Origin of the sequence: Pseudomonas sp. NFACC45 (assembly GCF_900113505.1) — a bacterium.
Classification (GTDB): Bacteria; Pseudomonadota; Gammaproteobacteria; order Pseudomonadales; family Pseudomonadaceae; genus Aquipseudomonas; species Aquipseudomonas tehranensis.
Map to the genome: position 1 here is coordinate 225866 of NZ_FOPO01000005.1, position 56925 is coordinate 282790.

General features: G+C 60.2%; 51 protein-coding genes (1 of these 51 running past the window's edge). 21 read left to right on the forward strand and 30 right to left on the reverse strand.

Annotated features, from left to right (window positions below; all coding sequences use genetic code 11):
• On the reverse strand, positions 1–128 hold the beginning of the coding sequence (locus BM132_RS11210; RefSeq protein ID WP_003182962.1) for a DUF1883 domain-containing protein. Its footprint begins 175 nt before the window's first position; the window shows 128 of its 303 coding nt (coding positions 1–128); the start codon lies at positions 126–128; its stop codon lies beyond the left edge, outside the window.
• A gap of 199 nt (positions 129–327) precedes the next feature.
• Between BM132_RS11210 and BM132_RS11215 the strand changes: the two genes are divergently transcribed.
• Together BM132_RS11215 and BM132_RS11220 are read left to right on the forward strand one after the other, a co-directional pair.
• Positions 328–678: a hypothetical protein gene (locus BM132_RS11215; RefSeq protein WP_092398991.1), complete on the forward strand. Its 351-nt coding sequence runs from the start codon at positions 328–330 to the stop codon at positions 676–678.
• 109 nt (positions 679–787) lie between these two features.
• Positions 788–1018, forward strand: coding sequence for a hypothetical protein (locus BM132_RS11220; RefSeq protein ID WP_092398989.1), 231 nt, complete (start codon positions 788–790; stop codon positions 1016–1018).
• Positions 1019–1034: 16 nt separating this feature from the next.
• Here BM132_RS11220 and BM132_RS11225 read toward each other — a convergent pair whose 3' ends face one another.
• Together BM132_RS11225 and BM132_RS11230 are read right to left on the reverse strand one after the other, a co-directional pair.
• Positions 1035–1316: a hypothetical protein gene (locus BM132_RS11225; RefSeq protein WP_047227640.1), complete on the reverse strand. Its 282-nt coding sequence runs from the start codon at positions 1314–1316 to the stop codon at positions 1035–1037.
• Positions 1317–1431: 115 nt separating this feature from the next.
• Positions 1432–1647, reverse strand: coding sequence for a hypothetical protein (locus BM132_RS11230; RefSeq protein ID WP_092398987.1), 216 nt, complete (start codon positions 1645–1647; stop codon positions 1432–1434).
• A 233-nt stretch (positions 1648–1880) separates the two neighbouring features.
• Here BM132_RS11230 and galU point away from each other — a divergent pair, with 233 nt between their 5' ends.
• The 4 genes from galU (at position 1881) to ahpF (ending at position 6915) form a co-directional block, all read left to right on the forward strand.
• Positions 1881–2720, forward strand: a complete 840-nt coding sequence (gene galU, locus BM132_RS11235; RefSeq protein ID WP_047227638.1) for a UTP--glucose-1-phosphate uridylyltransferase GalU — start codon at positions 1881–1883, stop codon at positions 2718–2720.
• Between the two features lie 261 nt (positions 2721–2981).
• Entirely contained in the window at positions 2982–4337 is a 1356-nt protein-coding gene (gene gorA, locus BM132_RS11240; protein ID WP_092398985.1) for a glutathione-disulfide reductase, read from the forward strand.
• A gap of 327 nt (positions 4338–4664) precedes the next feature.
• Positions 4665–5228, forward strand: a complete 564-nt coding sequence (gene ahpC, locus BM132_RS11245) for an alkyl hydroperoxide reductase subunit C (protein WP_047227636.1) — start codon at positions 4665–4667, stop codon at positions 5226–5228.
• A gap of 124 nt (positions 5229–5352) precedes the next feature.
• Complete coding sequence (ahpF, locus tag BM132_RS11250; protein ID WP_092455286.1) at positions 5353–6915, forward strand: alkyl hydroperoxide reductase subunit F; 1563 nt, start codon at positions 5353–5355, stop codon at positions 6913–6915.
• 203 nt (positions 6916–7118) lie between these two features.
• Here ahpF and gloA read toward each other — a convergent pair whose 3' ends face one another.
• Positions 7119–7640, reverse strand: a complete 522-nt coding sequence (gloA, locus tag BM132_RS11255) for a lactoylglutathione lyase (protein WP_092398981.1) — start codon at positions 7638–7640, stop codon at positions 7119–7121.
• Positions 7641–7830: 190 nt separating this feature from the next.
• Here gloA and BM132_RS11260 point away from each other — a divergent pair, with 190 nt between their 5' ends.
• Positions 7831–8367, forward strand: coding sequence for a DUF4946 domain-containing protein (locus tag BM132_RS11260; RefSeq protein ID WP_092455288.1), 537 nt, complete (start codon positions 7831–7833; stop codon positions 8365–8367).
• An 89-nt stretch (positions 8368–8456) separates the two neighbouring features.
• On the opposite strand, the gene BM132_RS11265 is transcribed toward BM132_RS11260, so the two are convergent.
• The 3 genes from BM132_RS11265 to BM132_RS11275 all read right to left on the reverse strand — a co-directional run bounded on the left by BM132_RS11265 (position 8457) and on the right by BM132_RS11275 (position 11514).
• A complete protein-coding gene (locus tag BM132_RS11265; protein ID WP_092455289.1) occupies positions 8457–8822 on the reverse strand; it encodes a histone-like nucleoid-structuring protein, MvaT/MvaU family in 366 nt (121 codons plus the stop codon).
• Positions 8823–9008: 186 nt separating this feature from the next.
• Positions 9009–10589, reverse strand: a complete 1581-nt coding sequence (locus BM132_RS11270) for an EAL domain-containing protein (protein WP_092455291.1) — start codon at positions 10587–10589, stop codon at positions 9009–9011.
• Between the two features lie 58 nt (positions 10590–10647).
• On the reverse strand, positions 10648–11514 hold the full coding sequence (locus tag BM132_RS11275) for a LysR family transcriptional regulator (RefSeq protein ID WP_092455293.1): 867 nt from the start codon (positions 11512–11514) through the stop codon (positions 10648–10650).
• Between the two features lie 239 nt (positions 11515–11753).
• On the opposite strand from BM132_RS11275, the gene BM132_RS11280 reads away from it, so the two are divergent.
• Complete coding sequence (locus tag BM132_RS11280; RefSeq protein WP_092455295.1) at positions 11754–12698, forward strand: DMT family transporter; 945 nt, start codon at positions 11754–11756, stop codon at positions 12696–12698.
• 249 nt (positions 12699–12947) lie between these two features.
• Positions 12948–14024: a 4-hydroxyphenylpyruvate dioxygenase gene (hppD, locus tag BM132_RS11285; protein WP_092455297.1), complete on the forward strand. Its 1077-nt coding sequence runs from the start codon at positions 12948–12950 to the stop codon at positions 14022–14024.
• Positions 14025–14204: 180 nt separating this feature from the next.
• On the opposite strand, the gene rarD is transcribed toward hppD, so the two are convergent.
• The gene (gene rarD / locus BM132_RS11290; protein ID WP_092455299.1) at positions 14205–15089 is read right to left on the reverse strand and encodes an EamA family transporter RarD; all 885 of its coding nucleotides are present in this window, start codon (positions 15087–15089) and stop codon (positions 14205–14207) included.
• Between the two features lie 185 nt (positions 15090–15274).
• Positions 15275–16288 (reverse strand): aldo/keto reductase, encoded by a 1014-nt coding sequence (locus BM132_RS11295; RefSeq protein WP_092398966.1) that lies wholly within the window; start codon positions 16286–16288, stop codon positions 15275–15277.
• A 158-nt stretch (positions 16289–16446) separates the two neighbouring features.
• On the opposite strand from BM132_RS11295, the gene BM132_RS11300 reads away from it, so the two are divergent.
• The 4 genes from BM132_RS11300 to BM132_RS11315 all read left to right on the forward strand — a co-directional run bounded on the left by BM132_RS11300 (position 16447) and on the right by BM132_RS11315 (position 24968).
• Positions 16447–17583 (forward strand): glycerate kinase, encoded by a 1137-nt coding sequence (locus tag BM132_RS11300; protein WP_092455301.1) that lies wholly within the window; start codon positions 16447–16449, stop codon positions 17581–17583.
• Between the two features lie 250 nt (positions 17584–17833).
• Positions 17834–19015, forward strand: coding sequence for a pyridoxal phosphate-dependent aminotransferase (locus BM132_RS11305; protein ID WP_092455303.1), 1182 nt, complete (start codon positions 17834–17836; stop codon positions 19013–19015).
• Between the two features lie 119 nt (positions 19016–19134).
• Positions 19135–22266, forward strand: coding sequence for a hypothetical protein (locus BM132_RS11310; protein ID WP_092455305.1), 3132 nt, complete (start codon positions 19135–19137; stop codon positions 22264–22266).
• 242 nt (positions 22267–22508) lie between these two features.
• Entirely contained in the window at positions 22509–24968 is a 2460-nt protein-coding gene (locus BM132_RS11315) for an autotransporter outer membrane beta-barrel domain-containing protein (protein WP_092455307.1), read from the forward strand.
• Between the two features lie 59 nt (positions 24969–25027).
• Here the strand turns inward: BM132_RS11315 and BM132_RS11320 are convergent, their stop codons facing one another.
• The 3 genes from BM132_RS11320 to BM132_RS11330 all read right to left on the reverse strand — a co-directional run bounded on the left by BM132_RS11320 (position 25028) and on the right by BM132_RS11330 (position 29935).
• Entirely contained in the window at positions 25028–25486 is a 459-nt protein-coding gene (locus tag BM132_RS11320) for a hypothetical protein (protein WP_092455309.1), read from the reverse strand.
• 190 nt (positions 25487–25676) lie between these two features.
• On the reverse strand, positions 25677–28775 hold the full coding sequence (locus BM132_RS11325; RefSeq protein ID WP_092455310.1) for an efflux RND transporter permease subunit: 3099 nt from the start codon (positions 28773–28775) through the stop codon (positions 25677–25679).
• Between the two features lie 14 nt (positions 28776–28789).
• Positions 28790–29935 (reverse strand): efflux RND transporter periplasmic adaptor subunit, encoded by a 1146-nt coding sequence (locus BM132_RS11330; RefSeq protein WP_092455312.1) that lies wholly within the window; start codon positions 29933–29935, stop codon positions 28790–28792.
• Between the two features lie 277 nt (positions 29936–30212).
• Here BM132_RS11330 and BM132_RS11335 point away from each other — a divergent pair, with 277 nt between their 5' ends.
• Together BM132_RS11335 and BM132_RS11340 are read left to right on the forward strand one after the other, a co-directional pair.
• Positions 30213–30914, forward strand: a complete 702-nt coding sequence (locus BM132_RS11335; protein WP_092398946.1) for a response regulator — start codon at positions 30213–30215, stop codon at positions 30912–30914.
• 4 nt (positions 30915–30918) lie between these two features.
• Positions 30919–32220, forward strand: a complete 1302-nt coding sequence (locus BM132_RS11340; RefSeq protein ID WP_092455315.1) for an ATP-binding protein — start codon at positions 30919–30921, stop codon at positions 32218–32220.
• A 32-nt stretch (positions 32221–32252) separates the two neighbouring features.
• Here BM132_RS11340 and pncA read toward each other — a convergent pair whose 3' ends face one another.
• Positions 32253–32879: a bifunctional nicotinamidase/pyrazinamidase gene (gene pncA / locus BM132_RS11345; RefSeq protein ID WP_092455317.1), complete on the reverse strand. Its 627-nt coding sequence runs from the start codon at positions 32877–32879 to the stop codon at positions 32253–32255.
• A gap of 187 nt (positions 32880–33066) precedes the next feature.
• On the opposite strand from pncA, the gene BM132_RS11350 reads away from it, so the two are divergent.
• Entirely contained in the window at positions 33067–35145 is a 2079-nt protein-coding gene (locus tag BM132_RS11350) for a putative bifunctional diguanylate cyclase/phosphodiesterase (RefSeq protein WP_092455319.1), read from the forward strand.
• Between the two features lie 8 nt (positions 35146–35153).
• Here the strand turns inward: BM132_RS11350 and BM132_RS11355 are convergent, their stop codons facing one another.
• Positions 35154–36257: a DNA alkylation repair protein gene (locus tag BM132_RS11355; protein WP_092455321.1), complete on the reverse strand. Its 1104-nt coding sequence runs from the start codon at positions 36255–36257 to the stop codon at positions 35154–35156.
• A 108-nt stretch (positions 36258–36365) separates the two neighbouring features.
• Positions 36366–36989, reverse strand: a complete 624-nt coding sequence (locus tag BM132_RS11360) for a DJ-1/PfpI family protein (protein WP_092398936.1) — start codon at positions 36987–36989, stop codon at positions 36366–36368.
• A 162-nt stretch (positions 36990–37151) separates the two neighbouring features.
• On the opposite strand from BM132_RS11360, the gene BM132_RS11365 reads away from it, so the two are divergent.
• Positions 37152–37460, forward strand: coding sequence for an RcnB family protein (locus BM132_RS11365; protein WP_092455324.1), 309 nt, complete (start codon positions 37152–37154; stop codon positions 37458–37460).
• 5 nt (positions 37461–37465) lie between these two features.
• Here BM132_RS11365 and BM132_RS11370 read toward each other — a convergent pair whose 3' ends face one another.
• Together BM132_RS11370 and BM132_RS11375 are read right to left on the reverse strand one after the other, a co-directional pair.
• Positions 37466–37789: a protealysin inhibitor emfourin gene (locus tag BM132_RS11370; RefSeq protein ID WP_092455327.1), complete on the reverse strand. Its 324-nt coding sequence runs from the start codon at positions 37787–37789 to the stop codon at positions 37466–37468.
• A complete protein-coding gene (locus tag BM132_RS11375; RefSeq protein WP_092455329.1) occupies positions 37789–38850 on the reverse strand; it encodes a M4 family metallopeptidase in 1062 nt (353 codons plus the stop codon). The genes BM132_RS11370 and BM132_RS11375 overlap by 1 nt, the downstream gene beginning before the upstream one ends.
• A gap of 146 nt (positions 38851–38996) precedes the next feature.
• On the opposite strand from BM132_RS11375, the gene BM132_RS11380 reads away from it, so the two are divergent.
• Complete coding sequence (locus BM132_RS11380) at positions 38997–39338, forward strand: FKBP-type peptidyl-prolyl cis-trans isomerase (RefSeq protein WP_047227612.1); 342 nt, start codon at positions 38997–38999, stop codon at positions 39336–39338.
• Positions 39339–39393: 55 nt separating this feature from the next.
• Positions 39394–40149, forward strand: coding sequence for an ArsR/SmtB family transcription factor (locus tag BM132_RS11385; RefSeq protein ID WP_092455605.1), 756 nt, complete (start codon positions 39394–39396; stop codon positions 40147–40149).
• Positions 40150–40488: 339 nt separating this feature from the next.
• On the opposite strand, the gene BM132_RS11390 is transcribed toward BM132_RS11385, so the two are convergent.
• Positions 40489–41283, reverse strand: coding sequence for an AraC family transcriptional regulator (locus BM132_RS11390; RefSeq protein ID WP_092455331.1), 795 nt, complete (start codon positions 41281–41283; stop codon positions 40489–40491).
• 109 nt (positions 41284–41392) lie between these two features.
• Between BM132_RS11390 and BM132_RS11395 the strand changes: the two genes are divergently transcribed.
• Entirely contained in the window at positions 41393–42322 is a 930-nt protein-coding gene (locus BM132_RS11395; protein WP_092455333.1) for a DMT family transporter, read from the forward strand.
• A 75-nt stretch (positions 42323–42397) separates the two neighbouring features.
• Here BM132_RS11395 and BM132_RS11400 read toward each other — a convergent pair whose 3' ends face one another.
• The 5 genes from BM132_RS11400 to BM132_RS11420 all read right to left on the reverse strand — a co-directional run bounded on the left by BM132_RS11400 (position 42398) and on the right by BM132_RS11420 (position 48632).
• Positions 42398–43417, reverse strand: a complete 1020-nt coding sequence (locus BM132_RS11400; protein WP_092455335.1) for a branched-chain amino acid aminotransferase — start codon at positions 43415–43417, stop codon at positions 42398–42400.
• A 255-nt stretch (positions 43418–43672) separates the two neighbouring features.
• Positions 43673–45055, reverse strand: a complete 1383-nt coding sequence (gene lpdA, locus BM132_RS11405; RefSeq protein ID WP_092455338.1) for a dihydrolipoyl dehydrogenase — start codon at positions 45053–45055, stop codon at positions 43673–43675.
• An 18-nt stretch (positions 45056–45073) separates the two neighbouring features.
• Positions 45074–46336 (reverse strand): dihydrolipoamide acetyltransferase family protein, encoded by a 1263-nt coding sequence (locus BM132_RS11410; protein WP_092455342.1) that lies wholly within the window; start codon positions 46334–46336, stop codon positions 45074–45076.
• The gene (locus tag BM132_RS11415; protein ID WP_092398913.1) at positions 46337–47395 is read right to left on the reverse strand and encodes an alpha-ketoacid dehydrogenase subunit beta; all 1059 of its coding nucleotides are present in this window, start codon (positions 47393–47395) and stop codon (positions 46337–46339) included.
• Position 47396: 1 nt separating this feature from the next.
• Entirely contained in the window at positions 47397–48632 is a 1236-nt protein-coding gene (locus tag BM132_RS11420; RefSeq protein WP_047227604.1) for a 3-methyl-2-oxobutanoate dehydrogenase (2-methylpropanoyl-transferring) subunit alpha, read from the reverse strand.
• Between the two features lie 192 nt (positions 48633–48824).
• Between BM132_RS11420 and bkdR the strand changes: the two genes are divergently transcribed.
• Positions 48825–49313, forward strand: coding sequence for a Bkd operon transcriptional regulator BkdR (gene bkdR, locus BM132_RS11425; protein ID WP_092398911.1), 489 nt, complete (start codon positions 48825–48827; stop codon positions 49311–49313).
• A gap of 145 nt (positions 49314–49458) precedes the next feature.
• On the opposite strand, the gene BM132_RS11430 is transcribed toward bkdR, so the two are convergent.
• The 7 genes from BM132_RS11430 to BM132_RS11460 all read right to left on the reverse strand — a co-directional run bounded on the left by BM132_RS11430 (position 49459) and on the right by BM132_RS11460 (position 56597).
• Positions 49459–50328: an aldose 1-epimerase gene (locus tag BM132_RS11430; protein ID WP_092455344.1), complete on the reverse strand. Its 870-nt coding sequence runs from the start codon at positions 50326–50328 to the stop codon at positions 49459–49461.
• 206 nt (positions 50329–50534) lie between these two features.
• Positions 50535–51815, reverse strand: a complete 1281-nt coding sequence (locus BM132_RS11435) for a TRAP transporter large permease (RefSeq protein ID WP_092398907.1) — start codon at positions 51813–51815, stop codon at positions 50535–50537.
• Positions 51815–52342 carry a TRAP transporter small permease gene (locus tag BM132_RS11440; RefSeq protein WP_092398905.1) on the reverse strand — a complete coding sequence of 176 codons (528 nt, stop codon included), beginning with the start codon at positions 52340–52342 and terminating at the stop codon, positions 51815–51817. Before BM132_RS11440 ends, BM132_RS11435 begins: the two co-directional genes overlap by 1 nt.
• A 73-nt stretch (positions 52343–52415) precedes the next feature.
• Positions 52416–53393, reverse strand: coding sequence for a TRAP transporter substrate-binding protein (locus tag BM132_RS11445; protein ID WP_092455346.1), 978 nt, complete (start codon positions 53391–53393; stop codon positions 52416–52418).
• Between the two features lie 55 nt (positions 53394–53448).
• Positions 53449–54354, reverse strand: a complete 906-nt coding sequence (locus tag BM132_RS11450) for an SMP-30/gluconolactonase/LRE family protein (RefSeq protein WP_092455348.1) — start codon at positions 54352–54354, stop codon at positions 53449–53451.
• Between the two features lie 43 nt (positions 54355–54397).
• On the reverse strand, positions 54398–55219 hold the full coding sequence (locus tag BM132_RS11455) for an NAD-dependent epimerase/dehydratase family protein (protein WP_092455350.1): 822 nt from the start codon (positions 55217–55219) through the stop codon (positions 54398–54400).
• A 190-nt stretch (positions 55220–55409) separates the two neighbouring features.
• Entirely contained in the window at positions 55410–56597 is a 1188-nt protein-coding gene (locus tag BM132_RS11460; RefSeq protein ID WP_371264122.1) for an OprD family porin, read from the reverse strand.
• Positions 56598–56925 lie beyond the last annotated feature (328 nt).

Here is a 56925-nt window from a genome sequence, read left to right on the forward strand (position 1 = left end):
TGCCGGCCGCCGTTCTTGAAGCTGCGGAAGTTGGCGTCGTTCATCAAGCGGATGTTGCACATTTGCGAGCATTCGATGACGACGATATCGTCTTCGTTGAGGTGCTCGCGCTGGTGAATGAATTTCATGGGCGCCTCCAAAAGGGCTTTTTCTACCAAATCAAAACGATAGCAAGGTCAATGCTGCGCAGTTTATCAGCACCGGGTGCTAATATCCGGCCTGCGCGCCACGCTTTGTTCATTTATCGCAGGACGCGCAAAAAAACACGCAGGACCCTGGAGAAAAGCAGCGTTTACATTGTCGGAGGATCTTTATCGGAGGAATCATATGAAGCGCAGCGTGTGGGTGTTGGCATTGGCCATGAGTGGATGTGCATCGGTATCGGACATCAACCAGACACCGCCCACCATGAATGTCATCTCCGGAAAGAAGCCTCAGGAATATGCCAAGTGCGTCGCTGACAAGCTGGCCAGCACCCGGGGGCCGCTGCAAATGGAACCGAACAAGAATGGCGTGCGCTTGATCGTCCCCGGCAAATTGTCGACGCTGCCGGCGGCGGTGTTCGACATTGATGAGCGCTCCAGTGGCAGCAGTATCAAGCTGCACGAAAGTCTGTCCAACGTGCCCGTACGTCCAGGTGATGTGCAGGACGCGGCCAACGCCTGCATTTCCGGTTGAGCCAGGGCTCGGCCTGACGGGCAGGCCGGGCATCGGATAAACTGCTGCCCTCGACAAAAAATGCCGCCACGGTCGACGTTGGCGGCATTGTCATTTATGGAGCCAGTCGATGAAGCGCGAGCAGGTGCGTGAGCGCCATGCAGAAGGTCTTATCTGCGCCACCCATGTGATTCAGAACCCAGCGAACCCGGGGGAGTGGATCGTCTTTTTCAAGAAAAGCGCAGGACGCAGCTTTTTTCTGGTGGATGATCAGGACGAAGTTGAGTCCTTCAGCCGTCTCGACGACCTGATCGAGATCATCCGCGGCCTGGGGATCAAGTTCGCCGAGATTCACATCTGAGTGTCAGGCCACCGGGTTATTTACACACCACTAGGACGCTGCGGCTGGTGAAGTTGCCGACATCGACCCCCAGGGTCTTGTCGCTTTCCTTGGCTTGCGGCGTGCCATCGGTACCGACGATGCGGTAGCCGGTGCCGGCACAGGAGGCGTCAGCCTTTTCATAACAGGTGGCCCAGGAGTTCGCTTCGCCCGAGCAGTCGATGGTCAGGCCTTGTTCGCCGGTGTTCAGGTAGGTTTTTTCGGCCGTGGCACAGCCTGCCAGGGCCAGGACTGCAAACAGCGCCAGAAATTTTTTCATGGAATCGTCATCGAGAAGGAAGGGGCTGGCGCGAGGTTATAGCGAATGGCCATTTCGGTACAGATAAACAAAGCCTCGTTCCATGCCAGACGACATTTACTTGAGGCTTGTCTCGTTACTTTTTACGACGGGGGCTGCGCGCTGGAGCTGTTTCACGCTCTTTGGCTGCCGGGGCAGCGCGCTCGTCCTGAAACACAGCGGCCACTTCCACCGCCATCGCTTTGCTGGGCAAGGGGCCGGCGACCTGTTCACCGTGGTAGTTGATGATCCACCACTGACCGTCTTTGTCCTGGCTGACCGAATAACCGTTTGCGTTTTTTGTTGCCGACATCTAGCTGCCTCATTGGCGGGATCAAGAGCGCCATGATACGTCAAATGCTCGCAAACAGCGCCCATGAGCGTACAGTGAGACCGCCTGGCCGTCGCAATGAAAGATGATTGAACTATCCGCCATTTTTTATTTCTCTATGATGGCATCGATTGGCCAGCCTGGGCATTGTAAGGTGCCTGCGGCCTGATTAGACTGCGCCGAAACTCGTACATACCGCCTTTTCAAGGACTTATATGATCAAGAAATGCTTGTTCCCAGCAGCCGGTTACGGTACTCGCTTCCTGCCAGCGACTAAAGCCATGCCTAAAGAAATGCTGCCGGTGGTGAACAAGCCACTGATCCAGTACGGCGTCGAAGAAGCCCTTGCTGCGGGCCTGACGGAAATCTCCATCGTCACTGGCCGCGGCAAGCGCGCCCTGGAAGATCATTTCGACATCAGCTACGAGTTGGAAAACCAGATCAAGGGCACCGACAAAGAGAAATACCTGGTCGGCATCCGCAAACTGCTGGACGAATGTTCGTTCTCCTACACCCGCCAGACCGAAATGAAAGGCCTGGGCCACGCGATCCTGACCGGCCGCCCACTGATCGGTGACGAACCCTTCGCCGTGGTCCTGGCGGACGACTTGTGCGTCAACCTCGAAGGCGACGGCGTGTTGACCCAGATGGTCAAACTGTACAAGCAGTTCCGCTGCTCCATCGTGGCGATCCAGGAAGTCGATCCGCAGGAAACCAACAAGTACGGCGTAATCGCCGGCGAAATGATCCGTGACGACATCTACCGCGTTCACAGCATGGTTGAAAAACCAAAGCCTGAAGATGCACCGTCGAACCTGGCGATCATCGGTCGTTACATCCTGACCCCGGACATCTTCGACCTGATCGAACAGACCGAGCCAGGCAAGGGCGGTGAAATCCAGATCACCGACGCCCTGATGAAGCAGGCCCAGAACGGTTGCGTCATGGCCTACAAATTCAAAGGCAAGCGTTTCGACTGCGGTGGCGCCGAAGGCTACATCGACGCGACCAACTTCTGCTTCGAGAATTTCTACAAGACCGGCAAGGCTTACTGATCGCCTGCGCCGCCCCTTGAAAAACGCCCCGACTGGTTCGGGGCGTTTTTTTGTCTGGAAATCAAACCCGCATGGCTGTGTAGGAGCTGTCGAGCGAAGCGAGGCTGCGATCTTTTCACCGCCCATTGAGTCGAGAGCGAAAGAGCAAGATCAAAAGATCGCAGGCTTCGCCAGCTCCTACACAGCCGAGCGGGAGCAAGCTCCCTCGCCACAGAGATGAAAACAGCAGGTATGCTGATGGCCTGCCGAAGGAGATAGAAAATGGCCTACGATTTTGACTTGTATGTGATTGGCGCCGGTTCCGGTGGTGTGCGGGCTGCGCGGTTCGCGGCCGGTTTCGGGGCCAAGGTGGCCGTGGCGGAGAGCCGCTACCTGGGCGGTACCTGCGTGAACGTGGGGTGTGTGCCGAAGAAACTGCTGGTCTACGGTGCGCATTATGCCGAGGACCTCGAGCAAGCGTCGGCCTATGGCTGGACGACGGGAGAGGCGAGTTTCGACTGGGCTACGCTGATCGCCAACAAGGATCGGGAAATCAATCGCCTCAACGGGATTTACCGCAACCTGCTGGTCAACAGCGGCGTGGTGTTGCATGAGGGCCACGCCAGGCTCACCGGGCCCCATGAGGTCGAGATCAACGGCCAGCGTTACACCGCCGAACACATCATGATCGCCACCGGTGGCTGGCCGGTGATACCGGATATCCCGGGCCGGGAACACGCCATCAGCTCCAACGAGGCGTTCTTTCTCAAGGAACTGCCCAAGCGCGTCATCGTCGTCGGCGGTGGCTACATTGCCGTGGAGTTCGCCGGGATTTTCCATGGCATGGGCGCGCAGACGTCGTTGCTGTACCGCGGTGAGTTGTTCCTGCGCGGCTTTGACGGTGCGGTACGCAAGCATCTGGCCGAAGAACTGAGCCGTCGTGGCCTGGATCTGCAATTCAACGCGGATATCAAGCGCATCGAAAAACTGGACGATGGCAGCCTGGAGGTAGAGCTCAAGGATGGTTGCATACTGGCCACCGATTGCGTGTTCTACGCCACCGGTCGGCGGCCGATGCTCGACAATCTCGGCCTTGAACACACCGGCGTCACGCTGGACGAGAAGGGCTTTATCAAGGTCAACGAAAAGTACGAGACCGCCGAGCCATCGATCCTGGCCATTGGCGATGTCATCGGTCGCGTACAACTCACTCCCGTTGCCCTGGCTGAAGGCATGGCGGTGGCGCGGCGCCTGTTCAAGCCCGAGCAGTATCGCCTGGTGGATTACCGGATGATCCCCACGGCGGTGTTCAGCCTGCCGAATATCGGCACGGTGGGCCTGACCGAAGAGCAGGCCAGGGAGGAGGGGCATGACGTTCAGGTTTTCGAAAGCCGCTTCCGCCCGATGAAACTGACCCTCACCGACTGCCAGGAGCGCACGTTGATGAAGCTGGTGGTGGATGCCCGCACGGACAAAGTGCTGGGCTGCCACATGGTCGGGCCGGATGCCGGGGAAATCGTCCAGGGGCTTGCCATCGCGCTCAAGGCGGGCGCCACCAAGCGTGATTTCGACGAGACCATCGGCGTACACCCGACTGCCGCCGAGGAATTCGTCACGATGCGAACCCCAACCGCCTGACACTGCAGGAGCTATGCAGAAGCTATGTAGGAGCTATGTAGGAGCCCGTGAGAACTGTGTGTAGGAGCTGACGAGTGCAACGAGGCTGCGATCTTTCCCCAGCCCATTGAGTCCCAAGCGAACCCCAACAGCTCCAACGCAAGATCAAGATCAAAATCAAAATCAAAAGATCGCAGGCTTCGCCAGCTCCTACAGATTTTTTCTATCTATATGGATTCCTGATAGCCAAAACCAATCATTCACATGAGGTTTGCCAATGAGCCTGCCGGGGGATGAGTGGTTAAGATTCACGCCATCAACTTTTCAACCCCTGACGGAGAGTCATAGATGCCTATCATCAACAGCCAAGTTAAACCGTTCAACGCTACCGCTTTCAAAAACGGCGAGTTCGTCCAGGTTTCGGATGCCGACCTGAAAGGCAAGTGGTCCGTGGTGTTCTTCTACCCGGCCGACTTCACCTTCGTTTGCCCAACCGAGCTGGAAGACCTGGCCGACAACTACGCTGAATTCAAGAAGCTGGGTGTCGAAATCTACAGCGTCTCCACCGACACTCACTTTGCTCACGCTGCCTGGCACAACACCTCGCCAGCCATTGGCAAGATCCAGTACACCATGATCGGTGACCCGACCCACGTCATCTCCCGCAACTTCGACGTGCTGATCGAAGAAGTTGGCCTGGCTGACCGCGGTACTTTCGTGATCAACCCTGAAGGTCAGATCAAGATCGTTGAAATCAACGACGGTGGTGTAGGCCGTGACGCTTCCGAGCTGCTGCGCAAGGTCAAGGCTGCTCAGTACGTTGCCGCTCACCCGGGCGAAGTCTGCCCAGCCAAGTGGAAAGAAGGCGAGGCCACTCTGGCGCCGTCCCTGGACCTGGTCGGCAAGATCTAAGTCTGTGAGTCATCCGAGGGCGATCCGCTCTTAATCAAGCAAGCCGCTTCGCCCCAAAAAACGCCCGGGCGAGATTCGCTCGGGCGTTGTTTTTTCTGAAATTCAAAAAATGGAAATCGCCCGTATGTTGGACGCCAATCTTAAAGCTCAGTTGAAGTCATACCTGGAACGGGTCACCCAGCCGATCGAGATCGTCGCCTCCCTCGACGACGGTGCGAAATCCCAGGAAATGCTCGCGTTACTCAAAGACGTTGCCAGTCTTTGCAACCAGATTACTTTGCTCGACAACGGCACCGATGCGCGCAAGCCTTCGTTTTCGTTGAATCGCCCGGGCGCCGATATCAGCCTGCGTTTTGCCGGTATCCCCATGGGCCACGAATTCACTTCGCTGGTGTTGGCCTTGCTGCAAGTCGGCGGTCATCCTTCCAAGGCCAGTGTCGAAGTCATCGAACAGATTCGCTCCCTTGAAGGGGAGTTCAACTTCGAGACCTATTTCTCGCTGTCCTGCCAGAACTGCCCGGACGTGGTCCAGGCACTGAACCTGATGGCGGTGCTGAACCCGAACATCCGCCACGTCGCCATCGACGGCGCGCTGTTCCAGGCCGAGGTTGATGAACGCCAGATCATGGCCGTGCCGAGCATCTACTTGAACGGCGTGAACTTCGGCCAGGGCCGTATGGGCCTGGAAGAGATTCTTGCCAAGATCGACACCAGCGGTATCGAGCGCCAGGCTGAAAAGATCAGCGCCAAGGATGCGTTCGATGTGCTGGTGGTGGGCGGTGGCCCAGCCGGCGCTTCGGCGGCCATCTACGCGGCCCGTAAGGGCATCCGCACCGGTGTCGCGGCTGAGCGCTTCGGCGGCCAGGTGCTCGACACCATGGCCATCGAGAACTTCATCTCGGTGCAGGAAACCGAAGGGCCGAAACTGGCCGTCGCCCTGGAAGAGCACGTCAAACAGTACGACGTGGACATCATGAACCTGCAACGCGCCGATGCATTGGTGCCAGGCAAGGATAGTGCGCTGCACGAAATCAAATTCGCCAGCGGTGCGAGCCTCAAGGCCAAGACCGTGATCCTGGCGACCGGTGCCCGCTGGCGCGAAATGAACGTGCCGGGCGAGCAGCAATACCGCAATAAGGGCGTGGCGTACTGCCCGCACTGTGACGGTCCGCTGTTCAAAGGCAAGCGTGTTGCGGTGATTGGCGGTGGTAACTCCGGCGTTGAGGCGGCCATTGACCTGGCCGGTATCGTCGCCCATGTGACCTTGCTGGAGTTCGATGTGCAATTGCGTGCTGACGCGGTGTTGCAGCGCAAGCTGCACAGCCTGCCGAACGTGACCGTGATCACCAATGCCCAGACCACCGAAGTGACGGGCGATGGCCAGAAGGTCAACGGCTTGCGCTACAAAGACCGCCCAAGCGCTGAAGTACGGGACGTGGCGCTGGAAGGGATCTTTGTGCAGATCGGCCTGTTGCCCAACACCGATTGGCTCAAAGGCACCGTAGAGCTGTCGCCACGGGGCGAGATCATTGTCGATGCCCGCGGTGAAACCTCGATCCCGGGTGTGTTCGCCGCCGGTGACGTGACGACTGTTCCGTACAAGCAGATCGTGATCGCCGTGGGTGAGGGGGCCAAGGCTTCGTTGAGCGCCTTTGACCACCTGATCCGCACCTCCGCGCCGGCATAAATAGACAGTCGACAGCGGGAAACACAAAAACCCCATGAGCCAGTGCTCATGGGGTTTTGTTTTTTGGATCACGCATTACCTTGTGGGAGCGAGCTTGCTCGCGATTGCGACCTGTCTGGTACATCTATGTTGAATGTGCTGCCGCTATCGCGAGCCGGCTCGCTTCCACAGGATTTTTGTTGGCCACAACCCTACGATGGGGCTTACAGCGGCGCAGGCTGGATGATTTCGACCCAGTAGCCATCCGGGTCCTTGATGAACGCCAGGCTTTTCATGCGACCGTCGCTCAGGCGTTTCTGAAAGTCGCAACCCAGCGCTTCGAAGCGCTCGCAAGCGGCCACGATGTCCGGGACCGAGATGCAGATGTGGCCGAACCCGCGCGGGTCAGTGTTGCCGTTGTGGTAGGCGAACGCAGGGTCGCTTTCGGTGCCGTGGTTGTGGGTCAGTTCCAGGATGCCGGGGATGGATTTCATCCATTCGGTGCGCTGTGCAGCGTCGGCCGGAATCTGGCTCTTGTCCACCAGGGCGAGGAAGTACAGGCTGAATTCAGCTTCCGGGAAGTCGCGCTTTTCCACCAGGGAAAAACCCAACACTCGGGTGTAGAAGTCCAGGGACTGGGTGATGTCCTTGACCCGCAGCATGGTGTGGTTGAAGACGAATTTGGCTGTGGCGGTATCGGGTTGGGCGGTGACGCCAGGGAAAGTGTTGAGTTCGTGCAGGCTCATGGGCCCTCCGGAAAATAAGTGGGGCAAACGGCATCGCAACCTGGCTGCGACGGTCCTGGCTTGCGCTAAACGGCTTCCTTGCAGGTGCACCCATGATACGCAAGGGGCGCGGCATCGCCAAACGCCTCTGGCTATTGCTTGCCGGGGCGGCGGGCTTCAGACTTTACGAATCGTCCTTGAGTGCAATGCAATGATTCGACCGTTTCTTTCGCTGTTTGTCCTGTGGCTGGTCGCGATGGCAAGTGTCGCTGTCCAGGCGGCCGAACCGCAGGTCGCCTGGCCCCCAGGCTGGGTCATCGAACCCTTGCCCTCAGATGCGGGCACCTCGTCGGCAGCGCCTGGAACGACCCGGCAACGGGCGACAAAGAGTGATTCAGCGGGCACGGCGGTGATGGTCATGGAACTGACCACGACGCCCATCGAGCCAGGTCATCAAGTCAACTTGCAAGGCGTGTTACTGGAAATGCGCAAGTCAATTCAAAAGGACTTTTATCAGAGCGGTTATCAAAGTGTCTGTAATAAAATTCATGCTTCGATGTTGGGCGACGTTGCCGCACTGGAGACCACTTGCACGATCACGCAAAACGGCCGGCACGTGTTATCTCAGACACTCGTCGCTGCACTAAAGGAGGGCAGGGCTAATGTGCTGTCCTATGCGGGACAGGCTCAGGAGTTTGTAGAAAACCAGGATGAAATACAGTCGGTACGAAATAGCCTGAAACTATAAAGCCGGCGGTATTAGAACCACTTAATCCAGAAATCCTCCCCATAAAAAACCCTGAGCAGACTCAGGGTTTTTTTATTCGGCCAGCTTTCTCAGCTGCGCAACCAGGCGTCAACGGTTTTTGCACCGTACTGTTCTTTCCAGGCTTTCAGGCCCCGATGGTTGCCGCCTTTGGTTTCGATCAGTTCACCTGTGTGCGGGTTCTGGTACACCTTGACCACTCGCGCACGGCGGGTTTTGACAGGTTTGGTCGATGGCAGGCCCCCCTTGGTCGGGTTCGGGTCGAGAATCGCGATGACGTCGCGCAGGCTCTTGCCGTAGGTTTTCATCAGTCCCTGGAGCTTCTCTTCGAATTCGATTTCTTTCTTGAGCCCGGCATCATTCTTCAGCTTTTCCAGCTGCTTGAGCCGCTCTTGAAGGTCCTGTTCTGCTTTACGAAATTCAGCGAGTCTGGACAATATCGTTACTCCAATCAGAATATTTGGCTGATACCAACCGCAAACAAAGCTATAAGCCAAGTGCCTTGAAGCGACTCAGTGATAATGACGCTCCTGCTATTAGCCACAGGTAAAAAAATTGTAGTAGTGAAACCCACGGGTGTAAATCGTAACTTTTTCGTTATGTAACAAGGGATGCGAATTTTATCAGTCCGACTGTGGTTGCCCGTAGAGGGGCGCAGCATCAGGGGTTTCAATGGCAGACACCGCCGTAATGAAATCCGCGCCACTCATCGGGCGACCAAATAGATACCCCTGTAAAAAGTTCACCCCGTGAGCGGCCAGATAGTTGCTTTGTTCAACGGTTTCGACCCCCTCGGCAACGATTCCCAAGTCCAGCTTGCCCGACAGTTCGATGATGCTGTCAAGGATGTGCCGCGACAGGGCATCGACGCCGATCATGGCAACAAAGCTCTGGTCGATTTTCAGGAAGTCCACGTTGAACTGGCGCAAGTAGTCCAGGCTGGAATGACCGGTGCCGAAGTCGTCGATTGCGATCTTGACCCCCAGTTCACGCAGGTGATGGAACAGCTGGTGAGTGGTGGGTGTCGGTTCGATCAGCTCGCGCTCGGTCAGTTCCAGCACCAAGGTAATGACCCCCGGTGGGAAGGCCTCCAGGAACTCGCGGCAATCTTGCACCAGTTCCAGATTCTGACAATGGCGCGCGGTGATGTTGATGCCGACGTGAAAGGGACTTTGCAGTTGCGGGACCAAGGGCGCCAGCAAATGCATGGTTTGCTGCATCAATGCCCGGGTCATCGGCACGATCAAGCCGCTGTGTTCAGCAAAGGGAATGAACAGGTCCGGCCGCACCAGGCCTTCCTTGGGATGGTTCCAGCGCATCAGCACTTCGACCCCGGCCCAGCGCTTGCTGTCGCCCTGCACGACTGGTTGCAGATACGGCACGAACTCCCCAGCCTCAAGCGCGCGTTGCAGCTCATGGCTGGGGGACGTGGCGCGTTTTTGCAGCCAGTGGCCGAGCGTTCCGGCGATGACACCGAAGAAGATCAGCAGGCTGAACAGCGGCGGATACTCACGGGCCATGTAGCGCCAGATTTCACCCTCATCGAAGCCGGCTGCAACATTGAAGGCATAGCGCGATGAGGTCAGGTTGCTGCGGGCGACCGGCAGTGCGGGCAGGGGCGCTGGTCGGACCTTACCGTCCGCGGTCAGCCAGTTTGGCCCGACTTGCAGCAACAACCGGGTTTCGCCGCCGATCAGACGCAAGACATTGGCCAGGTGATAACCGTCCAGCGTTGCCAATGCCCCTTGTTGTCCTTCATTGAGCCGGTAAATCAGCAGCGCGGTGTCGGGGGTGATCGGGTTGCCGTTCATGAGCCACAACGTGCCCTGATGGTAGGCATTCGGATCAACCGTCTCTTCGAAGGCGCCAAACAGCGAACTGCAATAGAGGGTGTTGTTCCACACCAGGTTGGTCGAACGGACGAATGGCCGACGTGTCACCTGTTCGCGCAAGGCCAGTTTCACCGCTTCGCAGGGCTGGCCGGCCAGAGGCAGCAGTTCGCGGGCCGCCAACGCGGTGTTGTCGAGCATCAGTTCGATCTGCCCGACCAGCTCTTCGCTGGTCTGCTGGCTCTGTTGTTCCAGTGTCCGTTCAGCTTGCAGGTACAGAATGCCCAGCCCTGACAGTATCGGCAGCACGCCGCAGAGCAGCGTGATCAGGTTGCGACGGGGCCGCTTGCGCAAACGAGTGGCGGTCAATGGCATCTGCATAACCTGTGAGGGCTGGAGGAACAGCTTCGATAGTGTATCCGGTTGCGGGTGATCAGACTGACTGCCTCGCCAGCTCGATAAACGCCAGCGTAGCGGGCGAGGCCTGGCGGCTGTCCAATACCGCCAGGCCTATCTGCCGCGGGACCTGCGGTGACAATGGCCGCGTGACGAAACGCGGGTTGTCGCCGCCCGGCAGTGAACCTTCGGACACCAGGGTCACGGCCTCGCCGCGGCTGACGACATCCAGGGTGCTGAGCAGCTGCGAGCAACGATAGCGCACGTTCGGTGTGAGCCGGGCTGCGTTGAACAGGCGCGAAACCAGTTCAGAAGAGCCGGCCTCGGTGAGCACGAACGGGTCGTTGCACAGGTCCTTGAGGCTCAGGCTGGCTTGGGCGGCGAGGGGGTGAGCGCTGGGCAGCACGGCGACCATCTGGTCTTGCATCAGCGCGAACGTGTCGAAACGGTCTTCGGGCAGCACCACGAAGCCGACGTCGATCCGCCGTTCATCCAGCCACTGGATCACTTGCCGGTCCGGTCCTTCGTCGATGTGCACTTCGATCCCCGGATGCAAAGCCCGGTAACGTTGCAGGATGGCGGGCAATAACTTCATCGACGAAGTCGGGCCGAACGAGCCGATGCGCAGGGTGCCACGGCGCATACCCCGCGCATCCGCGGCTTCCTGGCGCAGGGTGTTGGCCAGCCCGAGCATGGCCCGGGCGCGCAGCAGCAACTGCCGGCCAATGTCGCTGGGCTCGATGAGGCTCTGATGACGTCTGAACAACTCCACGCCCAACTCCTGCTCCAGGGATTTGATGGCGTGGGACACCGCCGACTGGCTGATACCCAACCGCGTCGCCGCGGCGGTAAAACCGCGCAGCTCGGCGACTTGGGAGAAGATTTCGAGTTGGGTGAGGGTCATGAGGGAATGCTCATTTTACGATGATCAGGCATGAGCTTGATGATGAGGCATCTGCTTCGAATCACAAAGTAATACAGAACCTGTGGCGAGGGGATTTATCCCCGCTGGGCTGCGTAGCGGCCCCAAACCTGACGACTCCGGGTGTCAGGGAGTTCGAGGGGCCGCTTCGCGCCCCAGCGGGGATAAATCCCCTCGCCACAGGTTTTGTGAGCTACTTCACATACAGGTTTCGGTGAACCATGAAAACCCTCGAACAAACCGTCCCAACCCCGTCGGACCTGCCGGTCTACTTGAAGCTCGCCATGGTCACCATGATCTGGGGCGGCACCTTCGTCGCTGGCAGGATCCTTTCCGATGCCCTGGCACCGCTGCTCGCCGCCAGCCTGCGGTTTCTGCTGGCCAGTCTCGCGCTGTTGCTGTTTCTCGGCCTGGCCGGGATTCCGCTGGCCAGGCCGAGCCTGAAACAAGGGCTGCAATTGGCGGCGCTGGGGTTCTTCGGGATCTTTTTCTACAACCTGTGTTTCTTCTACGGCTTGCAGTACATCAATGCGTCGCGGGCCTCGTTGATCGTGGCCTTGAATCCGGCGGTGATCGGGCTGGCGTCCTGGTGGCTGTTCAAGGAGCGGCTGAGCCGGGCGAAAGTCGCAGGCATCGTGCTGTGTATCGGCGGGGCGGGGTTGGTGATCGTCAGTCGCGATCCCTCTTTGCTGCAGCGTGCAGGGCAGGGTTGGCTGGGCGATCTGCTGATTTTTGGTTGTGTGCTGGGCTGGGGCATCTATTCATTGTTTTCCAAAAGCCTGAATGAAAGCCTCGGGCCGTTGCAAACCGTGACCTGGTCGATTCTGCTGGGCACCTTGATGTTGTGGCTAGCTTGCGCGGCCGCAGGCGAAGTTCGCGTTGAAGCATTGCGCGGGTTGGACGTCGGGCAATGGTTGAGCCTGCTGTACCTCGGTGTGCTGGGATCGGCATTGGCCTATATCGCCTGGTATGACGGCATCCGTCGGATTGGCGCGACCCGTTCTGGCGTGTTCATCGCGCTCAACCCGTTGACCGCAGTGTTGTTCGGGGCGTTGCTGTTGGACGAGCGGCTCACCGTCTTGATGGGGGTAGGAGCGGGGCTGATCCTGACCGGGATTTTCCTGTGCAACAAAGCCCTTGCGCGCTCGCCGCAAAAGACGATTTGATACCGAAGGCGGACAAATATGGTTACGCTGTGTAGAATCGATTTACGCATACAAGAATAAACGTCTTCTGGCAGCAGAAGCCTCGCCCGCAAGAGCCTTGGGTCGACAATGAAGATATTCGGGTTTCAACTGATCTACGGCGATTTTCTCGCCCGCACCGTTCGCGGCATTTCCTGCGCGCCACCGCGTGCCCTCAGCATGGCCGGCAACTAACGCTCCGTTAATTGATAAGCATGATGAGGCGCCAACATGGCAGATCTATACGAAAACCCGATGGGCCTGATGGGCTTTGAATTCATCGAATTCGCATCCCCGACCCCCAACACCCTGGAGCCGATCTTCAAGATCATGGGCTTCACCAAAGTGGCCAGCCATCGTTCCAAGGACGTGCATCTGTATCGTCAGGGCGCGATCAACCTGATCCTCAACAACGAACCCCACAGCGTGGCCTCATACTTCGCCGCCGAACACGGCCCGTCGGTGTGCGGCATGGCTTTCCGCGTCAAGGATTCGCAACAGGCCTACAAACGTGCCTTGGAACTCGGCGCCCAGCCGATTCACATCGAAACCGGCCCGATGGAGCTGAACCTCCCGGCAATCAAAGGCATCGGCGGCGCGCCGCTGTACCTGATCGACCGTTTTGGCGAAGGCAGCTCCATTTATGACATCGACTTCGTGTTTATCGAGGGTGTTGACCGCAATCCGGTGGGCGCAGGCCTGAAAATCATCGACCACCTGACCCACAACGTGTATCGCGGGCGCATGGCCTATTGGGCCGGTTTCTACGAGAAGCTGTTCAATTTCCGTGAGATTCGTTACTTCGACATCAAGGGCGAATACACCGGCCTGACCTCCAAGGCCATGACCGCTCCGGACGGCATGATCCGCATCCCGCTGAACGAGGAATCGTCCAAGGGCGCCGGGCAGATCGAAGAGTTTCTGATGCAGTTCAACGGTGAAGGCATCCAGCACGTGGCCTTCCTGACCGACGACCTGATCAAGACCTGGGACCAGCTCAAAAGCATCGGCATGCGCTTCATGACCGCGCCGCCGGACACCTACTACGAAATGCTCGAAGGTCGCCTGCCGAACCACGGCGAGCCGGTGGATGAACTGCAAGCGCGGGGCATTTTGCTGGACGGCGCTTCGGAACAGGGCGACAAGCGTCTGCTGTTGCAGATTTTCTCGGAAACCCTGATGGGGCCGGTGTTCTTCGAATTCATCCAGCGCAAGGGCGACGATGGCTTCGGCGAAGGCAACTTCAAGGCGTTGTTCGAGTCCATCGAGCGTGACCAGGTGCGGCGTGGTGTGCTGGCTACTGAGTAATACCTGAGCGCAAAAAAAGCCCGCCTGGCAGTGATGCCCGGCGGGCTTTTTATTGCCGATGCAAAACCCCTTGTGGGAGCGGGCTTGCTCGCGAAAGCGCAGTATCAGTCAATATCAGTGGCGCCTGACACGACGCCTTCGCGAGCAAGCCCGCTCCCACAAGGGGGGGCTGGATAAGCCTTAAGCCCGGCGGCGCTGGCGCATCAGGTGCTTGAACCCTTCGAATACCAGCACCGCCACGGCCATCCAGATGGGAATGTAGGTCAGCCATTCACTGGCCTGGATGCTTTCTCCCAGCAGCAGCGCAACGCCCAGCAGCAATACCGGCTCGACATAGCTCAGCAGTCCGAACAGGCTGAATGGCAGCAACCGGCTGGCAACGATGTAGGCCACCAGTGCCGAAGCACTGATCACCCCGAGCAACGGGATCAGCAGCGACAGCCACGGGTACTGGTCGAAAACAGCGAAACCTTGTTCACCGCTTTGCACGAACCAGAGCGCTAGCGGCAGCATCAGGGTCATGTCTAGCCACAACCCGCCCAGGTTGTCGGTCCCCAGGCGTTTGCGCAGAATGAAGTAGATCGGATAACCCACCACTACCAGCAAGGTCGCCCAGGAAAAACCACCCACCTGGTACAGCTCGTTGACCACGCCGAGGGTGGCGAAGAACACGGCGATTTTCTGCAGGTAGGACAGACGCTCGCCATAGACGAGGCGCCCGGTCAGAACCATCGACAGCGGCAACAAAAAATACCCCAGCGACACGTCCAGGCTGTAGCCGTTGAGGGGCGCCCACATGAACAGCCACAACTGCGCCCCCATCAACGCCGAAGACGCCATGGCACCGATCAACAGCCGCGGCGCGGCGAGCAGGCGCCGGCCGAGCGCCGTCACCAGGTTCCACTCCTTGGCCACCAGCATGAACACCGTCATGCAGGGCATCGTCAGCAGCATGCGCCAACCGAAGATCTCCACGCCGGTCAGTGGCGAGAGCAGGGAGGTGTAGTAATACATGACGGCGAACAGCACAGAGGCCGAGACCGATAGAGCGATGCCTTTGGACACGGTGATTCTCTTGAGGGCTATCAATCAACACCCGAACCTGTGGCGAGGGGATTTATCCCCGTTGGGGGCGAAGCTCCCCTCTTTTGTGACCTGGCATATTGCAGTGTCAGGTCCAGGGGGCTGCTACGCAGCCCAGCGGGGATAAATCCCCTCGCCACAAGGATGTTTGGCTGGAGAAAACGTGATTATGACGTGCGCGCCACACGCCCCGGTACGAAATGCCCCACGTCATTGAACCCGGGTGTCGAGGCATGCCCCGGTGTCACCAGCGAATCGATGAAGGCTTCATCTTCGGCGGTGATCGTCACCGACTGCGCCTTGGTGTAGCCATCCCATTGCTCTTCGGTGCGCGGCCCGACGATGGCCGAGGTGACAGCGCGGTTGTTCAGCACCCAGGCAATGGCGAACTCGACCATGCCCACGCCGCGTTCCTGGGTGTATTGCTGGATCTGTTGGGCGATGCGCAGGGATTCGACTCGCCATTCGGTTTCCAGGATGCGTTTGTCCTGGCGACCGGCGCGACTGTTGGCGTCCGGTGCCACGTCCGGTGCGTACTTGCCACTGAGCACCCCGCGGGCGAGGGGGCTGAAAGGCACCACGCCGAGGCCGTAGTTCTGCGCGGCGGTGATCTGCTCGGTTTCGGCCTGGCGATTGACGATGTTGTACAGTGGTTGGCTGATCACCGGCCGGTCGATGCCCAGGCGGTCGGCGATCCGGATCACCTCGGCGATGCGCCAGCCACGGTAGTTCGACAGGCCCCAGTAGCGGATCTTGCCTTGGCGAATCAAATCACCGATGGCCGACACCGTGACCTCGAGCGGGGTATTGTGGTCTTCGCGGTGCAGGTAATAGATGTCCAGGTAATCGGTGCCCAGGCGCGTCAGGCTCGCCTCGATGCCATTGAAAATGTGCTTGCGGTTCAGGCCGCTGCGGTTGGGCACGCCATCCGGCGGGCCGAAGCCGACCTTGGTGGCCAGCACCCATTCATGACGGTGACGGGCAATCGCCTCGCCGACGATCTCTTCGGAACGACCGTTGGTGTAGACGTCCGCAGTGTCGATGAAATTGATACCCTGGTCCCAGGCCTTGTCGATGATCCGCAGCGAATCCTCGGTGCTGGTCTGTTCGCCGAACATCATCGTGCCCAGGGTCAATGTCGAAACGTGCAACCCAGAATGGCCTAGCGTGCGGTAGCTCATGACAAGGTCCTTTTATCGATGGGAAAGGTCCAATCAAACCCCAGATAAGGCGTGCGGAGCAAACAGATTTATCAAACACCCCAAATCACCTGTGGGAGCGAGCTTGCTCGCGATGAGCCATGAGCCTCAACACAGTCCCCACCCAACCGGAGAATAATATGAAAATAGTCATCGCCCCCGACTCGTTCAAGGACAGTCTGAGCGCCCAGGGCGTGGCGGATGCTGTCGCCCACGGCTTGGCCCAGGTCTGGCCGGATGCACAGTTGATCAAGTGCCCGATGGCCGATGGCGGGGAGGGTACGGTGGAGTCGGTGCTGGCGGCCTGCAACGGGCAGTGGCGGCGCAGTTGGGTGAGAGGCCCGCTGGGGGCCAGCGTCGAAGCGCGTTGGGGCTGGTTGCCCGACAGCCGCACCGCGATTATTGAAATGGCTGAGGCCAGCGGCTTGCAGCTGGTACCTCCTGGGCAACGTGACGCCTGTTCCAGCAGCACCTACGGCACCGGCGAGCTGATTCGTGCCGCCCTGGACGAAGGCGCCGGACGGGTGATCCTGGCAATCGGCGGCAGTGCTACCAACGACGGCGGTGCAGGGGCGATGCAAGCCTTGGGCGTGGGGTTGCTGGATGAAAACGGGCAACCTCTTGCGCCCGGTGGTCTGGCCCTGGCGAAACTGGCGCGTATCGACTTGAGCGAGATGGACCCGCGCCTGGCCCGGGTCAGTTTCGAGATCGCGGCTGATGTCGATAACCCGTTGTGCGGTCCTCACGGCGCTTCAGCAATTTTTGGTCCGCAGAAAGGTGCATCCCCTGAGCAGGTACAGCAACTGGACCAGGCTTTGGGGCATTTCGCTGAACACTGTGCCCAGGTGTTGAGCAAGGATGTACGCGACGAACCGGGCAGCGGCGCCGCCGGGGGGCTGGGGTTCGCCGCCAAGGCGTTCCTGGGCGCGCAGTTTCGCACCGGCGTTGACGTCGTCGCCGGGTTGACCGGGCTGGCCGATGCGATCAACGGCGCTGACCTGGTGATCACCGGCGAAGGCCGTTTCGACGCCCAGACCCTGCGCGGCAAAACACCCTTTGGCGTGGCCCGCATCGCCCGCCAACACGGCGTACCGGTCGTGGTCATCGCCGGCACGCTGGGGCAGGATTATCAGGCGCTGTATGAACATGGCATCGACGCCGCGTTTGCCCTGGTCAGCGGGCCGATGACCCTGCAAGAGGCCTGCGCCGATGCGCCACGCTTGCTGGCTGAACGAGCCCGGGACATCGCCCGGCTTTGGCGAGTGGCCGCCCGATAGACCTGTGGCGAGGGCGCTTGCTCCCGCTAGGCTCTGTAGGAGCTCTGTAGGAGCTGTCGAGTGCAACGAGGCTGCGATCTCCCCAGACACTTGAGTCTCAAGCGAAAGATCAAAAGATCAAAAGATCGCAGGCTTCGCCAGCTCCTACAGAAGCCGAGCGGGAGCAAGCGCCCTCGCTACAAAAGCGCTGGCGCGAAATGGGATTTGAGATAGGGTTGAGGCTGGACTTCGCGCAAAACAGGAGTGGTACATGCGCTTTTCAGACTTGACCCGCCGCATCACCGGCGACGGTGCCGCTGCGTGGCAGATCCACGACCGGGCGCTGGCCATGCGCGAGCAGGGCATGGATGTATTGCTGTTATCAGTGGGCGATCCGGATTTCGACACGCCACGCGCTATCGTCGATGCTGCGGTGACCAGCCTGCGGGTCGGAGAAACCCACTATTCAGATGTGCGTGGCTTGCACAGCTTGCGCGCCAGTATTGCCCGGCGTCATCGCGAGCGTTGCGGTCAGCCGGTGGGCGCCGACCAGGTTACCGTGTTGCCGGGGGCGCAATGCGGGGTGTACGCGGTCGCGCAATGCCTGCTCAACCCCGGTGATGAAGTGATCATCGCCGAACCGATGTATGTCACCTACGAAGCGGTGTTCGGTGCTTGCGGGGCTAAAGTGGTGCCGGTGGCGGTGCGCCCGGAAAACGGGTTTCGGGTTGATCCGGCCGACGTCGCCCAACTGATTACCCCCCGTACTCGGGCGATGTTGCTCAACAGCCCCAACAATCCTTCCGGCGCCAGCTTGCCGCTGGCCACCTGGCAAGCACTGGCGCAATTGTGCATCGGGCATGATCTGTGGCTGATCAGCGACGAGGTCTACAGCGACTTGCTGTACGAAGGCGAACACATCAGCCCGGCCAGCCTACCGGGCATGGCCGAGCGCACCGCCACCATCAACAGCCTGTCCAAGTCCCACGCCATGACGGGTTGGCGCATCGGCTGGGTCATCGGTCCCGAATCTTTGGCCGGACATCTGGCGAACCTGTCGCTGTGCATGCTGTTCGGCTTGCCGGATTTCGTCCAGCGAGCGGCCCAGGTTGCGCTGGAGACGGATTTGCCCGACGTGGCCCAGATGCACGAGGCGTATCGCCAGCGTCGGAATCTGGTCTGCGCCGCGCTCGAAGGGTGCCCAGGGCTCAAACCGGTATGGCCCGATGGTGGCATGTTCGTGATGGTGGATGTGCGCCAGACGGGTCTCGGTGCCCAGGCGTTTGCCGAGCGCCTGCTGGACGGATATGGCGTGTCTGTCCTGGCCGGCGAAGCGTTCGGGCCGAGTGCAGCGGGGCATATACGCATCGGCTTGGTGGTCGACCAGTCTCAGCTTGACGAAGCCTGTCGGCGCATCGCCCGGTGCGCGGCGGATTCGCTGGAGCAACGTTGACGCCATTGCCTGGTCCGACGAACGGCCGGCAAACCTGTCAGATCTGACAGTAGGCGTAATAGTCATATCCACGTCTAATTTCTCCAGACATTTAGAAGGCCCGGTCTGGAGAATGGTGCATGTCCTCTACAGATAAGAAAGTAAGGAGCGGGACGATTCTGGCGGCGCCTTTAAGTATTGAAGGCGTTGGTGCGGATCGCATACTCCCGCCCGAAGCCTCCATCGTAGGGGCCACGTTGCTTATCCCGATGTGGGTCTCTCCATCCGAAAAGGAGGGCAGTAGTGACTTGCTGGAGATTTGGGTATTGGAGCCGGGAGCTGCGGACGAAATAGGATTTTATAGCAACGCGTTTCCCGTCCCGGTGACACCGCCACCGCCCATTACCTTGCCGGCGCAATATCTGCAGCGCGATGGAGAAATTCGCCTGATATATCGGGTAACCCGGGGTGACGACGGCAACCCGGATACATCGCTCCCACAAGTATTCATTGTGAATCGTCCACCTCCCGTGAATCTGAAAGAACCGCGTTTTCCCAGCGCGACGTTATGGGGCTATCTCAATTGCGACTCGCAACCCAAGGTGTGGGAGAGGCTATTGGTGCGTGTGCCCGCGCAACCGGGGCGGTTTATGAGGGACGATGAATGCGCCTTGGACTGGGAGGGTTTCTATAACCTTAATGGTACTGATCCGATCGTTGGCACGGCGCTTCGGCTAACTAAGTTGTTGACGCAAGAGGAGGCTTCGTCTGATCTGGGATTCGACTTTATATTGGAGAGCGATAAGTATGAACAGTACATAAAACCGATGGAAAGAAATGCATCGGCACTGGCCAGTTACACGCTTTATCGAAACGGTATCGCACAAGGAAAATCGGCGCCAGGGCTGGTGAAGATTGATCGAATCATTCCTGGCCAGTCACTTTCCTGTGGTCCTCTTGGCAGGACAGCTTTGCAAGCATCCACTGAAGATGCTTTAGCATTTTCAGGCAGCAAAAGTCGCGATATATCAACGCCGGAAGTATGGAGCCTGCCATCGAGCGGTCATCCATCGGATTATAACATTGGCGATTCAATGAAGAATTCCTCGATGGAGTCTACAAAAATGAATGTGCAAGTTAAATCGGGTGGCAGTATGCTCGGCGTCCCCCCAGTTGTTGTCAATCAATTACCGGATGGGAGACTCACTTATAAGCAGCTTAGAGAGGATCGTAGCATCAAGGTGCACTTGACAAGTATTACTGATCAAAGCCCCGACGGCGGAGCGGCGGTAGAGCTTCATTTGTCTCCAAAAGATGTTGATATTGTTGCGGGCGACCCGGCCTATATAATTGAGACAAAGTATAAAGATCAGCAGCCCGGAGGTGTCTGGACATTTCCGATAGAGTTTGATGTGGATGTCAGCGGCCTGAATGATGTATTTGACCCTGCCGGTGAATACAACTTGTATAACTTTACGTTTGTTGATTACGATGTTAACGGAAATATTGATACATCCGATACCCCCACCGCAGTTCTGGTTGATTTGACCGCACCCTACCAGCGGCAACCAGGCACAGGTAATGGCACGGGCGCGCGCCCAACAATACTAACCTTGGGAGGCACGTTTCCTGAAGTTATTGACGATACCTGGCTGAGCGATCCCGCCAATGCCGGAGGGCTGAACCTGACCATTCCCACGGCCTACCAGAAGTTCGAGGCAGATAAAGACAAGGTCAATTTTTATATTTCGACGCAATTATCGTTCAGCTTGATGCAGGCCGAGACGCCTGCTTACAGTGGTCCAGTGCCTGCCTCTGGGGTTATCAATATTCCGCTGGCTTTTCTGCGGGGGCTGAGTGATGGGCGATACTATTACTCATACAATCTCACTGACCTTCCTGGAAATATCAGCAACAACGCGGCCATTACTTCCCTGTTCCGTAGGGTCAAGACGCCGGCACCGGTACTCCACGACCCCAGGATTCCGGTAACCGATGGGGGCAAGTCCATTAATTTCACGATGGTGACGGAGCCCCCAGACACCCGGGTCATCCTGGAAGTAGATTATCCAGACAATGCGCTTGCGAACGACCGAATCATTCCTTACCTCTACTCGTCGGAGGCTACGACGGTTGACTTGCCAGAGCAATCCATTCCTGGACCGGGCCCGGGGACGCTGAAGTTCGAACTGGACTACCCGCTGTTGGCGGCGATGTTTGGAGACCCCAACAAGCAGGACGAGACGGAGTTGGAATATTGGTATGAACTGGAGCGCGCGACACTTACGCCAAATCCGGTTTCATCCCGCAGGTTCACTCTGATCGACTTTGCCTATGCCGGTCCGGAACAGCCTAATTTACCGGATCCGGTGAACCCCGCCATCGTCCCCGTAGTGGTGCAAGGCGCGGGCCCCACTCCCCCTCCACCCAATACCTTGGGGCCCGATCAGGCCGGGATGGCGGCGATCATGGAGTGGCCTCTATGGAATGAGGTCGACCGCCCCGTGACCGGCCGTGAAATGGTTACGTTTTACTATCAGGGTAAACAGGTGGGTGAGCCAGAACCTGTGCGCGTGGGCGCTACGAAGGTCACTACAGAGCTGCCCTGGGACACGATTTTCAAGGAGGGCAACGGTACCGTTGCAGGCGGTGATGCCAGAGAGGCTTACATCACTGTTGAATACCCGGGCAGCGAAAACGTGATGAAACAGGAAATCACGACCAAGGTCGACGTGACGGCCATCGTGATCGACTTGCCTGCGCCAATTGTGATTGTTTCAGCGTTCACCAGCTCATCAGGCTCCCTCGTGCCAGAACGGACCATCCCACCGTCTCCCCCCGGCATACTTCCCCCCACTATCAACTGCCCGAGCCTCAACCATCCGGCTGTAGCGAATGGCCCCATGCCTCCCTATAGGCCTCGCGCCCTGCGAGTTCGAATCCGGCGCGATGTCAATATTCCCACGGGAGCCACCGTTACTCTGGAGTTCGAAGGACGCACGACCAATACACCGAGCGGTACTTCCATTCCCGGTACGCAAATCACTGACTCGGCACCGATGCCTGCGACAGGGGACTTGGAATTCTGGCTGACGGATTACGCAAAAATCCGCGAGATCCAGCTACCGCCCAATGGTACTCAGCGGCCCGCCGCCCGCTACGCCCGTATCGCTTATACGGTTAACGGCATCGAGTCGGAGTTCACCTTTCCCGTGGCGTTGTTGAACTCCAGTCTGGTTTATTGCGAACAGGAGCGTCCCGAAACACCCTGATTATTTCGATAGGGTAGTCAAGGACGACATTAGTTGTCGTCCTTGACTATTGAAGTAATGTTCCACGCATTAAAAGTAGAGCTCTCACATTAAAACGGGAAAAGTCGTACGTATCTACGGATTTGTCCTACATAGGACTTGATGAGTAAACCGTAGTCTGGCGACCGTTTTTTATTCCGGCTCGCACATGTAATGGGTCGGAGATTCGTTCCCCAGGGAATGTCATCGAGCAGGACTCATTTATGTCGTCTAGACCCGGATTTATCTTTCGCAAAACATCCATCAGTCTGTCGGTGCTGTTGTGCCTACCGCTGCTGATAAACGCCTCGTTGGCCCAAGCCGGCACGGTCCCAGCGGGGCAAAGCCTGCCCATCGACGCCACTACCCCCGTCGAAACCTGGGCAATTGAATCTGGCGCTACATTGATCGGCTCGGGTGCTACGACGTTCGGTATCACCAGTACGACAGGTGGAACGGTTGACATGACCAACTCCACAATCAGCTCCGCCGGAGAGGGGGGACTCAACCAAGGTATTTTTCTCTCCAATGCCAGCGCCACGCTGAATAACTCTACGGTTACCAGTACTACAGGGACCGGTATTTCAGCTGTACGCAACATCAACAGCGTGGGTGGCTCAAGGGTGACCTTGAGTAACAACAGCACGGTACGGGGCTTGACGGGCGGGATCGGGGGCAATCGTTTCAGCGAGCTGAACATTCAGAACTCCACCGTAGAAGGCACTGGCGCCAACAGTTTCGGCATACGCCTGCTCGAAAGCACATTGTCTGCCAGTGGCAGTACGATCACGGGAGGGCTCAACGGATTGACCGTGGGTACCGACACCCTGGCAACAACGGTCATTCCTACGTCCATCGTGCTGGACGGCACTCGGGTCGAAGGCGTCACCGGCTCGGCCATTGTCGTTGGTATCAATGCTCCGAATTTTCCGACCGTTGCCAACATCACGGTGCGTAATGATTCAACCTTGGTTGGCGGAAACGGTACTTTGCTTGAGATCCGCGACGGTGCTTCGGCTGATCTGCTCGTCGATAACAGCGAGCTGACGGGCAATGTCGTGGTGGATGCGGGCGGTTCGGGCAATGTCGTTCTGCAAAACGCAGCATCATTGACCGGCGACCTGCAGAACGTCACCAGTGCAACGCTCAACAATCAGGCTCGTATGACCGGCAATGTGCTGGGCGCCTCGAGCGTGGTGATCAACAACGCGTCCTCGCTCACAGGTAATTTGCAAGAGGTGGGCAGTGCTTCCATCGATAACCGGAGTGTGATGGTCGGGGATGTGACCGGCGCCGCCAACAGTGTTTCCAGTCTGACACTGGACAACGCTGCCAGCCTGACCGGCCAGGTGAATAACATCTCCAATTTCGCTATCAGCAATCAGGCGTTATGGCAGATGACCGATAGCCAGTCGGTGAGCAACCTCACGCTCAACAGTGGCGGGACGGTTCGGTTAGGCGGCGATCAGGAGTACTTCCAGTTGGACGTAGCCAATCTGGCGGGCAATGGCAGGTTTGAGATCGGCACCGATTTCAATCAGGGCATCAGCGACCTCCTGAACATTACCGGCAGCGCAACCGGTAATCATCAATTGCTGGTGGCCAGTTCGGGACTTGATCCGGTCAATGAAGACTCGATCAAGGTGGTACAAAGCGTTGCCTCCGGTGCTCAATACGATCTCGTCAATGATCGCGTGGATGTCGGCGCTTATACCTATCGTTTGGTGAAGAATGGCGATGACTGGTACCTGCAGCCCGATAAGGATGTCATCAGCACACCGACCCGTTCGGTCATGGCCATATTCGGCACGGCACCCACGGTGATCTATGGCGAGATGGCGTTGTTGAACACGCGCATGGGTGACTTGCGCGTCAATGGTGGGCAGACGGGCGGCTGGGTTCGGACGTTCGGCAGCCGATACAGCATCACCAACAAGGCTTACGGCAACGGCTACAGCCAGAATCAACACGGTATTTCCTTGGGCGTCGATACCCCAGTGGATATCGCGGGCGAACGTGTGTTGCTGGGTGTGTTCGCCGGTTATAGCAAGTCGAACCTTGACTTGAGCCGTGGCAGCTCTGGAGAGATCGATAGCACGTCCCTCGGTATGTACGGCACTTGGCTGGGTGATAGCGGTTACTACCTGGATACCGTGGCCAAACTCAACCATTTCCGCAACGATGCCAAGGTAACGATGAGCGACGGTACCAAGACCAAGGGCGGTTATAACAACCTGGGGGCCAGTGCGTCCGTTGAGTTTGGTAAACATATCGATATCAAGGATGGCTACTACGTGGAACCGTTTACGCAGTGGCAGGTGGCAACCGTGCAAGGCAAGGACTTCAACCTCAATAACGGCCTGAAAGCTGACGCCGACACGACGCGTTCCATGCTGGGCAAGGTGGGTGTGACAATGGGGCGGGGCATGACCCTGGATGATGGCAGCGTACTGCAACCGCATATTCGCACGGCCGTGGTCCAGGAGTTTGCCAAGCATAACGAAGTTCGGGTCAACGACAACAAGTTCAACAACGATCTGTCCGGTACTCGCTTCGAAGTGGCCGCCGGGGCTTCATGGACCTTGAGTGATCGCTGGCAAGTTCATGCTGAGCTTGACACCAGTAAAGGTGACAATCTCACCAAGGATTTCGGTTTCAATTTTGGGGCTCATTACCAGTTCTGACCAAAACAAAAGGGAAGCTTTGGCTTCCCTTTTTAATGGGTCTTGTCAGCGCCGATTTATCAGGCCTTGAGTACTTGGAACTGACCCTTCAGGATGAAGGTTTGTCCGTCGGTGTCCGGCAGCTCAAGATCAATGTTGAATTTGCCTCTGACGTTCCCCTCCGGTGCCGGTACCAGGTCGATAGTACCCGAAACACCTTCATAGATAGTCATGTCGGATTCTTTGAGACTGAAGCTCACATCATCGCGTGTTTTCAGCTCATAGCTGCCCGGCTCATAATCGGCCGGAATGCTGATGATGAGTTCACGCGTAGTCGTAATCGACGCTCTGGTCTGTTTTTCTTCCCGGTCAATCGCAGTAATCACCACCGTTTCTATTTGTTTGACCCCCGCCTTTTTCTTTTCAATCAGCCTCGAGGTAGCCGCGAAGTCGGGAAAGTCTTTGTCATGGTTTGAGAACGCTGACGCCGTGACATAATTGCCTTTGGCGAAACTCAATTGGTTGATGACGGCATTCATGGATTCAGTCTCCGTTACAGGAAATAAGGTATCCAAAGGCCATGCCGACCTTAATGCTGGATAGGCTATGAAAGCCTGTTTTTTCGAAGCTTGTAAACTGTCATCCTTGACAGTTTACAAAGGTAGATCGCTGTGGGTGTTGTATCAGCCGTGGGCTTTATCCATGCTACCGACGCGAGCAGCGAAGGGGTTAGCGGTCTTCATTACGTTGACCCACGAGCCTCATCACCCCCACGAAAAACACCGGCACAAACACCACTGCCAGCGTCGCGCTGATCATCCCGCCAATCACCCCGGTCCCAATGGCCTGCTGGCTTGCCGAACTGGCGCCGGTGGCGATGGCCAACGGCACCACGCCGAGAATGAACGCCAGGGAGGTCATGATGATCGGCCGCAGGCGCAGACGCGCGGCCTGGAGCGTGGCGTCGATCAGGTCGTGGCCCTCGTCGTACAGATGCTTGGCAAACTCAATGATCAGGATCGCATTCTTGGCCGACAAGCCGATGATGGTCACCAGGCCGACCTTGAAGAACACATCGTTGGGCATGCCACGCAACGATACCGCCAACACCGCGCCGAGCACCCCCAGCGGCACTACTAGCAGCACCGACGTGGGGATCGACCAGCTCTCGTAGAGCGCCGCCAGGCACAGGAACACCACCAGTAACGACAGGCCCAGCAATAGCGGCGCCTGACTGCCGGACAGGCGCTCCTGCAACGACAGCCCGGTCCATTCCTGGCCCAGGCCGGCGGGGCCCAGGGCCACCAGGCGTTCGATTTCCGCCATGGCCTCGCCGGTGCTGTGGCCGGGGGCCGGTTCACCGGAGATGCTGATGGCCGGGTAGCCGTTGTAGCGGGTCAATTGCGTCGGGCCCTGAGTCCACCGAGCCTGGACGAAGGCTGACAGCGGCACCATTTTTCCAGTGTCGTTGCGCACATGGATCTTCAGCAGGTCGACCACCTGGCTGCGTTGATCGCCCTCGGCCTGAACTACCACCCGCTGCATCCGCCCCTGGTTGGGGAAGTCGTTGATGTAGGCCGAGCCTACTGCGGTGGCGAGCACGTTGCCCACGTCGGCGAAAGACACTCCCAAGGCATTGGCTTGTTTGCGGTCGACCTCCAGTTGCACCTGCGGCGCTTCGGCCAGGGCGCTTTCGCGCACGTTCATCAGCACCGGGCTCTTCTCGGCGGCGGCGAGCAAAGCCGTGCGAGCCTGCATCAGCGTGGCATGGCCGAGGCCTCCGCGGTCTTGCAGGCGGAACTCGAAACCGCTGGACGTCCCGAGGCCATCCACCGGTGGCGGGAGTACGGCGAAGGCCTCGGCATCCTTGATCTGGCCGAAGGCCTGGTTGGCACGCTCGGCAATGGCACTGGCCGAATCGTCGCGGCCACGCTGCGACCAATCCTTGAGGGTGGTGAACGCCAGCGCGGCGTTCTGCCCGCTGCCGGAGAAACTGAAACCGAGGATTACGGTGCTGTCGCCCACCCCCGGCTCGCCGGCGTTGTGCGCTTCGATCTGCTCGACCACCTGCACCGTGCGGTTCTTGCTCGCGCCGGGCGGCAGCTGGATATCGGTGATGGTATAGCCCTGGTCTTCCACCGGCAGGAACGAGGAGGGCAGGCGACTGAACAACAGCCCCATGCCCACCAGCAGCACACCGTAGATCAACATATATCGCCCGGTGCGCTTGAGTGCATAGGCCACCCAGCCTTGATAGCGGTCGCCTAATCGCTCGAAGCCACGGTTGAACCAGCCGAAGAAACCGCTTTTGGCGTGGTGATCGCCTTTGGCGACCGGTTTGAGCAAGGTCGCGCAAAGTGCCGGGGTCAAGGTCAGGGCGAGAAAGGCCGAGAACAGGATCGACGTCGCCATCGATAGCGAGAACTGTTGGTAAATCACCCCCACCGAGCCCTGCATGAACGCCATCGGAATGAACACCGCCACCAACACCAGGGTGATGCCGATGATGGCCCCGGTGATCTGCTGCATCGCCTTGCGCGTCGCTTCCTTTGGCGACAACCCTTCGCTGGCCATGATTCGCTCGACGTTTTCCACCACCACGATGGCATCGTCCACCAGGATGCCGATGGCTAGCACCATGCCGAACATGGTCAGCACGTTGATGGAAAAGCCCAGCGCAAACATCGTCGCGAAGGTGCCCATCAGTGCCACCGGGACCACCAGTGTGGGAATCAAGGTGTAGCGCACGTTCTGTAAGAACAGGAACATTACGGCGAACACCAGCAGCATCGCCTCGCCGAGGGTGTAGATCACTTTGGTGATGGAGACTTTGACGAAGGGCGACGTGTCATACGGGATCTTGTAATCCACGCCGGCCGGGAAGTATCGCGCCAGTTCGTCCATCTTCTGGCGCACCCGGTTTGCCGTGCTCACGGCATTGGCTCCCGGCGACAATTGCACGCTGACGGCGGTGGACGGCTTGCCGTTCAAGCGGGTGGAGAATTGATATTCCTGACTGCCGACCTCTACCCGCGCCACGTCGCCGATTCGCACGGTAGATCCGTTGGGGTTGGCCTTGAGTACGATGTCGGCGAATTCTTCAGGCGTCGACAATTGGCCCTTGACCAGGACGGTGGCGGTGATTTCCTGGGTCGTACGGGTTGGCAAGTCACCGATGCTGCCTGCCGAGACCTGGGCGTTCTGCGCCACGATGGCGGCATTGACGTCGGCCGGGGTCAGGTTGAAGCTCAGCAGCTTCTGCGGGTCGATCCAGATTCGCATCGCCCGCTCGGCACCGTATAACTGAGCTTTGCCGACACCGTCCAAACGCTTGATCTCGTTCATCACGTTACGCGCCAGGTAGTCGCTGAGGGCCACGTCGTCGAGTTTGCCGTCACTGGAGGTGAGGGTGATCAGCAGCAGGAAACCGGATGAAACCTTGTCCACCTGCAGGCCTTGTTGGGTGACCGTCTGAGGAAGACGCGACTCGACGGCCTTGAGGCGGTTTTGCACGTCCACCTGGGCCAGCTCGGGGTTGGTCCCGGGCTGAAACGTGGCGGTGATGGTTGCACTGCCCAGGCTACTCTGGGATTCGAAGTACAGCAGGTTATCGGTGCCGTTGAGTTCTTCCTCGATCAGGCTGACCACGCTTTGATCCACAGCTTGCGCCGAAGCGCCCGGGTATACCGCGTAGATCTCGATCTGCGGCGGCGCGACATCGGGGTATTGCGCCACCGGCAGTTGGGGTATGGCCAGCGCGCCGGCCAACAGGATGAACAACGCGACCACCCAGGCGAACACCGGGCGGTCGATAAAGAACTGAGGCATGAGCGATGTCCTGCTTACTGGCGCTGGGCAAGTGGAGAGTCTTCGATCCGGACTTTTTCGCCGGGACGCGCATGTTGCAGGCCTTGCACCACGATGCGATCACCGGGTTTCAGGCCATGGGTGACGATCCAGCGGTCGTTTTGCACAGCGCCCAGTTCCACCGGTTGCAGGCTGACCTGCTGCTGCGTATCGAGCAGCAGTACCTGGGCAACGCCGGCGCTGTCGCGCTGGATGGCCCGTTGCGGCACGCTGATGCCTTGGCGGTCGACGGCTTGCTCCAGGCGCACGCGCACGAAGCTGCCGGGCAGCAGGTCAAGGTCAGGGTTGGGAAACTCGCTGCGCAGGGTGATCTGGCCGGTGCCCGGGTCGACGCTGATGTCGGTAAACAGCAACTTGCCCGGCAACGGGTAGAGGCTGCCGTCATCCTGGATCAGCGTGGCCTTGGCCTGATCCTGGCCGACCTGCTGCAACTGGCCGGAGCGCAACGCCCGGCGCAGTTCGTTGAGTTCGCGGGTCGACTGGGTGAGGTCGGCGTGGATCGGGTTCAATTGCTGGATGAGGGCCAGCGGCGTGGTTTCGTTCTGTCCCACCAGCGCACCCTCGGTCACCTGCGCCCGGCCGATGCGTCCGGCAATTGGCGCGGTGACTGTGGCGTAGCCCAGGTTCAGTTTGGCTCGTTCCACGGCGGCCCTGTTCGCGGCGACATCGGCGGCGGTCTGGCGGACGGCGGCGCGGGCATTGTCGTAGTCCTGGCCGCTGACAGCGTTATCTTCGATCAACTGCGAATAACGCTGCGCTTGCAGGCGGGCCTGGAACGCGTTGGCCTCGGCTTTGCGCAACGCCGCTTCGGCGCTGTCCAGGTCGGCCTTGAACGGCGCCGGGTCGATGCGAAACAGCACATCGCCTTTCTTCACGTCGCTGCCTTCGCGAAAGACCCGTTCCAACACCACGCCGGGGACGCGCGCGCGCACTTCGGCGATTCGCGGCGCGGCAATGCGTCCGCTCAGTTCGCTGCTGATAGAGAGTGGGCGGGCTTCGAGGGTTTCGATCGCCACAGTGGCCAGCGGTGCCGCGTCTTCAGGGCTCGAGGCGCTATCGCAGGCGCTCAGCAGCAACGCGCCGAGCAGCAGGCCCAGGGTGGCAATAGAGTTCTTTGGCATGGTGCTTCCCCGATAATGAACGTTGCATGCTACGGGGGGTGAAAGCGTGGATCGGTAAAGCTTTGTAGGGGCTGTGTGAAATTGTGTAAGGGGTTTGCTCGGGAGGGGGCGAGGGCGTATATCCTTGGCAGCTTGAGATTTTCTGCGTTTGTCATACCGCTATCGCGAGCAGGCTCGCTCCCACACTGGTTTTGTGTCGCACCGAAAGCCAAATGTGGGAGCGAGCCTGCTCGCGATAGTGGCATAGCCGACGCCCCAGCACTTTCTGGAAACACCCATGCCCAACATCCTCCTGGTGGAAGACGACACCGCTCTTTCTGAACTGATCGCCAGCTACCTGGAGCGCAACGGCTATCGGGTCAGTGTGCTCAGCCGTGGCGATCATGTACGTGAACGGGCGCGTGTCGATCAGCCGGACCTGGTGATCCTCGACCTGATGCTGCCGGGGCTGGACGGCTTGCAGGTCTGCCGCTTGTTGCGGGCTGATTCGGCCACCTTGCCCATACTGATGCTCACTGCCCGGGATGACAGCCATGATCAGGTATTGGGCCTGGAAATGGGCGCCGATGACTACGTCAGCAAACCCTGTGAACCCAGGGTGCTGCTGGCACGCGTTCGGACCTTGTTGCGCCGCAGTAGCCTCACCGAGCCGCAGACAGTCAACGACCGCATTCTCATGGGCAACCTGTGCATCGACCTGTCCGAACGCACCGTGACCTGGCGCGGGCAAGCGGTGGAGTTGTCCAGCGGCGAATACAACCTGCTGGTGGTGCTGGCCCGGCATTGCGGCGAAGTGCTGAGTCGCGACCAGATTCTGCAGCGTCTGCGCGGCATCGAGTTCAACGGCACCGACCGCTCGGTGGACGTGGCGATCTCCAAGCTGCGGCGCAAGTTCGACGACAACGCCGGCGAAGCCCGCAAGATCAAGACCGTGTGGGGCAAGGGGTATCTGTTCAGCCGTTCCGAGTGGGAATGCTGAGTCGATGTGGAAGCTGCTGATTCGCCTGTACCTGGTCACCATCGTGTCCTACAGCGCCGCGATCTACCTGATGCCGGAACTGGTGGTCCGGCTGTTCCATGAACGCTTTCTGAACTACAACCTCGATTACTCCCGTGGCCTGCAAACCTTGATGGTCAGGCAGTTCCATAACGTGCCCAGCGAGCAGTGGCCGGCACTGGCGGCACAGATGGACAAGGAGTTCGAGCCGCTGCGCATCGAACTGGCGGCCATTGATGATGCAGGTTTCAGCGCCGCCGAGCAGGCGCGTCTCCAGCGCGGCGAGAACGTGGTGCGCCTGGGCGAATGGGCCTGGCGAACCCTGGCGGCCGCGCCGCTGGATGAGCGCACGGCGGTCAAGATGATCGTGCCCCCGGACCCGACCGAGGTCAGTTGGTTGTATTGGAGCATCAACGTGTTGATCGGTGCGACGATGCTGGCCTGCCTGCTGCTTTGGTTACGGCCGCATTGGCGCGATCTGGAACGGCTCAAACGCACCGCTGAACGCTTCGGCAAAGGCCATTTGAGCGAACGTACGCAGATTGGCTCCAGCTCGAACATCGGCAGCCTGGCCCACGTGTTCGATACGATGGCCGGCGACATCGAGCGCTTGCTCAACCAGCAGCGCGATCTGCTCAATGCGGTGTCCCATGAATTGCGCACGCCATTGACCCGCCTCGATTTCGGTCTGGCCCTGGCGCTGTCGGATGACCTGCCTCCGGCCAGTCGCGAGCGGTTGCAAGGGTTGGTGGCGCACATCCGCGAGCTGGATGAGTTGGTGCTGGAGTTGTTGTCCTACAGCCGTCTGCAGAACCCCGAGCATCTGCCCGAACGAGTGGAGGTAGCGCTGGACGAGTTCATCGACAGTATCCTGGGCAGTGTCGACGAGGACCTGGCCGCGCCGGACGTGGTGATCGATGTGCTGCTGCACGGTGCGCTGGAGCGTTTCGTGCTGGACCCGCGCCTGACGGCCCGGGCGTTGCAGAACCTGTTGCGCAATGCCATGCGTTATTGCGAAAAGCGGATCCAGGTTGGCGTACTGGTCGGCGTCCAGGGCTGCGAGATCTGGGTCGACGACGACGGTATCGGTATTCCTGACAGCGAGCGCGAGCGCGTGTTCGAACCGTTCTATCGCCTGGACCGCAGCCGCGACCGCGCCACGGGCGGTTTTGGCCTCGGCCTGGCCATCAGCCGTCGCGCCCTGCAAGCCCAGGGCGGCACGCTGACGGCGCAAGCCTCGCCGCTGGGCGGCGCGCGGTTGCGCTTGTGGTTACCGACACCGTACTGATGCGGCTGTGGAGGGGGGGCATGTAGCAGGGGTCAGGCGTCTATTGCACTCGACTCAATCAGCGCTACACCCGCTTGCTGCATCCGCCGGATTGCTGCCTCCATCGAACCGTCGATATCAATGCCCCGACAGGCATCGAGCACCACCAGCGCATTGAACCCCGCAGCGCGGGCATCCAGCGCCGAAAACATCACGCAAAAGTCCAGCGCCAGCCCCACCATATACACCGTGTCGATGCCGCGCTCCTTGAGGTAGCCCGTCAAACCGGTGGGGGTCTGGCGGTCGGCTTCCATGAAGGCCGAATAGCTGTCGATGTCCGGGTTGCAGCCCTTGCGAATGATCAGTTGGGCGTGGGGCAGGTCCAGGGCCGGGTGCAGCGCGGCGCCTTGGCTGCCCTGTATGCAGTGGTCAGGCCAGAGTTTCTGTTCGCCATAGGGCAGTTGAATGAGGTCGAACGGCTGCTTGTCCGGGTGGCTGGAGGCAAACGAAGCATGCCCGGCCGGGTGCCAGTCCTGGGCGAGGATCACCTGCCTGAATGAACGGCCCAGGCGGTTGATCAATGGCACGATTTCGTCACCCCCCGGTACGGCCAGTTGGCCTCCGGGGACGAAGTCGTTCTGAACGTCTATTACCACTAACGCGGCGGTTGGGGGTGTCATGAATGGGTCTCCTGAACATGGCCCACCACAGCTTAGCCGAACGGAACGGGATGTCTTTCGTCGCAAATATTCCAGAGGTGATGGCTTTTTGATATTTGGTCGGTACGCCCGTACCGCAATTGAGTACAATCGCCGCCTTTCAACCGGGCATGGAAGCAGTTCGGCTTTCCAGTCACGAGAAAAACCCATGCTCATCGGCAGTTATTCACCGGCCCTTGTTTCAATTTCCCTGTTTGTTGCGGTACTGGCTTCCTACACCGCACTGGACATGACCGGACGCATCGCTACCACCCAGGGGCGCGCGGCGCATTGGTGGATGGCCGGTGGCTCCCTGGCAATGGGCGTCGGGGTCTGGTCCATGCACTTTATCGGCATGCTCGCGTTCACCTTGCCGGTGGAGCTTGGCTACGATGTGTCGATCACCGCCTTGTCGCTGCTGATCGCCATCCTGTCCTGCGGCTTTGCCCTGTGGTTGGTCAGTCAGCCGCAATTGCCGGCGTGGCAACTGGCTTTCGGCGCGTTGATCATGGGCGCCGGCATCAGTGCCATGCATTACACCGGCATGGCGGCGCTGCGGATGCAGCCGGGTATTGATTATGACCCCTCGTTGTTCGGGGCTTCGCTGGTGATTGCGGTCGGCGCTTCGGCGGCAGCGTTGTGGATCGCCTTTCGCCTGCGCCAGAACATCCCTCATGTACGTCTGGCTCGTGCCGGTGCCGCCGTGGTGATGGGCCTGGCCATTGTCGGTATGCATTACACCGGCATGGCCGCCGCGCGGTTCAGCGACGGCAGTTTTTGCGGCGCCCTGGACGGCTTGAGCAGCAAGGGCCTGGACAATCTGGTGCTGATCACCACGCTGGCGGTGCTGGCCATCGCCTTGCTCACCTCGATTCTCGATGCACGCCTGGAAGCCCGGACCGCAGAGCTGGCCCAGTCGTTGACCCTGGCCAACCGCGAGCTGACGCAACTGGCCCTGCACGACCCCCTCACCGAACTGCCCAACCGCGTATTGCTGGCCGATCGTATCGATCAGGCCATGCATCGGGTGCATGAGCAGGGCGGCTGTTTCGCCTTGATGTTCATCGACCTGGACGGCTTCAAGCCGGTCAACGATGCTTTCGGCCATCACATGGGCGACCTGTTGCTGCGCGACGTGGCCCTGCGCCTGCGGGAAGACTTGCGTAGCCAGGACACCCTGGCGCGGATCGGCGGTGATGAGTTCGTGCTGCTGGTGCAACTGGCCGAGCCTGACGATGCGTTGCGCCTGGCGGCCCGCCAGGTCGGGCTGATCGGTCGCACGTTCCGGGTGTCCGATCATGACTTGCAGATATCCGCCAGTGTCGGCATCGCGCTTTATCCGGGCAACGGCCAGAGCGCCGAAGAGTTGCTGATGAATGCCGATGCGGCGATGTACCACGCCAAGGGTGCCGGCAAGAACGGCTACAGCTTTTTCGATGCCTCGATGAACAGCAACGCCCGCAAGCAATTGCAATTGCTGCAAGACCTGCGCATCGCCGTCGAGCAGCGCCAGTTCAGCCTGCATTATCAGCCCAAGTTCGACGCGGCCAACGGCCGTCCGGTCGGTGCCGAAGCCTTGTTGCGCTGGACGCATCCAACCCAGGGCCTGTTGATGCCCGATACCTTCATCGACCTTGCGGAAAAGACCGGGCTGATCATTCCCATCGGTGAATGGGTGTTGAACGAGGCCTGCCGCCAGATGCGCGAATGGTACGTGCTCGGCTACACCGACTGGCGCATCGCGGTGAACCTGTCGGCGTTGCAGTTTTGCCACGTAGGGCTGGTGCAGAGCGTCGCCACGGCGCTGGAGACTCATCATTTGCCGGCCAACAGCCTGACCCTGGAAATCACCGAGACCACGGCGATGAGCGATGCCGATGCCAGCATGACCGTGCTGCAGCAGCTCTCGGACATGGGCGTGGACTTGTCCATCGACGACTTCGGCACCGGTTATTCGAGCCTGATGTACCTCAAGCGGTTGCCGGCCAACGAGCTGAAGATCGATCGCGGTTTCGTGCGCGACCTGGAGCACGACAGTGATGATGCGGCGATTGTCTCGGCCATCGTCGCACTCGGCCAGGCGCTGGGGCTGCGAATCGTTGCCGAAGGGGTGGAAACCGACGTGCAGCAGGATTTCTTGACTCAGTTGGGGTGCGATTCGCTGCAAGGTTATCTGCTGGGCCACCCGCTGCCGGCCGAGCGCTTCTTGCAGGACATTCGCAAGGCACAACGGCTGGCGCTGGCCTGAGCGGCTGCTCAGGGAACGATATCGAACGCCGTGCTGCCTAGCCGCTCGCCATTGACCAGCAGATGCACCGCGTGCCGGCCCGCGTAGTGTCGGCGGGTGGTCAGCTCGCGAATGTGCTGGGAGCGGCTGAGGCTGACGCCCTCCAGGGCGGGCAGGTCGAAGGTCTTGAGCTTGAAGACTTTGGCCGAGGTGCCGCCCGAGGCTTTCACGTAGTCGATGGCATAGTCGATCACCAGACGTTGGCTCTGCTCGAGGGTTGATTGCACCTTGAACGACAAGGTGATGGGCTCGCCGAGCCGAATCACTGCCGGCGTGACCTGCAAGTTCAGCACCTGGATCTGCGCTTTGCCGCCGACCCCGATAACCGCCAGTGCCCGCGCATTACCTTGTTTGATCAGGCTGCGCAAAGCATGGCGGGCGACCCATGCGGTGTGGCGATCTTGCAGGGGCCAGCCTTCGATCCGGTCCAGCACCCAGTCAGGGTGCTGCTTGGTGATGTCGTTGAGATGATTGGCCACGGACTTGCGTACATACAGGCTGTTGTCGGCCTTGAGGGTCTCAAGGATGGCGGCGGCGAGGTCGGGATTGGCCTGGATCGGTTCCAGATGGAACGACCACGGCAAGCGCGGCCTGCTGCCTTCGCTGGCCAGGCGACGTACGTGTTCGTTGGGATCGTGTGCCCAGTCGTGCATGGCCTTGAGGGTGCGCGCTAGGTCATCGCGCAGGAAATGCCGCACGGCGAACTCCGAGGAGCCGAACCGGGTGAAATACTTGAGTGCATCCAGGGACAAGTCGAAGCTGTGCCGGCCGTAGGACGCCACGTAGTGGGGCAGGAACATGCTGACAAACATGCTGTTGAGGCGGGGCGCCAGGTCCCGCAGCACATCCAGCGAGGCCTCGTAGTCCAAGGGCAGTACCGCATGCAGGCACTCACTGACACGCGCCATGCGTTGCATCACCGACAGCTCGCTCAGCCCGTCTTTGGCCATGTTCAGGAACGCCCGGCTATCGAAAGCCGGATACACCGTGCTCATTTCACTGGCGATGTGCTCAAGGCGTGCGGCGTTGAAGATTTCCTTGAGGGCAGGGGACGAGTTGGTGGGGGTGGTCATGGCCGGGTCCGTGCGGTGAGGTGTGTTGGACTTTATAGGGGATGTGGCAGCCAAAGAGTAGCCCGACCCGTGACGAGGGAGCGGGCTCCCTCACCACCGGGCATCGCGTCAGACTTGCGCCATCTCACTCACATATTGGCGAATATGCCCCAATCCCCGCTCCACATAAGCCTCTTTCTCGCCCACCGGGGCAAAGTAGTGCAGCACTTCCCGGGCGGTCTCCAGCCCCTTGAGCCGCGCCAGCACCCAGGCCGACAGGTACTGGGCGGAGAAACAGCCTCCGGCGGTGGCGATATTGCCATTGGCGTGGAACGCCTGATTGACCACGTTGACACCCGCCGCGACGACCCAGGGTTTACTGGTGGTGTCGGTGCAGGCCGGTGCCTGGCCGAGCAGCCCCAGGCGTGCCAGCAGGAATGTGCCGGAGCATTGCGAACCGAGCAGTTGGCGAGTCGGGTCCAGGCGCAACTGGCTCATGATGGCCGGGTCATTGGCGACCTCGCGGGTCTTCATGCCACTGCCGAACAACACGGCGTCGGCCTTGCAGGCCTGCTCCAGGTCGATCTGGGCGTCGATGGTCAAGCCATTCATGGACGTGACGCGCGGGGTAGGTGAAGCGATGCTTACACGCCAATCCTTATCGCCCACCAGGGAGATGCGGCTGAGCATGCCGTAGGCAATCAGTGAGTCCAGTTCGTTGAAGCCGTCGAAGGTCAGAATGGCGATGTGCATGGCGAGCCCCGGTTTTTATAAATGGCTTTTTTGCCAGCCTACGCCGGTTGCAGGCATCACCGCCCCGTACAGTCGGCGACGGATTCGTCACTACAGTAAAAGGAATGATTTGCCGCCGTTGAAGTCGGAGAGTTCAGTATTCTCGAAATCACTGGAGTTTTTATGCGTAACCCTACCCGGATCGCCAGCCTGGTCCTGATCACCGGTCTCGCCGCCTTTGGTCCTGTGGCGCAAGCGGTCGAGGCCACCGGAGATGCGGTGGAGCATTCCCCCAACAATGGTCGCCGTTTGGTGGAAGCGGACCGGACGCCGGCTGAATATCAGCGCTCGGACAAGGCCATTAAAAACTGGAAAGAGAAGGGGCTCGAAGCCCCAGAGGAAGGCGCGCAATGGGTGCAGATCCATGACAAGTACGTGATGGTGGTGATTGCCTCCGGGCGGATTCTGAAAATCACCCCCACCACGCGCTAGTTCCTTCAGCTGACTTGGCCTTTGTCCCACAGGCGCACCAGCTCGCCAGGTGCCTGATCTTCAGGCACCTGCAGCACCATTTCGTCGTCCTGGTCGTTGGCGCGGTAGCGCACTTCGATGCGGAAAAAACGCTGGTCGCCACGCCCCGGCGCCGCCGAGTCCAGCGGCAGGCACCCCTCCAGTACTGAGCAGATACGCGTGCGTTGGTCGAGATCGCACAGGGCGAAATCGATTTCCCGAGGGCGAGTCAGGGCGGAAATCGCCGCTACACCGCCCTGACGAGACAGCCGGACCACCGCGTGATCGTCGAGGTGTGGAAGAGGTTTCATCAATGCTCCTCGGTTAAATCGACGCCTACCTGCGCCCAGCCATTCTGCACAGCCTGCACTTCCCGGGCACCGAAGCGCTGGCGGGCGTGCTCGACGGTCAAGCGGGCGAAGGCGCTGAAGGACGCGTCGTTGGCCAATCTTCTGTCGCACAAGGTTTCATACCAGATCCGCCCGGCCTTTTCCCAGGCAAATCCGCCCAGCGTCGTGGCCGCCAGATAGAAGGCGCGGTTGGGAATGCCGGAATTGATGTGCACGCCGCCGTTGTCCTCGCGGGTGATGACGAATTGACGCATGTGCGCCGGTTGCGGGTCTTTGCCCAGCAGCGGGTCATCGTAGGCCGTGCCGGGGTTGGACATGCTGCGCAGGCCGTCGCCGTTGATCTTGTCCGTGAGCAGGTCGGCGCCGATCAGCCAGTCGGCCTGGTCGGCGGTCTGCTCGAGCACGAACTGCTTGACCAGCACGCCGAATACATCGGACATGGACTCGTTCAATGCGCCAGACTGGTTGGCGTAGATCAATCCGGCTTCGCTTTCGGTCACGCCATGGGCCAACTCGTGGGCCACCACGTCGAGGGAGCGGGTGAAGCGCTGGAAGATTTCGCCATCGCCGTCGCCAAACACCATCTGTGCGCCGTTCCAGAACGCGTTTTCGTAGTCCTGGCCGTAATGCACGCTGCCCACCAGGGCGAAGCCTTTGTTGTCGATGGAGTCGCGCCCCAGCACTTTCCAGAAAAAATCGTAGGTGGCGCCGAGGGCGTTGTAGGCCTCGTCTACAGCCGCATCGCCAGTGGCTGCCTGGCCTTCGAGGCGTACCGGCTGGCCGGGCAGTTCCATGGTGTTTTGTGCGTCATGCACGCTGCGCTGGGGTTGGCCGGGCTTGCCCGGCCTGGGCAGCGCTGCGGCGGCGGGCGGGTTGTGTGGCGGACCGGGGTTGTGCCGCAGATTGCGTACATGGGTCAGGGTGCCGAGGGCGCTGGAACGTTGATGTTCGGAGCCGTGGGCGATGATTCGGTTGAGGATATAGGGAGGAATGAAACCGTGAAGCGGGCGAGAGTCGATCATCAGAATATCCTTATCTGAAATGCAGGGTCGATACCCATGTGAACCGAAGCGACCGCTGCGGTTCCCTTGTGCAGCCAATACACAAAAGTTTGCCAGCCGCGCGGATTTCTGCGAAAACCCGCGCCTGAACCAAACGGGAGTGCCCCATGAACGAAGAGTTGCAAATCATCGACCTGGAGCAGGGCGACGGCAAAAGCGTAGTCAAAGGCGCGCTGATCACCACCCAGTACCGAGGCACACTGGAAGACGGCACCGAATTCGATTCGTCCTACAGTCGAGGCAAACCTTTCCAGTGCGTGATCGGCACCGGTCGGGTGATCAAGGGCTGGGACGTCGGCCTGATGGGCATGAAGGTCGGCGGCAAGCGCAAGCTGTGGGTGCCGGCGAATCTGGCCTACGGCGAACGGTCCATGGGCGCTCACATCAAGCCGGGCGCGAATCTGATTTTCGAAATCGAACTGCTGGAAGTGCTGACCCGCGACGATTGAAAGGGTTGCTACTCTCTCCAGTCCTAGCATGGCGCTATTCATCGGGGTGCGAAATATGAATGCAGAGCAACATGATCTTGGGGTGTCCCAGGTCGCCGCGGCCATTGCCGAACCGGCCCGTACCCGAATGCTGTGCGCGTTGATGGACGGCCATGCCCGAACCAGCACGGAGTTGGCGAGCATCGCCGATGTCAGTGCCTCTACCGCCAGCAGCCATTTGGCAAAGCTCAAGGAACTGGCCTTGGTGCGTCTGTACGTCCAGGGTCGACATCGCTATTACAGCCTGGCGGATAGACGCGTTGCCCAGGCCCTTGAAGCGTTGATGGTGATCGGCCAGAACGCCGCCCCGACCTTCACCCCGCGTACCCCGGATCGCCTGCAATTTGCCCGCACCTGCTACGACCACATGGCCGGCACGCTGGCGGTGCGCTTGCACGATCGGATGCTTGAAGCCGGATGGCTGGTGGAGATGGAAGGCAAAGGCTATCGCCTGAGTGACGATGGCGAGGCGCTGTTGCAAGGGCTGGGCATTGATGTCCAGGCGCTTGCCGTTCAGCGACGCCGGTTTGCCTGCCCATGCCTGGACTGGAGCATGCGCCGTCCGCACCTGGGGGGAGCTTTGGGGGCGGCACTGCTGCAAATGGCGATCAAGCGCAAATGGGTGATCCAGGACCTGGACAGTCGGGCGCTGGGCTTGACGGCCAGTGGCCGCAAGGAAATGGCGACGCGATTGGGTGTCGATGTCGAGATGGATGTCGCCCCTGCTGGCGCCATCGCGAGCAGGCTCGCTCCCACAGTGGAACTGCGCTGAACATATGATTGATGTCCAACGACAAACCCTGTGGGAGCCTGCTCGCGAAGGGGCCTTCACATCCAGCATCCATGCAAGCTGATCCACCGCCTTCGCGAGCAGGCTCGCTCCCACAGTGGAACTGCGCTGAACATATGATTGATGGCCACTGACAGACCCTGTGGGAGCGGGCTTGCCCGCGAAGGGGTCTTCACATCCAGCATCTATGCAAGCTGATCCACCGCCTTCGCGAGCAGGCTCGCTCCCACCGTGGAACTGCGGTGAACACATGATTGATGGCCAACGACAAACCCTGTGGGAGCGAGCCTGCTCGCGATAGCCATTCCAGCACCACCCTCATTATCCAGACATGTGCCTGCGTCGATACTCATCCGGCGCAGTCCCCATCATTTTGCGAAACATGCTGATGAATGCCGAGGCGCTGCTGTAGCCCAGGTCCAGGCCGATGGTTTCCACGCTCTGGCCACGTTCGAGCAGGGCCAGGGCTTCGATGACTTTCAGGCGCTGGCGCCATTGCACCAATGACATGCCCAGATCCCGCTGGGCCCGGCGCATCAGCGTGCGTTCGGTGGTATTGGCGGCGCGGGCCAGGGCCGGCAGCGAGCGCGGATCGCCGGGGTTGGCCTCCAGGATCCGTAGCACGGGGCCCAGCAGCGGGTCATCGGAGGAGGGCAGGTAGCTGCCGACATGAGGTGCCTGGGCCAGCTTGTCCACCAGCACCTGCAACAGGCGTTGCTGTTCAGGTGTCTGTGGCTGGCTTGGCGGATCGCTGCGCAGCTCTTCCAGGAGCGCGCGGATCAACGGGCTCAAGGTCAGCGCGCAGGGTGCGGCAGGCAGCGCACTGCACAGTTCGGCCGCCAGGTACAACGAACAGTGGCAAGCCTCGTGCCGATTGAACCCCACATGCTCCATGTCCGGCGGTAGCCAGATACCGTACTGCGGTGGTGCCAGATAATGGTGCCGGGCGATTTCGATCTCCATTACACCACTGTAGGAGTAGACGAACTCCCCCCAGGCATGCCGGTGCCGTGGGTATGTGGTATGGGCGGGCATGCAGGCGCTGCGAAAGTAGATCGGCGCCGGCAGCGCCGTTTCGAACGGAGGCATCTTCAAGTGTTGGGCATGAGGTTGCATATCGACCGCGATGGCGGATTACCGGGATGGTTTGTCGGATAATCACTATATCCAGTAAAGGTGTCAGGGACACACTCCCTTTATCGAATCCAGCCCAAGGACTGTTCCCATGACCACCCGCCGCGCCCTGGATGGCCAGGTCTGCGCCCTGATGACCGGCCTTTGTGCCATCTGGGGTTTCCAGCAAGTCGCGATCAAGGCCAGCGCCGCCGACATGGCGCCGATGTTGCAGCTTGGCGTGCGCTCCGCCATCGCCGCGGTGCTGGTCTGGCTGCTGGTGTGGGCGCGCGGTGAACGCTTGTCCTTGGGCGATGGCAGTTGGCGTCCGGGCCTGGTGGTGGGCTTGCTGTTTGCCCTGGAGTTTGTGTTTGTGGGTGAAGGTCTGCGCCACACGACGGCTTCGCACATGGTGATATTCCTCTACACCGCACCAATGTTCGCCGCCCTCGGGCTGCACTGGAAACTGCCGAACGAACGCCTCAAGCCGCTGCAATGGCTGGGCATCGCCGTCGCTTTCGCTGGCGTGGTGGTGGCGTTCAGTGGTGGTTCGGGTGCGCAGAACGGCAGTTCATTGCTGGGTGATGGCATGGGTTTGTTGGCCGGTGCCTTGTGGGGCGCGACCACGGTGACGGTGCGTTGTTCGCGGTTGACGGACCTGCCCGCCAGCCAGACGCTGCTGTATCAACTGGTCGGTGCGGGGGTAATGCTGATCGGGATGGCGGTGGTGCTGGGGCAAACGACGATCAACCCTACAGCGCAATTGATGGCCAGCCTGGCGTTCCAGGTCTTGCTGGTGTCCTTCGCCAGTTTTCTGATCTGGTTCTCTCTACTGCGCCGCTACCTGGCTTCGCAGCTGGGGGTGCTGTCGTTCATGACGCCGCTGTTTGGCATCGGTTTCGGTGTCTGGTTATTGGATGAACCGCTGGAGCCGAACTTCATCGTTGGCGCGGCTTTGGTATTGAGTGGGATTCTACTGGTCAGCGGTTACGGATGGTTTCGCCAGCGTTGGGGGCGATGGCCGGTTTTGCGGCGCGAGTAAGGGAGACAAACCCATGGGGCGAGGGAGCTTGCTCCCTCGCCACAAAAGCCCCCTAGTGTAACGGGGAGGCTTGGATCAGACCTTGACGATCCAACCCGCTGGCGCTTCCACGTCACCGGTCTGCACGCCGGTCAGTTCTTTGTAGAGCTTCTGAGTGATCGGACCGACTTCGGTTTCGCTGTGGAATACGTGCAGCTTGTCCTTGTAGCTGATGCCGCCAATCGGAGTGATGACCGCAGCGGTACCGCAGGCGCCGGCTTCCTTGAAGTCCGACAGTTTGTCGATGAACACGTCGCCTTCGATCACTTCCAGGCCCAGGCGCGATTTGGCCAGTTCGATCAGCGACAGGCGAGTGATGCCCGGCAGGACCGATGGGGATTTTGGGGTGACGAATTTGTTGTCGTGGGTGATGCCGAAGAAGTTCGCCGAGCCGACTTCCTCGATTTTCGAGTGGGTCATCGGGTCCAGATAGATGCAGTCAGCGAAGTTCGCCTTCTTGGCCTGGGAACCGGGCATCAGGCTGGCGGCGTAGTTGCCACCGACCTTGGCCGCGCCGGTGCCTTGTGGGGCTGCGCGGTCGAAGCTGGAGATCAGGAAGTTGTGCGGGGTCAGGCCACCTTTGAAGTAGGCGCCGACCGGGATGCAGAAGACCGAGAAAATGAACTCGGGGGCGGTGCGTACGCCGATGTTGTCACCCACGCCGATCACGAAAGGACGCAGGTACAGCGCGCCGCCGGTGCCGTAAGGCGGGATGAAACGCTCGTTGGCGCGGACCACTTGCTTGCAGGCTTCGATGAACTGCTCGGTCTCGACGAACGGCATCAGCAGGCGGGCGCAGCTGCGTTGCATGCGGGCGGCGTTCTGGTCCGGGCGGAACAGGTTGATCGAGCCGTCCTTGCAACGATAGGCTTTCAGGCCTTCGAAGCACTGCTGACCGTAGTGCAGGGCGGTGGAGCCCTCGCTGATGTGCAGCACGTTGTCGTCGGTCAGGGTGCCGGCGTCCCAGGCGCCATCGCGCCAGTGCGACAGGTAGCGCTTGTCGGTCTTGATGTAGTCAAAGCCCAGTTTGTCCCAATTGATGCTCTCGTTACCCATGACACCCTCTATTGCTTAACAACCGTCGAAACGGTTCAAGGCTTCTGACGTTTTTTGGATGGGGACAACAATACTTCATTCCGGGGTTGTTTCGCAGCCTGTGGCGAGGGGATTTATCCCCGCTGGGCTGCGAAGCAGCCCCCCTTGGTTCCGATACCCCCATATACCTGACGTCCGGTGCTGACAGGTATTGGGGTTGCTGCGCAACCCAGCGGGGATAAATCCCCTCGCCACAAGGTCATTCACCCACAGCTGTTATAGATGCAACGCATGCCCCAACGCTCGCAACGCCGCTTCCTGCACCGCCTCGCCCAGTGTCGGGTGGGCGTGGATGGTGCCGGCGATGTCTTCCAGGCGAGCGCCCATTTCCAGGGACTGGCCGAACGCGGTGGACAGCTCCGAGACGCCAACGCCGACCGCTTGCCAGCCGACGATCAGGTGATTGTCCCGCCGCGCCACGACCCGCACGAAACCGCTTTTCGATTCCAAGGTCATGGCCCGGCCATTGGCGGCGAACGGGAAGCTGGAAACGATGCAGTCGAGCCCGGCGGCCTTGGCTGCGTCCGGGGTCTTGCCGACCACCACCAGTTCCGGGTCGGTAAAGCACACCGCCGCGATGGCCGTCGGAGCGAACTCGCGAGGCTGGCCGGCGATCAGCTCGGCAACCATTTCGCCCTGGGCCATGGCCCGGTGGGCGAGCATCGGTTCGCCGCTCAAATCACCGATGGCCCAGACGTTGCGCATGCTGGTCTGGCAACGGTTGTCGATTTTTACCGCCGCACCGTTCATTTCCAGCTGCAACGCTTCGAGGTTCCAACCCTGGGTGTTGGGTTTGCGACCCACGGCCACCAATACCCGGTCGGTGTCCAGGTCCAATGTGTCGCCTGCCGGATCACGCACCTGCAAGGTACTGGCCTGGGCATCGAAGCCTTCGACGCTGTGCTTGAGGTACAGCTTCACGCCCAATTGTTTGAGCGCCTCGTGCACCGGTTGGGTCAGTTCGCCGTCGTAGGCCGGCAGAATCCGCTCCTGGGCTTCGACCACGCTGACCTCGGCACCGAGCTTGCGGTAGGCAATACCCAGCTCCAGGCCGATGTAGCCACCGCCCACCACCACCAGGTGCTTGGGCACCGAGGCAGGGGCGAGGGCTTCGGTGGAGGAAATGATCGGCCCGCCAATCGGCAGCATCGGCAGCTCGACGCTTTTCGAGCCGGTGGCCAGCAGCAGGTGTTCGCACTGGATGCGCGTGTCGCCGACGTCCACGGTCTTGCCATCGACGACGTTGGCCCAGCCGTGAATGACCTGGACCTTGTGTTTTTTCAGCAGGGTCGCGACGCCGGTGGTCAGGCGGTCAACGATGCCGTCCTTCCATTCCACGCTCTTGCCGATGTCCAGGCTCGGCGCCGACACCGTGATACCCAGGGCCGAGGCCTGACTGTGGTGCTGTGTCTGGTGGAACTGCTCGGCCACATGGATCAGCGCCTTGGATGGGATACAGCCGATGTTCAGGCAAGTCCCGCCCAGCGCCTGGCCTTCCACCAGAATGGTCGGGATACCCAACTGACCGGCGCGGATCGCTGCCACGTAGCCGCCGGGGCCGCCGCCGATGATCAGCAGCGTGGTGTTCAAAGTTTGCATCGCCTGCTCCATTGATGATTAGTCCACAAACAGGGTGGCGGGTTGTTCGAGCAGGCCGCGCAGAGCCTGGATGAATTGCGCCGCGTCCATGCCGTCGACCACCCGGTGATCGAAGGAACTGGAGAGGTTCATCATTTTGCGGATCACGATCTGGCCCTTGATCACTACAGGCCGTTCGACGATTTTGTTCACGCCGACGATCGCCACTTCCGGCAGGTTCAGCACCGGGGTACTGACGATACCGCCCAACGCGCCGAGGCTGGTCAGGGTGATGGTCGAGCCGGACAACTCATCGCGGCTGGCCTTGCCGTTGCGGGCCGCCGTGGCCAGTCGCGAAATTTCTGCCGCGCTGTCCCACAGGCTGCGGGCTTCGGCGTGGCGAACCACCGGCACCATCAGGCCGACGTCGCTCTGGGTGGCGACGCCCACGTGCACGGCGCCTGAGCGGTGGATGACCTGGGCTTCGTCGTCGTAGCGGGCGTTCATTTGCGGGAAGTCCCGCAGGGCCACGACCAGGGCGCGTACCAGGAAGGGCAGCAAGGTCAGCTTGCCGCGATTGGCACCGTGCTTTTCGTTCAAATGCATCCGCAGCTCTTCCAGGGCGGTGACGTCGATTTCCTCGACGTAGCTGAAGTGCGCGGCGCGCTGAGTGGCGTCCTGCATGCGCTGAGCGATCTTGCGGCGCATGCCGATCACCGGGATCTGCTGTTCGTCGTGGCGTTCGGCATAGCCTGCACCGCCCTTGGCCTGGACCGACGGCCCTTGGGCCAGATAGGCGTCCAGATCTTCGTGCAGAACCCGCCCGGCCGGGCCACTGCCCTGGACCAGGCGCAATTGAATGCCCAGGTCCAGTGCGTGTTTACGTACAGCCGGAGAGGCCAGCGGCCGCTCGTCAGGATCGCGGGCTACCGGCGCTTGCGGCGCGGGGCGTGGCGCCGCAGCGGGTTTTTCCAGCGTTGGCTCAGGCGTCGCCACCGGTGCGGCTTTCGGCGCTGGCGCGGCAGCGGCGGGTTGTGCCGATTCCTTGAGGTTGCCGGCACCTTCGACTTCAATGCGGATCAGTTCGCTGCCCACCGCCATGACTTCACCAGGCTCGCCGCCGAGGGCGATCACCCGACCATGCACGGGCGAGGGAATGTCCACCATGGCCTTGTCGGTCATGACATCGGCCAGTACCTGATCCTCGACCACCAGGTCGCCCACCTTGACGTGCCACACCGACAGTTCAACTTCGGCGATGCCTTCGCCAATGTCCGGCATCTTGATAACGTGCGTGCCCATTCAGACCTCCATGACCCGTTTCAACGCCGCGCCCACACGGGACGGCCCTGGGAAATACGCCCACTCCTGTGCATGCGGATAGGGTGTGTCCCATCCGGTGACACGCTCGATGGGCGCTTCCAGGTGATGGAAACAATGTTCTTGCACCAGCGACACCAGCTCGGCGCCGAAGCCGCAGGTGCGGGTAGCTTCGTGGACGATCACGCAACGACCGGTCTTTTTCACGGACTTGACGATGGTCTCCAGGTCCAGCGGCCAGAGGCTGCGCAGGTCGATGACTTCGGCGTCGATGCCGGTTTCTTCGGCGGCGACCTGGGACACATACACCGTGGTGCCGTAAGTGAGGATGGTCACGTCCTTGCCTGGGCGGGTGATGGCGGCGACATCCAGCGGCACGGTGTAGTAACCGTCCGGCACCTGCGCCGACGGGTGTTTCGACCACGGCGTTACCGGGCGGTCGTGGTGGCCGTCGAACGGGCCGTTATACAGGCGCTTGGGTTCGAGGAAGATCACCGGGTCATCGTTTTCGATCGAGGCGATCAGCAGGCCCTTGGCGTCGTAAGGGTTCGAGGGCATGACGGTGCGCAGGCCGCAGACCTGGGTGAACATCGCTTCGATACTCTGGCTGTGGGTCTGGCCGCCATAGATGCCGCCGCCGCAGGGCATGCGCAGGGTCATTGGCGCCGTGAACTCGCCGGCCGAGCGATAGCGCAGGCGCGCCGCTTCGGAAATGATCTGGTCCGAGGCCGGGTAGACGTAGTCGGCGAACTGGATCTCGGCCACCGGCCGCAACCCGTAGGCGCCCATACCCACCGCGACGCCGACGATCCCGCTTTCAGAAATCGGCGCGTCGAATACCCGGGAGGTGCCGTATTTGTTCTGCAGGCCTTCGGTGCAGCGGAACACGCCGCCGAAGTAGCCCACGTCCTGGCCGAACACCACGACGTTGTCGTCGCGCTCGAGCATCACGTCCATGGCCGAGCGCAGGGCCTGGATCATGGTCATGGTGGTAGTGGTCATGGCGGTGTCCAGCTGGATATTGTTGTTGTGATCGTTCATGTCAGATCCCCAACTCCTGACGCTGGCGCTTCAAGTGCTCCGGCATCTCTTTGTAGACGTCTTCGAACATGGTCGCGGCGCTTGGAATCTGCCCGCCGGCGAGGGTGCCGTACTGCTCGGCTTCCTTCTGCGCGGCGATCACCTCGGCTTCGAGTTCGGCGGTGACTGCAGCATGTTCCTCTTCAGACCAGTGGCCGATTTTCACCAGGTGCTGCTTGAGGCGCGCAATCGGGTCGCCCAGCGGAAAGTGGCTCCAGTCGTCGGCGGGGCGGTATTTGGACGGATCATCGGAAGTGGAGTGCGGGCCGGCGCGGTAGGTGACCCATTCGATCAGCGCCGGGCCGAGGTTGCGCCGGGCGCGTTCGGCGGCCCAGCGCGAAGCGGCGTAGACCGCCATGAAGTCGTTGCCATCGACCCGCAGCGAGGCGATGCCGCAACCGACGCCGCGTCCGGCGAAGGTGGTGGCTTCACCACCGGCAATGGCCTGGAACGTGGAGATTGCCCACTGGTTGTTGACCACGTTGAGGATCACCGGCGCCCGGTAGACGTGGGCGAAGGTGAGGGCGGTGTGGAAGTCCGATTCGGCGGTGGCGCCGTCACCGATCCAGGCCGAGGCAATCTTGGTGTCGCCCTTGATCGCCGAGGCCATGCCCCAGCCCACACCCTGGATGAATTGTGTGGCCAGGTTGCCGGAAATGGTGAAGAAACCGGCGTCCTTGACCGAGTACATGATCGGCAACTGCCGGCCCTTGAGCGGATCACGCTCGTTGGACAGCAGTTGGCAGATCATGCCCACCAACGGCACTTCGCGGGCCATCAGGATGCTTTGCTGGCGATAGGTGGGAAAGCACATGTCATCGATGTTCAGCGCCAGGGCCTGGCCGCTGCCGATGGCTTCCTCGCCAAGGCTCTGCATGTAGAACGACATTTTTTTCTGGCGCTGGGCGACCACCATGCGGTTGTCGTAGATGCGCGTCTTGAGCATGGCGCGCATGCCTTTGCGCAGGATCTCCAGAGGCACGTCTTCGGCCCATGGGCCGTGGGCATTGCCCTGGTCATCGAGCACGCGAATCAGCCCGCGGGCGAGGTCGGCCGTGTCGGACGGTTCAACGTCGATGGAGGGTTTGCGCACCGTGCCGGCATCGCTCAGATGCAGGTAGGAGAAGTCGGTCTGGCAGCCGGGACGGCCCGATGGTTCGGGGACGTGCAGGCGTAGCGGTTCATACGCTGGGTTCATGGCTTTCTACGCTCGATCTTGTGAATTTCTTGTAGTGGGCGCGCTAGCTGACGAACTTTCCCGGGTAAGGAAAATTGTCCTACAACAATCATAGGCTCGACGCAGAAGAATATTTTTCTCTGTTGGGTTGCTGTTCAGATCATTTGCAGATAAAAAATCTGCACAACGATAAAAAACAGGATTATTTGTCTCATGCGTAAACTGGATCGCACCGACATCGGCATTCTGAACAGCCTTCAGGAAAACGCCCGCATCACCAACGCCGACCTCGCACGGTCGGTCAATCTATCGCCCACGCCATGCTTCAATCGGGTCCGAGCCATGGAGGAGCTGGGGGTGATACGCGAGCAAGTCACGCTGCTGGATGCCGATTTGCTGGGGCTGCATGTCAACGTGTTCATCCACGTCAGCCTGGAGAAGCAGGTGGAGGAGGCGTTGCAGCACTTCGAAGAGGCGATCTCCGACCGGCCGGAGGTGATGGAGTGTTACCTGATGGCAGGCGACCCGGATTACCTGATCCGTGTGCTGGTGCCGTCGATCCAGTCGCTGGAGCGGTTCATGATGGACTTTCTGACCAAGGTCCCGGGTGTGGCGAATATTCGTTCGAGCTTTGCGCTCAAGCAGGTTCGCTATAAGACCGCGCTGCCGCTGCCGGCCAACGGGTTGACCTTGGGGACCTGACATCCCGCTGGGCCTGTAGGAGCTGTCGAGTAAAGCGAGGCTGCGATCTTGTCCCAGACAATTGAGTCGCGAGCAAAAGATCAGATCAAGATCGTCCGAACGCGGCCCGAGCCTTCGGCAGCGCCAGAAGCCTGGCTGGAGGGGACTACAGGAGTCGGCACTGCATCGAAAACCCCAGCGTCACCGATTGCCCTTGCTCCAGCAAGCGCAACCCTGGCCGCCCTGGCAGGTGGTGGGCATTGACCGGATGGCTGACCGGTTCGATGCAAAAGAAATCCAGGCCCACGGGACAGTAGAGCAGGAAGTATTCGCTGCCGCTGGCTCGGCATTCCAGCTCATAACCCAGGTCCGGTTGCTGGATCAGGCAATGCCCGTCCCATCCGCCGAAGCCGTTATCCACCAGTGTGTCCGGCAGCAAGCGGGGTTGTTGGAAGTCCCAGATTCGAGGAACGCTGCCCAACGTTGTCGGGAGTTTTTTCTCATCGCACATCCAGACGTCGGTCGCACGGGTTTGCAGGCGCGTGCCGGCAGTGCGCGGGAAATACGGGTGCAAACCCAGCCCGTGCCACGCGGCCTGTTCGGCCAGGTGGGTGACGTGCATTGCAATCTGCAACTGACCGCCGCTCAAACGGATCCGCAGGCTGGCGCAGTAGGCGAACGGATGTTGGCTGTCGAGCTGCAACAGCGCTTCTTGTGGGCTGTGTTCGATCACTTGCCAGGGTTGCTGCCAGGCGCTGCCATGGATCGGGAACGGGTCGTTGGGGCTATTGGCTTGCAGGGCGAGCCAGCCGCCAGGGCAATCGAAACCGCCCTGGGCGATCCGGTTCGACCATGGGATCAGCGGGAAGCAGCCGAGCTTGCCGGGCAGGCGGTTTTCCAGCGCTTGCGGCGCGGGTGGGCGTAGCAGGGGAGCACCGGTGCTGCGCAATGTCCATTCAACGAGACTGGCACCCAGGTGCGGGGCCAGGGTCAGGCGAGTCTGTTCGTCTTCGAGTTGGAGAAGAGGCGGCGTCATGTTGGCTTGTCTGCTGGGTTGGAAATAACTTCGGGACGATTCTTGTGTGAATGCTTTTGTGGCGAGGGAGCTTGCTCCCGCTGGACCTGTAGGAGCTGCCGAGCGAAGCGAGGCTGCGATCTTGTCCCAGACAATTGAGTCGTGAGCAAAAGATCGCAGCCTTCGGCAGCTCCTACAGCCTCACGGGAGCAAGCTCGTTTACAGGGTTACAACACCAGCCGCGGCAACCACAGCGAGATCGCCGGAATGTAGGTCACGGCCAGCAACACCAGGAACAGCACGCCGTAGAACGGCAGCAGGGCCTTGACGGTGCTTTCGATGCTGACCTTGCCAATGGCGGCGCCGACGAACAGCACGGCGCCCACCGGCGGGGTAATAAGCCCGATACCCAGGTTCACCAGCATGATCATGCCGAACTGCACCGGGTCCACGCCGATACCCATGATCACCGGCATCAGGATCGGCGTCAGGATCAGGATCAGCGGCGCCATGTCCATCACCGTACCCAGAACCAGCAGCATCGCGTTGATGCACATCAGGATCACGTAGCGGTTGTCGGAGATGGTCAGGAACAGGGTGGTGATTTTCGCCGGTATCTGCATCAGCGTCATGATGTAGCCGAAGCTGGCGGCGAAGCCGATCAGGATCATCACGATGGAGATGGTACGCACCGTGCGATGCATCAGTTTCGGCAACTCGCTCCACTTGTAGTCGCGGTAAATGCACATGGTCACGAAGAAGGCCCAGAGCACAGCGATGGCGGCCGATTCGGTGGCGGTGAAAACACCCGAGAGGATGCCGCCGAGGATGATGAACATGGTCATCATGCCCCACATGGCTTCCCGGCAGATTTTCAGCGCCTGCTTGAGGGGAATCACTTCGCCCTTGGGATAGTTGCGCTTCTTCGCGAAGATCAGGCACAGCACCATCAGGCAGGCGTTCATCAGCAGGCCCGGCACGATGCCGGCCATGAACAGCGCACCGATGGAAACTGTACCGCCGGCCGCCAGAGAGTACAGCACCGCGTTATGGCTGGGCGGGGTCAGCAGGGCTTGTACCGAACCACTGACCGTCACTGCGGTGGAGAACTCCCGCGGGTAGCCGCGGCGTTCCATCTCCGGGATCAGTACCGAACCCACCGAGGCGGTGTCGGCCACCGAGGAACCGGAAATGGCACCGAAGAACGTCGAGGCCATGAGGTTGACCAGTGACAGACCGCCGCGCACGAAACCCACCAGCACCCCGGCGAAGGCCACCAGCCGGCGAGACATACCGCCCTCGGCCATGATTGCACCGGCCAGGACGAAGAACGGAATGGCCAGCAACGAGAATTTATTCACCCCGCCCGCGACCTGGATCATCACGGCCTGGAACGGGATGTCGATCCACCACGCGCCGATCAGCGCAGCGGCGCCCAGGGCGTAGGCGACCGGCATGCCGATCAGGATCAACAGGAAAAAACTGCCCAGCAGAATCAGAGCGTCCATTAAGCGGCACCTTCACTTTCTTCGACCAGGTCGAACTGCACGACCCGGCGCTTGCTCTGATCACCGAGCAAGAGTTTTTCCAGGACAAAAATCAGGGTCAGAAAACCACCGACCGGTATGGGCATGTACGTGATGCCGACCCGCAGCGTGGGCAGGGCGCTCATGTACTGATTCCAGGTGGATATGCAGAGTTTGGTGCCGCCGCTGATCATGAAGATGCAGATTGCCGCCATCAGCAACTGGGAAAACACCGATGCCGCGGTTTTCAAGTGAGGGGGCAGGCGGTTGGTGAGCATGTCCACGGCCATGTGCGCACCGGCGCGGTAACTGGCGGCGGCGCCGATGAACGTGAACACGATCATCAGCAAAATCGCGGTGGGCTCAGGCCAGCTTGAGCCAGTGCCCAGCACGTAGCGGGCGAACACGCCCCAGGGAATCATCAGAGCAATTGCCAGGACAGAGAGGCCGGCGACCCAGATGCAAGTCATGTAAATCTTGTCGTTGATGCGTAGCAGCAGATTCTTCATCGGGTTCCACCGTAACCGGGCACGCCTTGGACATCAGGCGTGCCCGGCCTTTTCAAGTACAGATTGAGAGGTGTTACTGAACGGCTTCGATACGCTTGATCAGATCGGCGTACGGCGCACCGTATTTGGCCCGGATCGGCGCGGTAGCGTCATAGAAGGGTTTCTTGTCGACCGTGATGAACTCAACGCCGGCAGCTTTGAGTTTCTCTTCACTGGCGAGGGTCTTCTTGTCCCACAATTCGCGCTCGTCCAGTTGGGACTGCTTGGCGGCTTTTTTCACCAGGGCCTGCTGCTCGGGGGTGAGTTTTTCCCAGGTGAACTTGGACATCACCACCGGCTCCGGCAGGATCAGGTGACCGGTCAGGCTGTAGTACTTGGCGTTCTGGTAGTGGTTGTGCTCAAGCATGGTCGGCGGGTTGTTTTCCGCGCCGTCGATCACACCGGTCTGCAGCGCGCTGAAGATTTCACCGGTATCCATCGCAATCCCGTTACCGCCCATGGCGTTGAGGGTCTCGATGAACATCGGGTTGCCCATCACGCGAATCTTCATGCCCTTCATGTCTTCAGGCTTGTGCACCGGCTTCTTGGTGTAGAGGTTGCGAGTACCGCCGTCCATCCAGGCCAGGGCGACCAGGTTGAATTCGGAATTGGTGATCTTGTCGAGGATCTCCTGGCCGACTTCACCGTCGATGACTTTGCGCATGTGCGCCTGATCGCGGAAGACGAAGGGCATGTTGAACACGTTCACGTCCGGCACCACCGGGCCAACGATACCCAGGCTGACGCGGGCCATTTGTACGGCACCGACCTGAAGCTGCTCGACCACTTCCTTCTCCGAGCCCAACACGCCGCCGGAGTACATTTTGAAGGTGAACGGGTCTTTATCGCCTTTGCTCTCCTCGACCAGCGTCTTGCCGAGGATTTTTTCCGCTTCTACGGTTGGATAGCCATCGGGATGGATATCGGCAAACTTGATCTCAAGCGCCTGTGCCGCCTGCGCAAGGAAGGCCAGGGGGAGGGCGGCGATCAGAAGCGTACGTTTGAAATTCATGGTCAATCTCCAGTGTTGTTGTTTTTATGTCTATCGAATGAAGCGGTGGTGCAGATCAGTTGGCGGCGTGCTTCGCTCCTCCGAAAGTCGGTTCGGCAAGGCCCTTGACGCCGGGGTTGAGGGCAAACACGCCCCCGGCCAGCGATTGCGCATCGGTGTCGTCGCCAGGGCGGATTGAAGTGACGAACAGGGTGTCCAGACGGCTGCCGCCAAAGGCGCACATCGTCGGTTTCTTCACCGGCACCGCCAAAGAGCGGTCCAGGCGGCCATCCGGGGTGAAGCGATGGATGAGGCCGGCGTCGTTGGCGCAGATCCAATAGCAACCTTCAGCGTCCACCGCCGCGCCGTCCGGGCGTCCGGCCAGGGGCATCATGTCGACGAACAGCCGCCGGTTGGAGGGCGTGCCACTGTCGATGTCGTAGTCGAAAGCCCAGATCTGCTGGACCAGCGGATGTGAGTCAGAGAGGTACATCGTGCGTCCGTCCGGGCTGAAGCCCAGGCCGTTGGGCACGATGAACCCGCCCAGTTGCGCCGCGACCGGGTTGCGCTGCCCGCCATCGAAGCGGTACATCCGGCCGACGTCGGCATTGGCGCTCATGTTCAGCACCATGCTGCCGGCCCAGAAACGGCCCTGGCGGTCGCAACGGCCATCATTGAGGCGCATGTCGCTGCGGTCGTGCTCGACACTGGCGCACAATTCGCTGTCCAGGCTGCCGTCATCAAAGGGGTGCAGGCGAAAGAAACCGCTCTCCATGCCGGCGATCCAACCCCCGTCCTGGTGGCGGGCGATACAGGCGAGCATCTCGGGCGTTTCCCAGCCCTTGAGTTGCCCGGTCCCGGCGTTCCAGCACTGCAGGCCACCGCTGGGAATGTCTACCCAGTACAGAGCGTTTTCCTCGGGGACCCATACCGGGCTCTCACCGACAGCGTTGCGTGCATCGACAATCAATTCGGCTTGCATGGTGATTCCTTGGTTCGTGCGTATCCCATGAAAAACAGGCCAATCAGTTGTCGAACGGGCCGGCTGCGACAAAGGCGCCGCCCTGGTAGATCCTGGCCGGGTCATCGGCGGCCGGCATCGGCTGTGCTTCGACCTTGGCACGGAAGACTTCGGAGCTGTCCTTGGGCTGGTAGCCCAGGTGCGCGGCCTGGCTGTTGTCCCACCAGACGTCGCGGTTGGCAGACATGCCATACACCACGGTGTGGCCGACTTTCGGGGTATAGAGCGAGCATTCGATCAGTTGAGTGAGGTCGTCGAAGCTCAGCCAGGTGCTCATCATCCGGCGGTTCTGCGGTTCGGGGAACGACGAGCCGATGCGGATGCTCACGGTTTCGATGCCGTAGCGATCGAAGTAGAAACTGGCCATGTCTTCGCCGTAGGACTTGGACAAGCCGTAGTAGCCATCCGGACGGCGAGGGGAAAGGGCGTCGAGGGCCTCGTCCTGTTTGTAGAAGCCGATGACGTGGTTGGAACTGGCGAAGATCACGCGCTTGACGCCATGCTTGCGGGCGGCTTCATAGATGTGGAACACGCCACTGATGTTGGCGCCGAGGATTTCTTCGAACGGGCGCTCTACCGAAACACCGCCAAAATGCACAATGGCATCGACGCCTTCCACCAACTGATGCACCGCCTGTTTATCAGACAGGTCGCACGGCACCACTTCTTCACTTTCATCAATGGCCGGGGCCATGTTGGCGATGTCCGACAGGCGAATGTGGCGGGCGAAAGGCTTGAGGCGTTCGCGCAAGACTTTGCCCAAGCCGCCGGCGGCGCCGGTCAGCAGTAGACGATTGAAGGGCTGGCGAATGTGTGTCGTAGTCATGAAATTACCTGAGCAAACGGTGAGAGGTATCAGTTGTTATAAGTTGTCGTACGACCGAGAGGGAATATCCTTATCCTACCGCTACCTTGTCAACGTTTGATCGACGAATCGCTCTACCACGGCGTCCCTGCCTTTGGCGGTTGCGTCGCCATGGTCCTTTTGAACAGCAACCATGGCGACGGATCCCGGCTTAAAGAAGCGAGATCGGGTAGCTGACGATCAAGCGGTTTTCATCGAACTCAGTGGTGCTGTAGTCCCGGCGCATCGTCGAGTTCCGCCATTTCACGTTAAGGCTTTTCAACGCACCGCTCTGTACGGTGTAGGCCAGTTCGCTTTCACGGCCCCATTCCTTGCCGTCGTCGACGGTGGCGGTGTGCACGTTGTCGCCGCTGATGTAGCGGTTCATCAGGGTCAGGCCCGGTACACCGACGGCGGCGAAGTTGAAGTCGTGGCGCACTTGCCAGGATTTTTCCTGGGCGTTGTCGTAGCTGGAGTTGTAGCTGTCGTTGGCCAGGGTGCCGCCGCTGGTGCCGTTGACGCGCATCCAGCCATCGTCGCCGCTGAGTTTTTGCAGGCCGACGTAGAAGGTGTTGCCACCGTATTTGGCCGAGAGCATGGCGAAGGCGGTCTTGTTGTCCAGGTCGCCCGCCAGGGCACTGCCTTCTTCCTTACCGATGAAGTAGCCGAGGTTGGCGCCCAGGGTCCAGTCACCGATGGGCTGGCTGTGGGTCAGGTTGAAATATTTTTGCTGGTAGATGTCCGACAGTTCGGCGTACCAGACGCCGACTTGAGTGCGCTTGTCGTTGAAGGCGTATTCGCCGCCGCCGAAGTTGAAGCGATCGGAGAGGAACGCACCACGACCGTTCATGGACATGTCTTCCATGCTCGCGTCGTTGCGCATGCTGTTGGCGCGGAACTGGCCGCCGTAGAGGCTCAAGCCGTTGATCTCGGTGGAGGTGACCTGGCCGCCGCGGAAGGTCTGCGGCAGGGAGCGACCGTCGTCAGAGCGCAGGATCGGCAGCACAGGCATCCATTCGCCGACCTTCAGTTCGGTTTTCGACACCTTGGCCTTGAGCGCGACGCCCAGGCGACCGAAGTCATCGGCCGGGTGACCGCCATCGTGGACCGGCAGCAAACCGGTATTGGCAGTGCCACGGCCGCCATCGAGCTTGACCGAGTACATGCCCAGCACGTCCATGCCGAAACCAACCGTGCCCTGGGTAAACCCGGACTTGGCGTCGAGAATGAAACTCTGGGTCCATTCCTCGGCTTTGCCTTGAGCGTTGTTCGGGTTGGTGAAGTTGCGGTTGATGTAGAAGTTGCGCAGGTTGAGATTGACCTTGGCGTCATCGACGAAACCTTCGGCGCTGGCGGTCATTGGCAAGAACAGGGCCAGGCTGCTGCAACTGATCAGCCCCAGGGCATGCCGGGAGTTGAAAAGGGTACGACGGGTTGGGTGACCGGGTGAAAAACGGACAGGTGTGCTCACTATGACGCTCCCTACTTTTTTGTTGTTTTTATTTGTCATACGTCGTCGTACAACATGGGGCGGATTATTTGGGCGTCGTTCCTCGTTGTCAACTGGCCATTATCGGAATTGTCACTGTCCTTGTGCTTGAAGATGGGACATTACGTTGGTTCCAGGGGCGATAAGGGTGGCTGTGGAAGCTTCGGCCCCAGCAATCCACGGGGCCTCAGAATAGCTG

What these genes read in the sequence shown, in the direction of transcription:
- BM132_RS11435 (WP_092398907.1), bottom strand. Translation starts at nt 51,815, where the DNA reads ATGGACGCTCTGATTCTGCTGGGCAGTTTTTTCCTGTTGATCCTGATC.
- BM132_RS11275 (WP_092455293.1), bottom strand. Translation starts at nt 11,514, where the DNA reads ATGACCCTCACCCAACTCGAAATCTTCTCCCAAGTCGCCGAGCTGCGC.
- BM132_RS11380 (WP_047227612.1), top strand. Translation starts at nt 38,997, where the DNA reads ATGAACGAAGAGTTGCAAATCATCGACCTGGAGCAGGGCGACGGCAAA.
- BM132_RS11260 (WP_092455288.1), top strand. Translation starts at nt 7,831, where the DNA reads ATGATTCGACCGTTTCTTTCGCTGTTTGTCCTGTGGCTGGTCGCGATG.
- BM132_RS11340 (WP_092455315.1), top strand. Translation starts at nt 30,919, where the DNA reads ATGTGGAAGCTGCTGATTCGCCTGTACCTGGTCACCATCGTGTCCTAC.
- BM132_RS11365 (WP_092455324.1), top strand. Translation starts at nt 37,152, where the DNA reads ATGCGTAACCCTACCCGGATCGCCAGCCTGGTCCTGATCACCGGTCTC.
- BM132_RS11370 (WP_092455327.1), bottom strand. Translation starts at nt 37,789, where the DNA reads ATGAAACCTCTTCCACACCTCGACGATCACGCGGTGGTCCGGCTGTCT.
- BM132_RS11360 (WP_092398936.1), bottom strand. Translation starts at nt 36,989, where the DNA reads ATGCACATCGCCATTCTGACCTTCGACGGCTTCAACGAACTGGACTCA.
- BM132_RS11385 (WP_092455605.1), top strand. Translation starts at nt 39,394, where the DNA reads ATGAATGCAGAGCAACATGATCTTGGGGTGTCCCAGGTCGCCGCGGCC.
- gloA (WP_092398981.1), bottom strand. Translation starts at nt 7,640, where the DNA reads ATGAGCCTGCACGAACTCAACACTTTCCCTGGCGTCACCGCCCAACCC.
- BM132_RS11220 (WP_092398989.1), top strand. Translation starts at nt 788, where the DNA reads ATGAAGCGCGAGCAGGTGCGTGAGCGCCATGCAGAAGGTCTTATCTGC.
- BM132_RS11225 (WP_047227640.1), bottom strand. Translation starts at nt 1,316, where the DNA reads ATGAAAAAATTTCTGGCGCTGTTTGCAGTCCTGGCCCTGGCAGGCTGT.
- BM132_RS11305 (WP_092455303.1), top strand. Translation starts at nt 17,834, where the DNA reads ATGCGCTTTTCAGACTTGACCCGCCGCATCACCGGCGACGGTGCCGCT.
- hppD (WP_092455297.1), top strand. Translation starts at nt 12,948, where the DNA reads ATGGCAGATCTATACGAAAACCCGATGGGCCTGATGGGCTTTGAATTC.
- BM132_RS11395 (WP_092455333.1), top strand. Translation starts at nt 41,393, where the DNA reads ATGACCACCCGCCGCGCCCTGGATGGCCAGGTCTGCGCCCTGATGACC.
- BM132_RS11420 (WP_047227604.1), bottom strand. Translation starts at nt 48,632, where the DNA reads ATGAACCCAGCGTATGAACCGCTACGCCTGCACGTCCCCGAACCATCG.
- BM132_RS11270 (WP_092455291.1), bottom strand. Translation starts at nt 10,589, where the DNA reads ATGCCATTGACCGCCACTCGTTTGCGCAAGCGGCCCCGTCGCAACCTG.
- lpdA (WP_092455338.1), bottom strand. Translation starts at nt 45,055, where the DNA reads ATGCAAACTTTGAACACCACGCTGCTGATCATCGGCGGCGGCCCCGGC.
- BM132_RS11375 (WP_092455329.1), bottom strand. Translation starts at nt 38,850, where the DNA reads ATGATCGACTCTCGCCCGCTTCACGGTTTCATTCCTCCCTATATCCTC.
- BM132_RS11460 (WP_371264122.1), bottom strand. Translation starts at nt 56,597, where the DNA reads ATGACCGCCAGCGCCGAAGGTTTCGTCGATGACGCCAAGGTCAATCTC.
- BM132_RS11315 (WP_092455307.1), top strand. Translation starts at nt 22,509, where the DNA reads ATGTCGTCTAGACCCGGATTTATCTTTCGCAAAACATCCATCAGTCTG.
- BM132_RS11335 (WP_092398946.1), top strand. Translation starts at nt 30,213, where the DNA reads ATGCCCAACATCCTCCTGGTGGAAGACGACACCGCTCTTTCTGAACTG.
- BM132_RS11390 (WP_092455331.1), bottom strand. Translation starts at nt 41,283, where the DNA reads ATGCAACCTCATGCCCAACACTTGAAGATGCCTCCGTTCGAAACGGCG.
- bkdR (WP_092398911.1), top strand. Translation starts at nt 48,825, where the DNA reads ATGCGTAAACTGGATCGCACCGACATCGGCATTCTGAACAGCCTTCAG.
- BM132_RS11445 (WP_092455346.1), bottom strand. Translation starts at nt 53,393, where the DNA reads ATGAATTTCAAACGTACGCTTCTGATCGCCGCCCTCCCCCTGGCCTTC.
- BM132_RS11440 (WP_092398905.1), bottom strand. Translation starts at nt 52,342, where the DNA reads ATGAAGAATCTGCTGCTACGCATCAACGACAAGATTTACATGACTTGC.
- pncA (WP_092455317.1), bottom strand. Translation starts at nt 32,879, where the DNA reads ATGACACCCCCAACCGCCGCGTTAGTGGTAATAGACGTTCAGAACGAC.
- galU (WP_047227638.1), top strand. Translation starts at nt 1,881, where the DNA reads ATGATCAAGAAATGCTTGTTCCCAGCAGCCGGTTACGGTACTCGCTTC.
- BM132_RS11410 (WP_092455342.1), bottom strand. Translation starts at nt 46,336, where the DNA reads ATGGGCACGCACGTTATCAAGATGCCGGACATTGGCGAAGGCATCGCC.
- BM132_RS11295 (WP_092398966.1), bottom strand. Translation starts at nt 16,288, where the DNA reads ATGAGCTACCGCACGCTAGGCCATTCTGGGTTGCACGTTTCGACATTG.
- BM132_RS11320 (WP_092455309.1), bottom strand. Translation starts at nt 25,486, where the DNA reads ATGAATGCCGTCATCAACCAATTGAGTTTCGCCAAAGGCAATTATGTC.
- BM132_RS11350 (WP_092455319.1), top strand. Translation starts at nt 33,067, where the DNA reads ATGCTCATCGGCAGTTATTCACCGGCCCTTGTTTCAATTTCCCTGTTT.
- BM132_RS11355 (WP_092455321.1), bottom strand. Translation starts at nt 36,257, where the DNA reads ATGACCACCCCCACCAACTCGTCCCCTGCCCTCAAGGAAATCTTCAAC.
- BM132_RS11280 (WP_092455295.1), top strand. Translation starts at nt 11,754, where the DNA reads ATGAAAACCCTCGAACAAACCGTCCCAACCCCGTCGGACCTGCCGGTC.
- BM132_RS11455 (WP_092455350.1), bottom strand. Translation starts at nt 55,219, where the DNA reads ATGACTACGACACACATTCGCCAGCCCTTCAATCGTCTACTGCTGACC.
- BM132_RS11300 (WP_092455301.1), top strand. Translation starts at nt 16,447, where the DNA reads ATGAAAATAGTCATCGCCCCCGACTCGTTCAAGGACAGTCTGAGCGCC.
- BM132_RS11215 (WP_092398991.1), top strand. Translation starts at nt 328, where the DNA reads ATGAAGCGCAGCGTGTGGGTGTTGGCATTGGCCATGAGTGGATGTGCA.
- BM132_RS11325 (WP_092455310.1), bottom strand. Translation starts at nt 28,775, where the DNA reads ATGCCTCAGTTCTTTATCGACCGCCCGGTGTTCGCCTGGGTGGTCGCG.
- ahpF (WP_092455286.1), top strand. Translation starts at nt 5,353, where the DNA reads ATGTTGGACGCCAATCTTAAAGCTCAGTTGAAGTCATACCTGGAACGG.
- BM132_RS11310 (WP_092455305.1), top strand. Translation starts at nt 19,135, where the DNA reads ATGTCCTCTACAGATAAGAAAGTAAGGAGCGGGACGATTCTGGCGGCG.
- BM132_RS11230 (WP_092398987.1), bottom strand. Translation starts at nt 1,647, where the DNA reads ATGTCGGCAACAAAAAACGCAAACGGTTATTCGGTCAGCCAGGACAAA.
- BM132_RS11450 (WP_092455348.1), bottom strand. Translation starts at nt 54,354, where the DNA reads ATGCAAGCCGAATTGATTGTCGATGCACGCAACGCTGTCGGTGAGAGC.
- ahpC (WP_047227636.1), top strand. Translation starts at nt 4,665, where the DNA reads ATGCCTATCATCAACAGCCAAGTTAAACCGTTCAACGCTACCGCTTTC.
- BM132_RS11330 (WP_092455312.1), bottom strand. Translation starts at nt 29,935, where the DNA reads ATGCCAAAGAACTCTATTGCCACCCTGGGCCTGCTGCTCGGCGCGTTG.
- BM132_RS11415 (WP_092398913.1), bottom strand. Translation starts at nt 47,395, where the DNA reads ATGAACGATCACAACAACAATATCCAGCTGGACACCGCCATGACCACT.
- BM132_RS11400 (WP_092455335.1), bottom strand. Translation starts at nt 43,417, where the DNA reads ATGGGTAACGAGAGCATCAATTGGGACAAACTGGGCTTTGACTACATC.
- gorA (WP_092398985.1), top strand. Translation starts at nt 2,982, where the DNA reads ATGGCCTACGATTTTGACTTGTATGTGATTGGCGCCGGTTCCGGTGGT.
- BM132_RS11430 (WP_092455344.1), bottom strand. Translation starts at nt 50,328, where the DNA reads ATGACGCCGCCTCTTCTCCAACTCGAAGACGAACAGACTCGCCTGACC.